Here is a 48,936-nt window from a genome sequence, read left to right on the forward strand (position 1 = left end):
TTTGATTCATTTGATTCATTTGATTCATTTGATTCATTTGATTCATTTGATTCATTTGATTCATCATTATCTATGATAGATTCTATTATTTTATTTGAAAATTCATAACCTTTAAAATAACCAATTGCTAATGCTAAACTTAGTTCACCTGTGGCTATTTTAAATTTATCACCACTATCATTAGCAATTTGAATATAACTGAGTATTGGATCTATCATACCAAACAGATCGTTATCTTTATATTTTAATGTAGCTATTTTATCCCAGAAATAGAGCTTTTCATCACAATCAAAGTCACCATATTTAAAAGCTATATTTAAAATAGCAATTCCTATTTTTGGTCCATTTTTATAACCTAAAATAGGGCGAATACTTTCTGCTATCTGTTTAATATTTTCAGTATATTCCTGTTTATTAATACGATTAAAGTTAGCTATGATAGAGCACTCTAATGGTTCACAATTATTACTAAACGCTACTAATTGTTGTTCATACTCTTCAACATTAACATCAATATCATAATTGTGAGACATTTCGTTAACAAAAAACACAGTCGCATTTGAAATAATCATTATTCCAATAATAGAGAGAATTATTTTTTTCATTTTGATATTTATAAAAAAGAAAGGAGTATACACCTAAATTTTCCGCTCACAATAAATTAGGTGTATTTATTTTACTAAAAAAAAGTGACTTTACTTAACCATGGTTCGATAATCTGATGGTGTATAACTGGTTTTATTTTTAAATACTCGATAAAAGTAATTCACATCTTGAAAACCACAACGGGTCGCAACTTCAGTTAAACGAAAAGTATATTTTTTTAACATGAATTTCGCACGTTCAATTCGTACCCAAGTAATATAGTCAGCCAATGTCATGTGACCTTGCTGTCTAAACATCCGTGATAGATGGTTAGGTGAAATATTAAAACGGCTCGCAATATTACTTCTGTCTATGCTGCGATGAAAATTCTCTTGAATGTAAATACATATCCCTTGGTACAGATCTTCACTGCGTTTTTTAGGTGATATCGTTTCATTCTGCTCGCCCAGCATGGATTTACTGTAACTTAGTAGTGCCAGAAGGAGGTATTCATCAATCTGCTTTTTATTGGGCTCACGAGCTAACGCATTTAAGGCCTCTAAAATATTGTCTATCGCATGACCTGTTCGAGTTTGAATACTGTACTTCTGCACATCATAGAATCCTTCTTCACCTTTGCGCTTACTCACCAAACTAAAGCCTACTTGTCTGCGTCCAAATAGCAAACTAAGTACCGAGCAATCCTCACTCCAGTCGGGTTTATTCCAACAGTTAGGTGGAATATAGAGTGCATCGCCTGCCATGATTTTCACTTCGGTAATACCGACATCAGGATCTTCTATTTGATTTAGATATTCGCCGCTGATCACTAATTCTAAACGTGGAAAGTTCACTTGGTAACAGCATGAGGGAGGCGTCACTTTATCGCCTGCAAACCAGACTTTATTAAAGCTTTCTCTTTCAGACAATAACGCTTCTAAGACAGTATTAAAGACTAAACCCATTTCCACTCTTACCAAAATAAATCACACTTTTATCCACTAAACTTATAAAAAACATAACGTTACTGATAAATACCACATCAAGAAAACCACCAGAGCATTGAGCTAAGTTATTATTTATTAACTAGTTTTTCGATAATTGCATTATAGCCTTTTGGTTTTATAAAAATCAGAGCTGAATCACACTTGGCTTTATAGGATACAAAAATCCAGTAAATGCATTTCTCGCACACTTACCAATATCTCCTATCAGAATCACACTATTCCCTCACAAGACATCCATCTAAATGGGAATAACTTATGATTACCGACTTAATCAACGAACAATTAATTTGCTTAGATCTTGCAGCAAAAACCAAAGGCGACGTTTTTGCTGAAATGGCAGAACACCTTCTACAGCAAGGGCGGATCAACGACAAACTTGTATTTCTTAATGATATCTATGCAAGAGAAGAATTAGGAAATACAGGCTTTGAAGAAGGCGTTGCTTTACCTCACGCAAAAAGCTCAGCGGTTATATCCCCTGCGGTAATGATTGGTGTTAGTAAGCAAGGCATTGAATACGGTGCAGAAGATGGATTACCGTCTAAGTTGTTCTTTATGATTGCCTCTCCTGAAAACGGCGCTGACCACCATATTGAAGTACTCGCAGAGCTGTCTTGTAAATTGATTGAAGATGGATTTATTGAAAAATTCTTAGCGGCAACGTCACCAAAAATGGCGTTAGCGCTGTTACTTGAAAAAACAGACAACACCAATACCGTTGCTGCGACTAACGGCTTTTTGATCGGTGTTACTGGCTGTCCTGCCGGTATTGCTCATACCTACCTAGCCTCTGAAGCACTAGAAAAAGGCGCGGCAGAATTAGGCTACAAAATCAAAGTAGAAACCAATGGTTCTATTGGGGTGAAAAACAGCCCAACAGCAGAAGAAATCGAACAAGCTGATGCCATTATCGTAGCCTGTGATAAGCAAGTCGACCTTACGCGTTTCGCGGGGAAAAAACTGATCCAAACCAACGTAAAAGCCCCAATTAAAGATGCAAAAGGCCTCATTACTCAATCATTAACACAACCCCCTTTTGTCGCTGATACCACTAAATCAAACACCGAAAATAAAGGCAGCGTGTCTCAAACCCGCTCTGATATTTATCGTTATTTAATGAATGGCGTCTCTCACATGATCCCATTTGTGGTCACTGGCGGTCTATTAATCGCACTGGCATTAGCTCTTGGTGGGCAGCCAACCGAAAGCGGCATGGCGATCCCTCCTGGTAGCTTATGGAATAAAGTACTCGATGTCGGTGTCGTTGCTTTTACCTTGATGATCCCAGTTCTTGCTGGTTACATTGCTTACGCTATTGCTGATCGTCCAGCGTTAACACCCGGACTTATCGGTGGTTGGATTGCCAATAACGGCTCATTTTATGGTGCTGATGCAGGCACCGGTTTTATCGGTGCCATTATCGCCGGTCTGCTAGTGGGTTATTTTGTTAAATTCATCGTTAACATTAACTACCACAAGTTCATTCAACCTCTTGTGCCTATCGTCATTGCGCCGATTACGGGCTCATTATTTATCGCTTCATTATTCATTTTTGTTATTGGTGCACCCATTGCCGATTTAATGGATTCGCTAAACGTATTACTAACCAACATGAGCACAGGTAACGTTGTTCTACTTGGGATTGTTCTAGGTGGCATGGCAGGCTTTGATATGGGTGGCCCATTCAATAAAGTCGCCTTCCTATTCTCGGTTGGCATGATTGCAAGCGGTCAAACTCAATTCATGGGTGCAATGGCGTGTGCAATTCCTGTCGCTCCACTAGGTATGTCACTAGCAACGGTTATTGGTCGCAAGTTCAACATCTTTGAAGAATCTGAAATTGAAGCAGGTAAAGCCTCTGGTGCCATGGGTCTAGTCGGTATTTCTGAAGGTGCAATTCCATTCGCAGCGCAAGATCCTATCTCAGTTATCCCTGCCAATATGCTTGGCTCTATGGTTGCTGCTGTCATGGCATTCTCATTCGGTATTACCAACAGCGTTGCTCACGGTGGTCCTGTTGTTGCCCTACTGGGTGCAATGAATAAACCAGTATTAGCTCTGGCTTGTATGGCAGCAGGCGCAACGGTAACAGCGTTAGTTTGTGTCTCTATCAAGAAAGCTCGCCAAGCGAAATCATTCTCTACCGCTGCGGCTTAATCTTCCCTATCTCCACTGTTTTCTTTCTGGTAATACACAAAAACCAAAGAAGAACCTCAGTGGAGACCTTATTTTTGATGACATCGAGTGCATTATGAATCCATCTAATCAACAATACTTCTACCCTATGATCAATGTAATTCAAGATTATGCATGGGGAAGTACGACTTCTATCGAAACCTTATTTGATATTAAAAACACCAGTAATAAACCTCAAGCTGAACTATGGATGGGCGCTCACCCCAATGGATGCTCTACCGTTATCATTAATGATCAGCCTATCTTATTATCTGACTTAATAAATCAAAACCAAGCAGCCTGTTTATCTTCATTAACCGCAGACCATTTTGGTGAACTGCCTTATTTATTCAAAGTGTTAGCCGCTGAAAAAGCACTATCAATTCAAGTTCACCCTAATAAGCAACAAGCCATGGCTGGCTATGATAAAGAAGAGCACGCAGGGATTGCATTAAATGCTTTTAATCGTAATTACAAAGATAACAACCATAAGCCTGAACTGGTTTATGCGTTAACCCCTTATAAAGCAATGAATGGTTTTCGTGAGTATCAAGATATCATCACTCTATTTAAAGAAATGAATTTAACAACCATTGAAGCGCTAGTGGCTAATTTTGAACAGCAACCAAACTCTCAAGGGCTAAAGGATTTCTTTCAAGCCATTCTGTCATTAACTGATGAAACAAAAGACACCGCATTGTCGGAATTAGGTCTTTTTGCAGCAAATAACAAGCAGAATACCTTGTTTGAATTGATTGATGATCTATCCATTCAATACCCGAACGATATTGGTCTATTCACCCCATTAATGCTGAATGTGATCACACTGCAACCGGGTGAAGCCATGTACTTAACGGCTTGCACACCTCATGCGTATATTAATGGCACTGGATTAGAAATAATGGCCAATTCAGACAATGTCTTACGTGCAGGATTAACACCAAAATTCATGGATATTGATGAACTGATGGATTGTACAGAGTTCGTAAGCATCCCGGCTGAATCATTGATTATGCAACCTAACATTATTAACGGGGGGATGAATTACCCTATTCCTGTCAGTGATTTTAAATTCTCTGTTTTTGCACCAGTAGACGAGCTACCACTAGAAACACACAGTGCAGAGATCCTATTTGCGATTGATGGCGACATGACATTAAACCACTCAACAGGTGAAACCGTTAATGTATCTAAAGGACACTCTGTATTTGTTCCCGCTTATGCACACCAATACACATTAAAATGCAGCGGAAAAGTAGCACGTGCGTATAACTAATTCTTTGTAATTTGAACCTCGCTGGCTACTTTATTGTTAGTCAGCGATATTCTGATAGAGCACGAATAATCTACTCAATCAATTGGCACATCGCGTATAAAATAAGAGCTTGGAGACCTTTTGGTTGCCTTGTATTGACTAATCTCTGACTAAATTCAACAGACAACATACTGCGAGTTAAATAGGTTGCCGCCATGATCATGTCTCGATTTGGTTTTTCAGGCAGAACCAAAGCAATAATCAAGTTAACCTCTCCCATCTTTGATGCCCAATCAACCGAGTAATCACTACGAATGATCGCAATTGTCGGTTTCTCAACATAAGGAGAAATAACATGGGGTAAGGCGATTTGTTTTGCCATTGCCGTTGATGAGCGCTCTTCTCGCTTTATTAAAGACAGCAACAATTCATCAGACTCTTGCGGGTAAATAAGCTGAGATAAGCCTTTTAGTATTTCAAATTTAGATAACGAGGTTTGTGCTTTTACGTAGTGAAAATCAACTTCACAATGAGGGGTTAGTTGCGGACGAGTATTAACGATAGTTTCGGAGAAATCACACAATTTATCTGAAGCGACAAAATCAAACGTTGAAGAAAGCAAATCAGTGAGAACAAAGTTGGCCCATTCAGCATCCAACCCTACCGTGACTAGCTGACAAAAATCTCCAGGCCTTAATCCTACTTTCAACAACCCTAACGAACTGGCGGCATCTGTACTGAGATTTTGCGTAATATTATCGATATAAACAAGACTTTGAAACTTTTTAGCTAATCGAGTGAGCTGACTTACCATTTGAGGTGGCAAGCCTTGCTCTTTCACAAAAAAGGTAATGCGATAGTCGATAATGGCAGACTTCATTATGAAAGATGTTTTCTCAAAATAGCATCAACATCCGTTAGTATCGATTCAATGCTATATTGCTTGGTATTGATACCTAAAAAACGACTCTTATTTTCAATTTCAATATCGGAAGCGATGATAACAAGATCGGCATTCACGATATCTACAGGAGTTAGTACTTCTTCTACCCCCATCGCACCTTGAGTTTCCACTTTAATGGATACGCCTAATTTAGCGGCTGCTTTTTTTAATACGTCCGCTGCCATATAAGTATGTGCAATTCCGGTGGGACACGCTGTTACTGCCACAATTTTCATGATTTGCTCTTAATAAATACAATGATGAAATAACGCTAAGTATTCTCAAGGTATTGTTATGGTGAGAATGACTGATTGATATCACGACTATTAATCATAAAGTGCTTTTGTATCAATTAATAAGGAGCAAACTCACACTTTGCCACTGACGGTACAATAATCCAGTAAATGCCTTTATTCTCCAGTTATAAAAATATCAATATCCTCTAACATTACTGGTTATTACCAATAGAAACGGAATCGTTATGGACATCACTTCGCTTATAGACACTCATGTTATCTGTTTAGATCTCAAGTCAACGTCTAAAGAAAGCATACTTGAAGAGATGGTTAAAATACTCGACGATGCCGGCAAGATAGCGGACAAACAGCAGTTTTTAGCCGATGTTTGGGCACGAGAAGAAATTGGAAATACTGGCTTTGAGGATGGCATTGCGATCCCTCATGCTAAAAGTGTTGCGGTAATTACCCCTTCTGTTGCGATTGGTATCAGCCGAACAGGTATCGATTATGGGGCAGAAGATGGTCTACCTTCAGATGTATTTTTTATGCTTGCCTCTACCGATGGTGATGACAACCAACATATTGAAGCCTTATCACAAATATCTATCCGCTTAATTGAAGACGGTTTTACCGACAAATTAAAAGCAGTTAAAAGCAAAGAAGAAGCCTTAGCACTGTTCACCGATTCAATTCAGCAAGAAGACGGCTTTACTTCCACCATCACCATTGAAACACAGGCGGATAAAAGTGACTTATCCCGCGGCCTAAGTCGTGCGAAAGAACATCTATTATTTGGCACCTCACACATGATCCCATTCATTGTCGCTGGTGGTGTTTTACTTTCTTTGTCAGTGATGATTTCAGGTCATGGGGCAGTGCCAACAGAAGGTATATTGGCTGATATTGCTCAAATGGGCATTGCAGGCTTAACTTTATTTACCGTCGTTCTTGGTGGTTACATCGCCTATTCCATTGCCGATAAACCGGGTTTAGCGCCAGGAATGATTGGTTCTTGGATCGCGGTTCAACAATATAACACCGGATTTTTAGGAGCAATAATCATTGGCTTCTTCGCAGGCTTTGTCGTAAGAACCTTAAAGAAAATCAAACTGCCAGATAGCATGGCCTCATTAGGTTCTATTTTCATCTATCCATTGATTGGCACTTTTGTTACCTGCGCTGCGGTTATGTGGGTCATCGGTGCTCCTATTGCCAATACTATGACAATGCTTAATGAATGGCTCGCCAGTATGGCAGGCTCTAGTAAAGTCGTTCTTGGGGTGATCCTTGGAGCGATGACCGCGTTTGATATGGGCGGCCCTATCAATAAAGTCGCAACCCTATTTGCTCAAACTCAAGTAAACACTCAACCTTGGTTAATGGGGGGGATTGGCATTGCCATTTGTACACCACCACTAGGCATGGCACTGGCAACGATTTTATCCCCTAAGAAATTCAAACGTGAAGAACGAGAAGCAGGCAAAGCGGCAGGTATCATGGGAATGATCGGTATTACCGAAGGCGCGATCCCATTTGCTGCTGCCGATCCTGCTCGTGTTATTCCTGCCATTGTGGCTGGTGGTATTGTCGGTAACGTGACTGGATTTTTATTCAACGTATTAAATCATGCCCCATGGGGCGGCTGGATTGTCTTGCCCGTTGTTGATGGTAAATTTGGTTATATTCTAGGGACGATACTTGGCTCATTAACCACTGCACTCATTGTTATTTATCTAAAGAAAAACGCCGTAGAAGATGATAATGAACACGTCCGTGATCTTATATTAACCACCGTTAAAAACGAAGGTGAAGCGGATGTATTGGCGGTTACCGCTTGTCCATCAGGCGTTGCTCATACCTTTCTTGCTGCAAAGAGTTTAGAAAAAGCAGCACAACGACTAGGCATTAAAATAAAAGTTGAAACTCAAGGTGCTGACGGTATTAATAATCGCATTACTCCATTAGATATTAAGCACGCAAAATTGGTTATCTTTGCCCATGATGTGGCAATCAAAGAGCCGCTTCGATTCTCAGGTAAGCAGACGCTTGATATCAGCACCAAAGAGGCTATGTATAATGGCGAAGCCTTACTTAAATCGAACAAAGTTAAATTATCATCAAAACGGTTTTTATCTTCTTAGTCCACTAATCCCAAATACAGCACCACTAACAATCAACGTAATAGATTAAAGATAACAAAAAAAGAGCAGCTATTATGGCTGCTCTCTATCAATACACAAGGGTAAGCCTTGTTCTAGTCACTAATTACTCATCGCTACTTTCTTTGGTTGTACTTTACTGAACACTTTATTTACTAGAATAGTAATAAGCACAGGAAGCAACCAAGAAGTATGAGAAGAGAATAATGGTAACCATTGGTCACAAAAAATAGTCATAGCCTCAGGCAAAGTACCTAAGATATGCAATGCATCAATAGTTCCGAACAATGCTGCAATGCATACAATCGTAGTATGACTCATCGAAATCATCGGTTTCTCTGATTCTGTCTTTTCTGGCAGTAAAATCATTGCAATGATCAACGCAATAGCTATCGGACATAAAATAAGGATCGCAGGTAAACTCACTTCAATAATCGTCTCTAACCCTACGTTTGAAATGATAGCCGTAAGCACCATAATTACCGTTGCGCTTACTTTAAAGGTTACACCATAAGTATTTTTATAGTATTCAGAGTTCGCATTAGTTAAGCCAATCGTTGTAGTTAAGCACGCCATTAATGTGATTGCCGCTAATAGAAGTTGACCTAATACACCAAACTCCCCTGCCGCATAACGCGTTAAGATCTCGCCACCATTACTCGCATTGGGTGCAATTTGAGATGACGTTGAACCTAAGTAGCCCATTGCTAAATAACATAATGACATCAGCACAGAATAAATAACGGCAATGCGTAGTGTGTAGTAAGAAATTGCTTTTTTACTCTCAACGCCTTTGCTACGAATGGTTTGAATTATTACCCAACCAAACGCCACTGCCGCAATCGCATCTAATGTCATGTAACCTTGAATTAAACCATTAACCGCAGGGGCTTGCTCGTAAATTTCAATTGCTTGGCTTGGGGAACCTAATGGATTCAATAATGCCGCGACAACCAATACCGTTAACATCGCAATTAATGCCGGTGTCATGATCTTACCGATATAATCAATTAACTTACCCGGTTTTAATGCCAACCATAAGGTTAATGCACAGAATAAAGCGGAGAACACCATTAAACCATTACCAGAATAGAAAGGTTTAATGCCCATCTCATACGCAACGGTTACTGCTCGTGGCAATACAAATGCAGGGCCTAACGTAGTAAGTACTAAAAACCAAAATGAGCGGTCCATCCATTTAGGAAGTGACGATGTCAGCTTATCAGCAGAAGATAAACGGCCTAATACGACCAAAGTGATAGCAGGAAGTCCGACAGCAGTAAGCAGGAAGCCGCCAATAGCAATAAGCCAATTGTCGCCAGCTTGTTGTGCCATTAATGGTGGATAGATTAAGTTACCTGCACCGAGAAAGAGTGCAAATGTCATAAAGCCGATAGCGGCGAGATCTCTTCTGTTCAAACGACATACCTTTTATAAAGTGAAGCAGGGTGTCAATTTGGCTAGAAGATTATAAAGAAAGGTTCTTATCCGCCAGCCTAACTGACGAATAAAAAAATCGTCAGTATCAGTAAATGACAACGACGACAGAGACGAGTGCATAAGCATTACGCTTAGTAGCAGTGAGTAAACCTGCTTGATGTTGTTTGATGTCTGTAGACATAACTTACACACTCTATAAAATAATTGTCTTTAAACTAAAGGAAACACAATAGATTGTAAAGCCTAAATATTGATTGGTTATTTATTGTTCTAATTTTATATAAGATAACAGACATAATACTATCATACGCTATTGATATATAAGCCTGTTAATCTAACTAAGTACTCAGTAACAAAATACCGAGTACTTTAATTTAATTATCTTTAACTACTTAACTGCTGCTACAAATGCAATTTCAACTAAGTAATCAGGATCGGCTAACTCAACTTTTAAACATGCTCGGCTAGGTGCACACCCTTCTGGTAACCACTTTATCCACGCTTCATTAAATACAGCCAAATTAGCAAAGTCAGTCACATAAATAGTAACCGATACCAAACGGGATTTATCACTGTTTGCGCTTGCTAACATCTCTTCAGCTTGTGCAAAAATTTGCTCAGTCTGGCCTCGCATGTCTGCACTTTCATCACAAGCAACTTCAACAAAATGTGCCATCTTATTAAAGACAGTAACATCTGACCATTTCTCACTTGGATTAATACGTTGAATACCCATTTTTCACTTATACAATCAAAATTAAATAGATGCTTATTTTATCAGAAGAAAAAAATAGAGCACCGATTTAATTACGATAATATCAAATAAGACAATCATAACCTCAATGCGTTTCACTGACTCGCAATCTTAACCTGCACGAAGCGCTAAAATTTTCGCTATATCATGCGTTTCTCTATAAAGAGTTAATGCTTCATCTTTAGACTCAATCGCAACAATCGACATTCTATCTGCAAGTTCATTGCCTTCAATACCAACGTGACCGTTAACATGAAAGACCTCGATCTTATTCGCGATCTCTTGATACAAGGCGTACATAGGTTTAATTATGTCTAAGTTTTTGATTTCACCGCTCGCTTTCGTCCAGCCTTTCTTCGACCAACCTTCCGCCCACTGAGTAATACTCTGTATCGCATACATAGAATCACAATAAATGGCAACGGAATAGCCTTTAGCAATCTTCCCTTTTGCCAATATAAAAGCTTGGTATAACCCATTTAATTCAGCGGTATTATTTGTACCAACCGCTTGGTAAATACCGTACCACAATTCACTTATCTTATTATTTTCATAAACAGCAATACCTGCACCCGCTTCACCTGGGTTAGGCACACTTGCCCCATCGGTGAAAATTTTAATATCAAATGGCATCTCCGTTATTTGGTCTTGAGAGAGAGGTGTCTTTTTTGACCCACCTGATTTTTTAGCCGTAGTAACTGTCGATGATTGAGTGCTCGTTGGATCCCCAAAAGCGGATTCAGCCTCTATTAATGAAGGAAATGATTTATACTTCGCCCCGGCAAATTTATCGACTTGAGCTTTGCATTGAGCCCACGTTGTAAATATTCCAGTTTCACGACCTTTCCACACGACATAATATTTTTGAGCCAATCTAATTCCCTTACTAACAATTTACGAATGAATATAACGCTGCAATTACACAACTAATGAACTTTATAAGCACAAAATGAGCATCATGCGCTTCAATCATCTTCCATTGTAGGTTTGAATACAATGCAGGTATATGAGTAAACACCAATAATTCTGATTCAGCCATTTCAGAGCTCGCCATATTGCCTTAGTTTTAACTGGTTATTTTTGACAAAATTTTAATCATTATGTGATGGGCATCTGTAAATATCATTCCTATACTAGCGATAATATTAGATGACCAATACGGAGATAAATCAATGGATACAACATCACTCATCTATGACACTCTAACTAGCTTAACAAATGCAGAGCCTAACCAGTACGCTGAAATTAGGCAGAAACTGTACGACCAATTAAACTTACCTTTTGATAAGAAGTTTGCTTTATATTCAAGCGTCTTAGGTCCAGTTAGCGCTGGAAGATTAGAGGATCTTGATGATGCAGTGACTAAAGCTTGTAAAATTCTAGAAGAGAACCCTAGCTGATAGTAACCATTTAATATTGCTAGCCTTTAATTATTAACTTTAAAGGCTAGAACCCATCCTAAAATGCACATAACGCCTGCATGACACATTTGCTATCATATAGATTAAGCCAAAATTTACCAATTAATACGGTAAAATCTAGAATACCGAATGTAGTAAATTGTGTTGATGTGATTGTTAACTGCGCTTTTCAGCTTTAGTTACACAAATAGAAAACAGTTCTTTCATTGGCACATAATTACAATGATAACCATGGATATTGGCGGCTACCCACTGCTCAGCAGTAATACCAGAAAAATTAATATTATAACCACAGTTGATTGCAATATGCTCAAACAACAAACGTTGGGCGCGACCATTACCTTCACGAAATGGATGTAGAACGTTAATATCGCAATAATACTCAGCTAATTTAGTAAGAAACTCATCGTATGATAGATCAACTAAATACTTATCTTTTTCTAACATTGAAAACAGATTATTCGCTTCTTTTTCAATCCTAACTACATTACAAAAACGTGTATTCCCCTTTGAAATATCAATCGTTCTTAGTTCGCCTGCCCATTCAAATAGATCGGAGAACAAAATGTGATGAATTGAACGCAGATAGCTGAAATCGTAAGGAGGCAATTGAAACTCCACATACATTGCAGCTAACGTTGTTAAATCACGTTCAGCAGCCTCTAATACCGCTTCATTGCTGATATTGAGCTTATTAACAAGAACCGTACTATTTTCGTAAGTATAAGGATCTTGAGTTGTGCCATATTTATCAGCCATTGAGCGCCTCTAACGAATTTACGTTTGAGTATTTGTTTAACAAAATTTGACGTTGTTGCTCTCTGTCTAGTGATAAATCGAAATCACTAGCAACATTATGCCCCTCTAAACGCATACTTTCTTTAAAGTTATCCATTTTGACTTGCTCGAAATAGGCATGTTTTTCTTCGTAAGAAGAAAGCATTGAATTACTTGGCATAACTAAATCAATGTCATTAAGTTTAGATTGAATCGCTTTCCCTGATTCAAAAACACCCCAGCTATTTATAGAAAAACGGAAGGTTCGACCTTGGCGCTCTCTTTGAATATTTAAGCCTAAATGTTCAACTAATGAGTTAACTACGGATTGTACTTTACGTTCAGAAATCCCAGTTGCAGCCACGATAGCTTGAGTATTTGGAGATTCCAATCGTGTCATTGCAGCTAAAACTAATAATTCGTATTTCATGCTTACCTCGCACATTTATGCGGAAATAATATTAGTCTACTACTCAAAGGGAATGATTACCATATTTGAAAGCTAAATTAACAAAGAAGCAATTAACGCCTGCATAACACGTTTGCTACCATGTAGATTAAGATCAAATTTACCACTTAATGCGGTAAACTCAAAGAAACCTAGAATGCCGAATGTAGCAAATCGTGTTGATGCCTTTGTTATATCAATCAAATTGACGCGGTAAGATGCTGATATTCTTCCAATGCAAAATCATCTGTCATTCCACTGATATAATCGATAAGTAACCTAGAACGGTAATAAATTTCAACTAACTTATCAGAGCCTGATAATTCTTCTTTATCAAATAATGCAGTTACCTCCAGAAAATATGCTGATTTATGCTTACTTGATAGTTTATGAAACAACCGAGTTTCAATTGGATTACTTTTCAATCTATTATTTAGAGCTAAGTATTTAAAATCGTCAAATGACAACTCTATTAAAGGTGAATATATTTTTAATAACCCAGATATTACCGCATAACCTTTAAGCTCTAAATTTTCCACTTCTCTATGATTAAATACATTATCAACAGAAAGGTACCTTAGAGTTTCTGTCGCAAGGTTATATTTATCACACCCACCCAGTAAAGATTCATCAAAGTAACCATTAAAAACTAAATCATGATTTTCAACATACCTGCGTGTAGCATACTTTGCGAGATCGTTAACCAATGTAGTTCTAAGCGTTAATATATAAGTATGATTTCTATTGAATTTTTCTTTATTAGCCTTCTCCATTGCTTTATCAGCAATATCTAATAAGTAACCTTCATCAACAACCTTATTATCAACTCCTTTTTTATCTCTAAATGACTCCCAAATCCTTTTGATTTCAGAATGTAGTTTATCAATAGACAAAATTCCTTTATCAACAGCATCATCAACATCTGCAATACAATAAGATATATCATCAGCAGCTTCCATAATATACGTTAATGGAAATCTACATCCTTTTTCAATAGATAAGCTTTTTTGAATTTTCTGATATAATTTTTCTTCAGAAAAATAATACCCTGGTTTTTTCTTTCTATAACTAAATTTTTCAGTTTCTACCGTGTTAGGTTTATCCTCATAAGCTGCTCGAGTATATTTGATTAAACAAGCTAATTGAGTATATGTAAGGTTAAGTGTCTGTATTTGATGAAGTAACCTTATGCCTTGAGCATTACCTTCAAAATTACATAAATCTTTAACTAATTTATCGCAGTCTTTTTCTGCACTAAATGTACTTCGTATAAATTTCGAGAGAAAAGATTCAGTCCATAAATTTATAGCTTCTTCCCCAAAATGTCCAAATGGTGGATTACCTATATCATGTAATAAGCAAGATACCTCTACTGCACTCACAAATCCTTCTGAGTACTCAGAAATATCTAAGCCTTGTATGCTTAATTCTTTAATAATTAGCTTACTAATATAACGACCGACTTGTTGCACTTCTAAAGAATGTGTTAATCGGCTACGTACTGCCGCATTTGACTCTAAAGGGAATACCTGTGTTTTTTTCTGTAATCGTCTAACTGCAGCAGAGTTTACCGCTCTACCTCGATCACTTTCCATTTCTTCGTTAAAATCTCGACCTTCGATCGATGATACTCTGAATCTATCTAATTTTAATTTATTTTTATAATCCATAAAACCTCCAACTGATTGATATAACATTAAAATATACCCCTCACTTTCCTAATATCCACAAAACCAACTGAATATAACCTATCAACAACCAGAAAGTGATTCATATATCTACGCCAAACAGCATACCAGAACGCTGTCTTATTTCGTTATATTTTCTTTATAAATCCAACAAAAAAACGCTGAGTAGTTTATGTCTACTCAGCGTTTAATTTATTGATACTTTAGTAACTAAAACGCCATCACAATGGATGGCGTTTTCTTATCATTATCAAACTAGCTTAGTTACTTCTCTTTTGATTTGTTTTTGTGTCTTTCAAGCTTTCCTTCCCAATACGTTGCGCCTTTAATACCTAGCTTAACTGGATCAAACGTATAGGTTGTTACCCCGCGTTTTTGCTGATCTTCATAATCTCTCAACGCTTTTAGAGCCGGTTTAGACATAAAGAAGATAATCAAAATACCGATAATGTTTAACCATGCCATTAAGCCTACGCCAATATCACCCATTGCCCACGCCATGTTAGCGGTTTTGATGGTGCCGTAGAATACCGCAGACATGATCACCAACTTAAGGATAAACATCATGCCATCAACTTTAACGGTACGACGAATGTAAGCGATGTTGGTTTCTGCAATGTAGTAGTAAGCAAGAATCGTTGTAAAAGCAAAGAAGAACAACGCAAAAGCAATGAAGATTTTACCAATACCCGGTAACGTACTTTCAATCGCTAGTTGAGTGAACATAGGGCCGTTTGCGCCAATCGTTTCAGAAATATTCTGAACTAAGAATACGCCTTCACCGCCGCCTTGAACATTATATGTACCCGTAATAAGGATCATAAACGCCGTAGCAGAACATACTAACAACGTATCAATGTAGATAGAGAACGATTGAACCAAACCTTGCTGTGCAGGGTGTTCAACACTTGCAGCAGCTGCCGCATGAGGCCCCGTACCTTGACCCGCTTCGTTAGAGTAAACACCACGTTTAACACCCCAACCAATTGCGGCACCAAAGCCTGCCATTGGAGTGAATGCATCACCTATGATCATACCAAAGATAGTTGGTACTTCTGAGATGTTAAGTAGAATAATAACGAATGCAAGAATGATGTAAGCCAATGCCATGAACGGCACAACAATTTGAGTGAAATGCGCAATACGCTTAACGCCACCAAAGATGATGAAACCAAGGATCACTGAGATAACCGCACCAGTAAAAATTTTTGCAAAACTGAACACACCAATGCCCGTATCAATCATGCCACCCGTACCAAACGCGGTTTCAACGGCATTACCGATACTGTTTGATTGCACACCCGGAAGTAACACGCCACACGCAAAAATCGTCGCAATAGCAAATATCCACGCATACCATTTTTGACCCATAGCTTTTTCAATATAGTAAGCTGGACCACCACGGAACTGGCCTTCATCTTCTTCTTTATAAATTTGAGCAAGGGTTGATTCTGCATACGCGGTTGCCGCGCCTAAGAAAGCCACTACCCACATCCAGAATATCGCACCGGGGCCACCAAAGCCGATAGCAGCAGCAACCCCAGCGATATTACCTGTACCAACACGACCAGACAACGAGACTGCCAGAGCTTGGAATGAGCTTATCCCTTTACTTGATTCTTTATTAGAAACAAGTAAGCGACACATTTCTTTAAAATGACGAATTTGAACAAAACGAGTTTGAATGGAATAAAAGAGACCAGAACCCAAGCAGAGATAAATCAGCACTGGGCTCCAGATTATGCTATTGATAAAATCAACGATACCTTGCATATAAAATCCTTTTCAGTTTATGAAGATGGTTTAATTATTTAACCAACCATACAGCAAGGTTTAACATCTAGTTAACAACAACCTTTCTTAAAGATATAAAAGTGTGAATCAAAGCACTAAATAGCGAAATAGATAAACTAAACGGATAGATAAAACTAAGAACATATGAGTTGGTGATTATTTATACTGCTGAAGTATCATTTGGATGATATTTAGTTAATACCAGGCAGGTTACTTACGAAAAACAAAGGTAATGAAGAGAAAAGCCTAGAAATACGTTGTTTCTAGGCCTATTCAATTAAACGATTTTAACGCCTGCTGGCATCAAACGTTCTGGCGTTAACAGCACGCTTTCTGATTCATCTTCTGTTTCTGCACACAGCAACATGCACTCCGACGTTTCACCGCGCATTTTTGCTTTTGCTAAATTACATAACACAACGACTTGTTTATTCATTAATTCTTCTTCTGTGTAGTAAGGTACAAGACTTGTGACAGTTTGTAGGCTTTGCTCACCCACATCAATTTGTACAATGTAGAGTTTGTCTGCGTTCTCATGGCGCTTAACGTCTGTGATTTTTCCAACACGAATATCTAATTTTGCGAAATCACCGTATGCAATTGTTTCCATTTTACTTTATCCTTAACTTGGCTTAGTGGTAACGTTTACATTATCAGCAAACTACGATTGAGCAAGAAAACACCATTAAATTTTTACTAAAACTTTAACTTGATCAAATTACAGGATTGAAATCACGATTATGGCAACAATAAAAGATGTAGCAAAAGAAGCTGGCGTATCTGTTGCCACCGTTTCTCGTGTAGTAAATAAATCGCCAAAAGCGAGTAAAGCGGCGATTGAATCGGTTAATGCTGCAATGACAAAATTAGGTTATCGCCCTAATGCTAATGCGCGAGCGCTCGTCAGTAAAAGTACTAACACGATTGGGGTTCTAGTCGCGGATGTCTCTGATCCCTTTTTTGGAGCGTTAATCAAGGCGGTTGATGGTGTTGCAAGAGCAAACAATAAACATTTACTGATTGGTAATGGTTATCACGATGCGAACATTGAAAAAGAAGCGATTGAATTATTAATGAATAGCCAGTGCCAATCTCTAATCATTCACGCTAAAGGCCTCAGTGATGATGAGTTAATTCAATTTGCCAATGAAGTTCCAGGGTTAGTCGTGATTAATCGCCATATTCCTGAGATTGCCCATCGTTGTATTTCTCTTGATAATGAATTGGGCTCCCTCCTTGCTACTGAGCATCTCATTGAGTCAGGACACAAAGAATTAGCCTACATCAACTCAAACCAGAATATTGATGATTGCCACCATCGACAATTAGGGTATTTGAATGCCTTAAAAAAGCATCATTTAACCAGTAATAGCGCATTAATCGTAGAAGCTGAACCAAGTGATGAAGGTGGTGAAGAAGCAATGGCTGAGTTACTAAGCAGAGGTGTACCGTTCACTGGTGTGGTTTGTTATAACGATTACATGGCAGCTGGGGCACTATCTACCTTAGAAAAACAGAATATCTCGGTACCAAATGATATTTCTCTAATGGGGTTCGATAATGGCTTAATCGCTAAATACTTGCACCCAAAACTCAGTACTGTCGACTACCCTATTCACACCATGGCTGAGCAGGCAGCTGAACTGTCATTAGCCTTGGTAAAAGGAAATAGCAGTGATATTACTGGTGCAATATTTCAAGCGAGTTTAATTGAACGCTCTTCAGTAAAAAATCAATCATAACGGCGAACGCCACATAAATAAAAAGGCCAAGCATTCACTCTTGGCCTCTCTTTACTAAGTTTTAATTTTAATCCCTAGATCCCTAGATCCCTAGATCCCTAGATCCCTAGATCCCTAGAATAACCGACACACTAGGTATACGCTTCTAGTTTTTCAAGAATGAGTTCTTTCTTAAACGGTTTTGCCACATAGTCATCCATGCCTGATTGGTAGCATTTATCTATATCTTCAACAAAGACACTGGCGGTTAAGGCAATAATTGGTAAGCGTTTTCTGTCACCTTCTTGCTCCCATTCTCGTATCGCTTCAGTTGCTGAAAATCCATCCATCACTGGCATCATGCAATCCATTAATACCAATACGTAATCTGTAGTTTGTGCTTTGATCATATTAACCGCTTCTTGACCGTCATTCGCTAAATCAACACGCAGTCCTTCTTTTTTCAATAACAACGAAGCAACCTTTTGATTGACTAAATTGTCCTCAACAACAAGAATCGATCTAGTTACCACACCGCTATTTTTCTCATTTTTTGGATCACAATTAGAAGAGTTCGCTAACATAATTGATTCACTTGATTGCTTCAATTCCAACTTTGCTTTTTGAAAAGCCTTGTCGATAACCTTAGTAAATCGCTTGCCAAGCAGCGGGTAAATAATCAAACCATCAATGGCGTGATGAAAATCGATCTTTTCATCTTGCTGTTTTCTACAAACAATCAATATCGGGCGTTGCTCAAGCTCATTTATTTTATGTACATAATCCAGTGTCGAACTCGCCGTATTCTGACAATAAATCACAAGATCATGTTGTTCTGATCTCACCGCAATATCATCGTTATTTGCCACTATCGTCGTTAATAAACCTAATTTCTTACACTCGGAATTTAATTGAGACGCATAGGCTTTATCATTACTGATAATTAAGCACGTTGCACCACTGCATTCTGGTAACGTCGGTATTGCAGGGTCAACCACTTCAACATCAAGCATGAAGTAAAACTTACTACCGAACCCTTTTTCTGAATCTACCTTGATTTCACCACCCAATAACTCAACCAATTGACGACAAATAGCAAGCCCTAAGCCTGTACCACCAAATTGACGAGTAATAGAGCTGTCTTCTTGAATAAATGGTTCAAACACTTGTTTGAGTTTATCTTTATTAATTCCGATACCGGTATCTTTTACAGAGAACAATAATGCCCCGCGTGAATTGGCGTGTTCTTCATAATGAATAGAAATAATGACAGCGCCGTTCTGTGTAAATTTAACCGCATTCGACAGTAGGTTCATCAATACCTGACGTAATCTATGTTCATCAAGCATCACTATTTCCGGAAGGTTTGGAGCTAATTCAATTTGCAGCGCGAGTCCTTTCTCTGATGCTTTACTTAACACTACCGTAGCCGTGTCATACACCACTTCGGCAACATTAGATTGCTGAGGAACCAAAACTAGATGCCCTGATTCTATTTTCGACAAATCAAGGATATCATTAATGAGTAAGAGTAAAGCTTGTGACGATGTTTCAATAGTCTGAAGGTATTCAGTTTGAACTGGGTTAAGCTCCGTATCCGCTAAAATATCTGACATACCAATAATGCCATTTAATGGGGTTCGTATCTCATGAGACATATTGGCTAAGAATGAACTTTTCGCTCTAGTTGATGATTCTGCTTTTATTTTTTCTATTTCAAGAAATTCTGTTTTCTGATTAAAAGATGAGATCAAACTGCCTATTTCATCTTTGTAAGAATAATTAATGTCTATTTTTTCATTCGAATCTGTCTCATTAATTTGATCTGATATTAAGATAATCGGATTAATTAAACTGCGATTAATGATGTAGTAACCAATGATTACACACAGCAATAAAATAGGAACAATACCTAATTCAATATTAATAATCTGTGCATAAATTTCATCAGAAACCGTTCGATAAGAATTAATAACATTGATTTGCCAATTAAAATCTTCCATCGTATGCTTTACTACATACATGCCTTCTTGAACGTTAAATTTATACTCTGCAATGGTGATATCACCATTCTTAATAATAACACCTAATTTATGCTTTTCCGCTTGGGACTCAATAACGCCAATTAACCCTTTTAGAGATATATCTATGGTTGCAACGCCAATAAATTTCCCTTCATTAAAATAAGGTTGAGAAGCTGTGATCATTTTCTGCTGAGTGAAAGGATCAATATAAACCTCAGACCATGAAATTCGTTGGGTACTATTCTCATGAGCAACAGACACATACCAAGATTCGTTTTGATAAGGTGATGCACTAAGTTGATTATAATCATCAACTAACTCAACCTCACCTTGTTCATTTCGTGACAGAAATACACTGGCTAGGCGCTTAGAAGGTATGAATGTATTAGGCTCGGGCCATATTCCACCACTAATAATGATGTCATCACTTTCTTTAAATACAGAAGAAAGCATATTTTGAATAACATCAGCAGGATAACCACTAACCGCAACACCAACCAACGCATGTAACGTTGAAAGAGAGTGACTAAGTGGATCATCTATTTCTCGTGATAAAAGTTGGGTCTTTACATCAAGGTTGCTTTCTAAATTAGAACGGATAGGTGATTGGACAACGTAATAAGTAATACTTCCGATAATGGCAATTAAAAAGCAGACATAGCAGCCCAACGCTAATATGCTTTTTTTCTTTAAGGACATATCTTTATTCATAAAATACCTAGCGCTTAATTTATTAACTATAATTATAGTCAGCATAGGCAATTTTTCATAAAAAAGCATAGCTAAGTATGATCAAAGGCACATTAATTTGTGAATAAAAAAATCCCTAACCAATTAACTGCTAGGGACTTTTAATAAAACAAGCTAGGTAGTTTATACTATAAACTGATAGCAAGTTTCGTAATGATACGTTTCACTTGGTGATAAAATGGCATTTGGTTGCGGCCATTCAGGATGATTTGCCGCATCTGGCAAGAATTGGGTTTCTAATGCGATGCCTGAATAATCTTGATAATCACCACCAATTCGATTCGGTGTTCCTGCAAGCCAATTTCCCGTATACAGCTGCATCGCAGGTTTTGTCGTCAATACATGCAGAGTAACTAAGCTATCTGGAGATGTTAAGCTTGCCGCGCACTCGCCTTTTGCACAGGTTTTATCAAGCACAAATGAGTGATCGTAACCTTTGGCTTTCTCTTGATCTTTATCGAGCATGAAATCTTGGGAAATCACTTTTGGATCAGTAAAATCAAAATTGGTATCTTTTACTTTTTTCCATAACCCTTTTGGTATGCCAACGTCTGTTGTTGGAACATACTCACTGGCATTGATACTTAAGATATGATCAAGAGCGAGATATTCACTGTCTGCACCAAGCAAATTAAAATATGCATGATTGGTTAAGTTAATCGGCGTTAATTTAGTCGTGCTGCCGTTATAACGGATCACGACTTCATTATCGTCAGTGAGCAGGTATTTTACGTTAACGGTTAATTCACCAGGAAACCCTTGATCGCCATCGGGTGATACTAGGCTAAATTCAACGCTATTTGTCGTTTCTTCTACCACTGACCAGCGACGTTTATCAAACCCTTCAGGCCCACCATGTAAGGTGTTTCCTGCTTGGTTTGTCTCTACCTGATATTTAGTATTATCAATTTTGAATTGGCCATTCGCAATCCGATTAGCATAACGACCAACGGTAACGCCCATGTAGCTTTGTTGTTTCTCAAAGTCCGCCATTGTCGACTGGCCTAGCAATACTTCACGTAGCTTGTTCTTTACTGGTACTTTACAGCTTAGCCATGTTGCGCCAATGTCCATAAACACGGCACGCATTCCGTTTTCATTTTTAAGTTCGAATAACTGAGCAAGGCGACCATCACTGGCCGCCTCCTTTGTCATGGTTTCGAACAATGTTGATTGTTCTGTCATGTGTATTCCTTACAGCACTTCTACTAAACCTGCACCATTTTTTGCTTGGCACACATAAATTGATTCTTTTAGGCCTGTTGCCGTTTCATACAGTTCTTCAACTGCTGCTTTAACTTCATCAACCAATACTGGCGGAACTAAAGCAACGATGCAGCCACCAAAACCACCGCCAGTCATACGAACGCCGCCTTCTGTACCAATCACGTTTTTAACGATATCAACTAAGGTATCGACTTCGTTTACTGTGATTTCAAAGTCATCACGCATTGAGACATGTGATTCAGCCATTAATACAGCCATTCGTTTCATATCACCTGACGCTAACACTTTTGCCGCTTCTTCGGTACGATCATTTTCTGTAATCACGTGACGCGCACGTTTTGCGACCATTTCATCTAATTCATGTGCTTTTGCGTTGAACTCTTCAATGCTCACATCACGCAGTGCTTTTACACCAAAGATCCGTGCAGCTTCTTCACATTGCTCACGGCGAGTGTTGTATTCTGAATCAACCAAGCCACGTTTTTTGTTTGAGTTAATAATAACCACCGACATGTTTTCTGGCATTGATACCGCTGTGGTTTCTAGAGAACGGCAATCGAGTAACATTGCGTGATTTTCATTACCTTCTGCTGAAACCATTTGATCCATGATGCCGCAATTACAACCTACAAATTCATTCTCTGCTTGTTGACCATTTAGTGCGATTTCTGCTTGGCTGATGTTTAGGTTATACAGCTCTTTAAAGGTTTGTCCGATAACCACTTCTAATGCGGCTGATGAACTAAGACCTGCACCTTGAGGAACATTACCCGAAACTGAAATATCTGCCCCTTTGAATTCAAAACCACGACCAATTAAACACTTCACCACGCCACGAATGTAGTTTGCCCACATTTTGTTTTCTTGGAATGTGATCTCTTGAGTGATATCAAACTCGTCCGTTTCATTGCCATAATCTACTGATACGACACGAACGATATTGTCATCACGCTTTGCAGCAGCCACTACTGTTTGGTAGTTAATCGCACAAGGTAATACAAAACCGTCGTTGTAATCGGTGTGTTCACCAATTAAGTTCACACGACCCGGCGCTTGAACAATGTGCGTTGGTGCGTAAGAAAGCGCTGAGTTGAATGCGTCTTTTACGTTTTTAATTAGGTTTGTCATAATCTTGTTCTCAAATTTTGTAGGGAATTCTATCTTTAGGTTTTAGGTCGGTCGCAAGCACCCTGCTCTAGTCCCTAATCCTTATAATGCACATCGCTCACATCACGCAGTTTTTGTGCGGCTTGCTCGGCGGTTAAATCACGTTGGCTTTCGGCTAACATTTCGTAGCCCACCATAAATTTACGAACCGATGCAGAGCGAAGCAGTGGCGGATAAAACAGTGCATGCAGTTGCCAATGATCAACGTCTGTGCCCTCTTCAAAGAAAGGCGCGTAATGCCAGCCCATTGAGTATGGGAATGAGCACTGGAACAAATTGTCATAACGGCTGGTTAGTTTTTTGATTGCTAACGCCAAATCATCACGTTGCTCGTCCGTTAATTCACTCATGCGACGAATGTGTGTTTTTGGTAGTAACATGGTTTCAAACGGCCATGCTGCCCAATAAGGTACTACGGCAATCCAATGCTCTGTTTCTACAACCGTACGCTCGCCATCTTTTAATTCTGATTCAACGTAATCAACCAATAGGTTTGAGCCGTGTTCTTGATAATATTCTTTTAAGTGTTTTTCTTTGCGCTCAATTTCGTTGGGTAAAAAGCTGTTTGCCCATACTTGACCGTGTGGATGCGGTTGAGAGCAACCCATCGTCTCGCCTTTGTTCTCAAACGCTTGTACCCAAACGTATTCTTTACCTAGCTCTTCAATTTGGTCATTCCACGTTTCAATCACATTACGAATTTGACCTACTGGCAGCTCTGGTAATGTTTTACTGTGATCTGGAGAGAAGCAGATAACACGACTTAACCCACGAACGCCTTCGGTTCTAAATAAGGGATTTGTTGATTTTGGCGCTTCAGGTGAATCAGTCATCAATGCCGCAAAGTCATTACTGAATACGTAAGTACCTTTGTAATCAGGATTCGTATCACCAGAGATACGATCGTTAGTTGGGCACAAGAAACAGCCTTTGTCGTATTGTGGTAATTGCTCTGTCGATGGTTTTTCATCTTGACCACTCCACGGACGTTTCGCACGGTGCGGTGAGACTAGAATCCACTGTCCCGTTAATGGGTTATAACGACGGTGTGGGTGATCAACTGGATTAAATTCTTGAGTAGACATAACTATTAATATCCTTTTGGATTATTTGACTGCCAGCGCCATGTATCAGCACTCATTTCCATGACGTTTCTAGTGGCTTTCCAGCCCAGTTCTTTTTCTGCTTTTTCGGTGCTTGCCCAACATTCTGCAATGTCACCCGCACGACGAGGACACAACGTATAAGGAACTGGCTTACCCGACGCTTGTGCAAACGCCTCAACCATTTCTAAAACACTTGAACCTTTACTTGTGCCTAAGTTGTAAATATGAAGACCTGATTTTTCACCCACCGTTTTTAATGCTGCAATGTGTCCATCCGCTAAATCCATCACATGAATATAATCGCGAACGCCTGTGCCATCTGGTGTTGGGTAATCATTACCAAATACAGACAATGATTCACGACGACCCACCGCAACTTGCGCGATAAATGGCATTAGGTTATTTGGAATGCCTTGTGGGTCTTCACCCATAGTGCCTGATGGATGCGCGCCTACTGGGTTGAAATAGCGAAGTAAGGTAATACTCCAATCGTTCTCTGCATCAAACAGATCAGAGAAACACTCTTCAACCATGTATTTACTGCGACCATAAGGATTTGTGGTTGCGCCAGTTGGTGAGTTTTCAGTAATAGGAACAATAGCAGGATCGCCATAGACGGTTGCTGATGAGCTAAATACGATGCTTTTTACATTCGCTTTTCGCATTGAACGAGCCAGCACCAATGAACCATTAACGTTGTTGTCGTAATACTCTAGAGGTTTTGCAACAGACTCACCCACGGCTTTTAAACCAGCAAAGTGGATCACCGATGAAATAGTGTTTTCAGCAAAAATACTATCTAGAAAGGCTTCATCACGAATGTCCCCCTGATAAAAGACAGGACGAACTTGAGTTAACGCTTCGATACGATCAAGCACTGCGACTTTGCTGTTTCCCAAGTTATCCAAAATGATAGGTTCAATGCCTGCTTCAATCATTTGAATACATGTATGGCTACCGATATAGCCCATTCCGCCTGTTACTAATACTTTCATGATTAACTCTTCCTACTGAATTTTCATCAAGTCTATCAGCGAATTTAAACGAATATCGTGATCACTTTCAAAAAATGTAAACGTTTACACTAAATTGTTCATTTCATCAAAACTAATAAATAACACGGCTTCGCTCTATCTAATTGGAAAATAAAAAGACAAAAAAGAAGCCGTAATAACTTACGGCTTCTTTGACTTAGGAGCACGATATTTTTAAGGGGGAATATCGTAAGGTGATAACAACGTTACTCTGCTTGCAATGCCATTTTCTTACGTTGCTTGAAAATGCGTCTAAATATACCAACAAACATCACCAAACCACACACACCGTATACTTGCATGAAGAAAGGGTCATCCGATATAAAGCCTACGTTCGAGAACATAACATACGCGCCAAGTACCATATAAAGTACAATGGCTGACGCTTCAAATCTGAACTCCCAAGGAGTTACATCCATGCTTTCATTCACTGGCATCACATAATCGGTATCACGCGGCATAAACATACCAATCAAGAACATCAGTGCAGTACATACCACAAACAAAATCGCTAACTGATGCAAGAAATGCAGTGGTGTTTTGAAGATTAATTGCATTGCAGCATAAGAACTAACGAATACAACCAGAGCGACTTTCGCTGCAATTGCAGGTACACGCTTTGAAATATAGCCAACAAATACAATCGTAAAAATTGGAACACTAAAGAAACCGGCAACCATTTGTAAATATTGAAATAAACCTTCAGGTGCAAACATAATAAACGGTGAAATACACACTGAAATAATCGCAATGAACACACCAAAGATACGGCCTTTGCCTACTAATTCCTCATCGGTTGCATTTTGACCAAATAGGGGTTTGTATACATTAAGTGCAAACAACGTTGTCGAGCTATTTAACACGCCGTTAAACGTACTTAAAATAGCACCAAACATCACGGCAACAAAAAAACCAACCAGAGGTTTTGGTAACACTTCATTGACTAAACGCGTATACATTGTATCTGGGTTACCAGCGTTAGCACCAAACATATGGTAAGCAATGATGCCTGGAATAATCAGGAATAACGGCGAAATCACTTTAATTGCCCCCGCCATGATCACCCCTTTTTGCCCCTCTTTTAAATTCTTAGCACCTAACGCACGTTGAATGATCGATTGGTCTGTACCCCAGTAATATAAGTTAACCAATAATAGACCCGTAAATAACGTAGAGAATGGCAGAGGATCCGTTGATGTACCGACTGATTGCAGTTTCTCTGGCGCTGCGGTTAATACCGTATCTAACCCAGACATAAAGCTGCCGTCACCAAGAACCATCAATCCAAAGACAGGGATCATCAAACCACCAATGATCAAACCAATGCCATTAATGGTATCCGCAATAACGACTGCTTTTAAGCCGCCATAAATCGCATAGAAGAAGCCTAATAACCCAATTGTCGCTGAAATAATCGCAATCGCAGTAAATTCAGAAACACCCAATAATCCTTGAACATCAAATATTTCACCAAGTACTACTGCGCCAGCGTATAAGGTTGTAGGCAAAATATTAATCACATACTGGCACAAGAATAATAAAGTAACGAATTTCTTTACCGACATGTCATAGCGGCTTTCTAAGAAATCAGGAATGGTGGTGATCCCTTGTTTTAGATAACGTGGGACCAACAACAAAGCAATAATCACAAGCGTGACGCCTGACGCCACTTCCCAACCCATAACACTCATGTTATGCGTATATGCTTGAGCACTCATGCCTACAAAACTGGTGGCACTTAAATTGGTTAGGATTAACGAACTGGCAATTAACCCACCCGTTAGACTTCGACCGCCTAAGAAATACCCGTCTTGTGACTTATTTTGCGTGTTTTTTACTTTGTTATAGGTATAAAACCCAACAAAACCCGTAAAGAGAAGAAATGATAGAAATACTGTGATGGACATTTTTTTGCTTCCTTATAGCAATCACAGTAAGTAAGTGATCAGAAATAGCGTAGGAAAAATGCTTGAGAACAAGGTGAAATTTTTAAATAAATAGTTATTCTACAATCAAAAATTTCAACACCGTTATCGAGCATTTTAACCAGCTAGAATGACCAGTTATTTACTACAATTGGTATTAATTCATAGTATTAATAGGTGGCAGCCAATGCCGCCACTCATTATGTATGGTGCTCGCTTATATTTTATTTAACGAAACAATAAGCGCAGATTCAGGATCAAGGATTGGTAATATCAAACCGATTTCTTGTAAGTTATTACCCGTTAGCGTTAATGTTTGATCTAACCATTTTGGTGCTTGTTTCATTAATTGGAAGCTGGCTTTAGGCATCTCAACTAATGTCACTTCATATTTTGCATCCGCATCAACACAGGTCATTCGTAGTGGCGATGGTAACGCATAACTTGGCATCGCTAATTGGCATACCGTAACAATGGTTTCATCTTCACCTTGAACGCCATAAACGTATTGATTTTTGTCAGCAACATCCATGCGGAAACTACGACCAGAATGCAATAAATGACGGTATTTTTTATGTAGTGCAATATAATGAGAGAACGCGGCTTTCTCTTCCATTGACTCTTTTACTGGATCAAGTTCTACGCCCATGTGCCCACCCAATGCCGTCACACCGCGCATATTAATATGATGCTGACGATTGGTGGAATGACATTCAGCAGGGCCAATGTGCGCCCCCATTACCTCTGGTGGGAAGAAATAACTCATACCACGTTGGATCGTTTGTCGCTCTAGTGCATCATTACAATCCGATGCCCAGAAACGGTGTGTACGTTTTAAAATTTCAAAATCGATACGACCACCACCAGAAGAACACGATTCGATTTCAACGTTTGGGTGCTGTGCCAATAATTGATCGACTAACGCATAAAGCGCCTTGGTTTGACCATGAACGGCAGGACGACCATTATGACCTGGTTGAACCAACTCACGGTTCATGTCCCATTTTAAATACGTAATGTTATAGCGTGTTAACAACTCATTTAAACGGTCAAACAGGTATTGGAAACACTCAGCATTCTGTAAATCCAATACGTGCTGCCAACGACCAGAAGGTTGATGATATCCCTCTAAACCAAGCATCCACTCTGGGTGACTACGGTATAAATTGGAATCTTTGCTGACCATTTCAGGTTCAACCCATAAGCCAAACTCCATACCGATTTCATTAACGTGCTCAATCACAGGCTCTAGACCATTGGGGTATTTTTCTTCATCTAAATACCAATCGCCTAACGCAGCTTTATCATCATGACGACCGACAAACCAACCATCATCAATAATGAAACGCTCAACGCCCATCTCTGCCGCTTCGGTTGCCATTTGCATAATGTATTCAGGTTTATGATCAAAATAGATCCCTTCCCATGTATTTAAATGCACAGGACGAGGTTTATCCGCTGGGAACGAAATAATGTTTTGACGAACATACTGATGGAAACGTTCAGAGATCCCGTTCAAGCCATTGCTGCTATAACAACCATATAACCAAGGCGATTGATACGTTTCATTTGCGCCTAAAATGCACTCGCCTGAAAACAGTAATTCACCTGCTTGAACAAAACGACGACCATCGCTACGCACATCCGCACGCAGTTCATGGTTTCCACTCCAACCTAAATGGAAGCCCCACACTTGCCCCTGTTGCTCACTAAATCCATGTTCACCCACAAACAAGCCTGGGAAGTTTTCATGCGACGTACGGCCGCGGCGGTTCTGTTGCATAAATCCGCCATGTTCAAGAGGTTGACGTTGTGTCTGGAACTCTTGACACCAGCGACCGTGAAACGTCATTAATTCATTAGCATGATTTGGTAATGGTAACGTCGAAGACAATTTACCTAAGTAGTAATCTGATTCACCTCTGTTGGTAACAGTAATGCGTTTTTTTACGACATCTGAATCGTGGTCTATATGCAATTCAACCAACAATTCAAGCAGAGCAACCTCATCACGCAAGGTAATTTGAACCGATTGACCATCCACTTGTTGATCAACAATATGGAAAACTGGAGCCCAATCCATGCCATGTCGGTGCCCTTCAATACCTGGCGCATTAAAATGACCACGACCAAGTTCAGGACAAAGAGACAAAGGCACATCGATATCAAGACGAGCTTGTGAAATTGGTCGCTCTATCGCAAACAATAAATCGCTATCAATCTCATTAATTTTACCGCCCCAGTGAATGATCTCAGGGATCAAATCTACTTTGATAATAATGCTGTGATTTTTACTGCTTAAATGAATCAACTTATCCATACTACTTCCAAATTGTTTTCGTAAACAAACTATGGTTGCATTGTGTTCTTTTGATGGCTTTTTTCTAGCTACAGCTGCGATTAATGTGATCTTAAAGGCACTAAAAACCAACCAAATGTGCGCTTGATCTTATTGTTTTCGAAAACAATATTTTTTGTTAACTCGACAATTATTTGAACCATACTACAGTTTTAATAAGAGTCTCGTGTTACCTTCCTATTATGATAACGAAAACAAGAAGAGATAAATGACAGTCACCTTTAAAGATGTTGCTAAATTGGCGGGAGTTTCCACTCAAACCGTATCACGAGTCACTAACGGGTCAATAAATGTTTCCGAAAACACTCGTGTAAAAGTCAATAAAGCCATTAAACAACTTGGGTATATTCCCAACAAAAGCGCTCAAATGTTAAGCCGCTCAAAATCAAATGTGATCGGCCTAATCACTCTGGAAATGTCACTCCATGGGGCAGCCTTAATCGCTAACGGCATTCGATTACAAGCGCACGATATGGGGTATGGCACTGTCTTTTCTGTCGTAGATACTCCCTGCTTAGAAAATATTCAAGCTTCTATACATGAGCTTATTTCACAGCAAGCCACCTGCATTATTTTGAATATCCCATTAACGGCAACCGCTGCGGAACAGTTAGTTGAGCAATACCCTCATTTACATTTTGTGTTTATTGACGTACCAGAAGAGAGCCGAGTGCATTATGTATGTTGTGACCATCAATCAGGAGCGCAATTAGCGACTCAGCATTTATTAGACACCCAACATCAACAGTTTTTATTGATAACAGGACCACAGGCCTCAAGCGCATCAATGTCTCGTTATCAAACCTGGCTATCTGTTCTAGAGCAAAATAAATTACAGCCAGTAAACACGGTAGAAGGTAACTGGCAAGCAAACAGCGGCTATCTTGCCGTTCGAGAGACGGTCGCAAATCAAATTACGTTTGATGCTGTATTAGTGGCGAATGACCAAATGGCTTTAGGCGTATTAAGAGCCCTAAATGAACTCGGACTCACTGTGCCTTCTCAAGTATCGGTTATCGGATTTGATGATATTAATGACAGCGCCTATTTCACCCCCCCACTCACCACGGTGAAGCAGCACTTTCTTGAAATAGGTAAAGAGGCGGTAATTATTGGTTTACGTTCCGACGAACAAGACAGTTCCGAACTTATTCAACGTAATCTTGATGTCGCCTTTGTTCAACGTCAAAGTACCGCACCAAGAACAAAAAAAACGTATCAAAAAGAAAATCTTGTTCGTTTATTAAATGACATAAAACAATTATTACCTGACGCATAATGTGAGCATCTAATGCAAGATCCTTTAATTCAAAACATCATTGATTTTATTTCACACATTGATCCCTTTACACGTCTGCCTAAAACGATAGTCGAGCGTATCTCATCAAAAATTCGCATTATCTATTTGGCAAAAAATGATGACCTTGACTCATCAACTCAAGAGCATCAACAATATTTGTATCTTATCCGCACAGGTGCTATCGAACAAATTAATCAAGATGGTTCATTACGCTCACGTTTAGGTGAAGAAGATGTGTTTGGTTTTAGCTTATTAAAAAATACGCATGGCTATCAGATCAAAGCGATTGAAAGTTCGTTACTTTATTTAATTCCCATTAGCGTCATTCATGATATACAACACTCACACCCTGAATACTCACATCTGTTTGACTCAGAAACAGAAGTTCGCATTAACTCTGCGATAAATGCCGTATGGTCAAATAACGATAACAATCATTTTTTAAATAGTATTCAAGATGTCTCCACTTCACACACTCTTGAAGTAGATAGGAATGAATCGATTTATGAGGTAGCGCAACGTATTCGTCTCGGTAAAGTCTCTTGCGTCGTTGTTACGGATAAAGACCGTTTAGTGGGAATTGTCACGAATGCCGACATGACTGAAAGAGTGATAGCAGATGCGCTCGATATTCATCAGCCAATACATCATATTATGACAGCAAATCCCATCACCATTTGCGCTTCTTCTTTGATTTATCAAGCCATTATTACCATGATGCAATCCAACATTAAGCATCTTCCAGTGATGGATGGTCACAAAGTCGTCGCGTTAGTCACCTTGCCTTTGTTACTACAAAACAACCGATTACAAGCGATATTTTTTATAGATAAAGTCAAATCAGCACACAATGAAAACGAACTTTCTCAATACGCCTCTCAACGCCAAGTCATTTTTAATCAGTTAGTTAAAGATAAAGTTCCTGCCGCTGTGATCAGCCAGATCATGACCATTATTATGGACACTTATAACCAACGCCTGATTGATATTGCGATTGATCGCCTAGGTCAACCACCCTGCGAATATGCATGGATTGTGGCTGGTTCTCATGCACGTAATGAAGTACACATTTCCTCAGATCAAGACAGCGCTCTGATATTATCGGATGATGCAACATCACAAGATAGATTGTATTTTCAACACCTTGCAATGATAGTAACAAAAGGCATGGACAGCAGTGGCTACAGTTTATGCCCAGGAAAATTCATGGCTGTAACACCAAAATGGTGCCAACCGTTATCGATATGGAAAGCCTATTATAAAAAATGGATCGTCAATCCTGAATACGCTTTTTTACTGAATCTTAGTGTATTTCTCGATACCAGAGTCATCGCAGGTAATGCATCGTTTCTTCGTTCAATCCAAGACGAAATACAAGATCGAACTTCCAATCCCTATTTGCTTACCACGCTATTTACTGATTCATTACAACACCGAGCGCCATTAGGCATTTTTAATAATTTAATTTTGGTAAAAAACGACAACAATGAAAAAACGCTGAATATTAAACGGCACGGAATTAACATTATTGTCGACTTGGCCCGCTTATATAGTTTAGCCGCAAAAACATCGGAGCCAAATACCCGTGAACGCTTACTGATTGCCAATCAACAAGGCTTAATCAGTGATGGGTCACTAAAAAACATATTAAGTGCGTACGACTTTTTATGTAATTTCCGCTTTTCATATCAAGCTGATGCTATTACCCATGGTCAGCAACCGGATCATCATATCAACCCCAATTATTTTGGGAGCTTTGAGCGACAACACATTAAAGACGCCTTTCGCTTAATTGACGATTGGCAAAAAGTCACCAAAGTAAATTTAGGATTATTGGTATGATCTCTTTATTCCAACGCCAAACTTCATGGCAAAAGCTCATTAAACACAAACGAGAATACCTAGCTAAAGAGGCCCTAACAGAAGAGATAAGATCTGCACTCAATTTTTCATTACCACTAGGGACAACATTAATTAAAGACTTGTCTTTTCTTGTTTTTGATTTAGAGACAACCGGAGTGAATGCCCAAAATGACCAAATATTAAGTATCGGCTGGGTAGAGATAAACCAAGGCAAGATAGATCTGTCGTCCGCTCAACATTATTACATTAATCATGGCCACGACGTAAAAAAAGAAACCGCGGTGATTAATCATATTACGCCAACCATGCTTGCTGAGGGATCCCCATTAAATGAGGTCTTATCGCTGTTTCTAGCAGCCGCAAAAAATCGAAGTCTCATAGTGCATGGCAAATCAATTGAACACGCTTTTTTAGCGCATTACACCAAAACGTATTTTTCATTGCCTCCCCTGCCTTTTGTTTGGATTGATACGCTTTCAATTGAAGTCAACATTGCCAGAAAACTGGGAATAATGACGCAACAAAGCCAGCAATTGCATCGGGTAAGAGAGCGCTATAAATTACCACGCTATGCCGCACATAATGCCCTTATTGATTCGTTAGCAACGGCTGAATTATTTTTAGCTCAAACACAGAAAATATTAAAAAAAGAAAACCAAACCATTGATCACATTTATCAGTATTCACAATAAAAAAAGGTCGCTCCTTTAACAGCAGTGGCCTTCTTTTTTTTAGATTAAATATAATTAAGCTTCAACTGCTTTTTGAGTACTCGCTTTCACTGTTTCTTCACCCTCAACTGCTTCAGGGTTAAAACCATCATGTAAACGGTAATAACGGTGGTACACCAAGCCACTCACCGTCATTAGAACTGCAGGAACACCTGCCATCATAAAGTGAAGTCCCATGATAGTTTCTGCTGATTGCGCTACATTTGGAATGTAACCAACAATCGATAACCCCATACCTACGATAAAGCCACCTGCCGCACCCGCAAATTTCACAAGCATCGTTTGAACTGAGAAGATAACACTCTCACTACGACGACCCGTTTTGTATTCACCGTAATCCACTACATCCGCTAGCATTACTGTTTGCAATGCATTCGCAATACCTACACCAAACTTGATTGCAGCACCAGCACAACCGATTAACAGAACATTACCAGGAGAAACAACACCCATAAGAATAAGAAGCACACAAGAAACCACAGGGAAACCACACGCCATTAACCACAAGTATTTACGAGGAAAGAGTGTCGCTAAGCGCGGGAACAAAAAGACGCCAGCCACTTCAGAAATACCTGCAACCATCATATAAACTGGAAATAACTCAGGGTTACCTAACGCATAAGTGAAGTAGTAAATAGCAAAGCCACCCACTAATAGGTTAGCAATTTGAAATGATAATATCGTACCAATCAACGCTTTTAATTGATCATTTTTACCAATGATAACCAATACATCTTTAAAGCTGAATTTCTCTGCTTTTACGCTTGCTTCTGTTACTGGCTCTTTTACATTACGAGCAATTAAGAAGGCGCTTAGTACAAACAAAACCGCAATTAGCATCGCAACATTAAAGAAACCATCACCTTGATTGCCGTTACCTAGTTCACCCACAATATGTAGACCATAAGTACCGGTAATGAACCATGCAAGACTGGCAAATAAACGAGGCCATACAACCAGTTTTTCACGTTCTTGACGAGAACTTGATAGCGCAGGGATCATTGACCAATAAGGAATATCCATAATGGTGTAAGTTAAGCCCCAAAGGATATAAGCCGCTGCCGCATAAATGTATAACGCAGTGCCTTCAAACATGTGCGTACTAAAAAGACCGACAAGTACGATTGCATTTAAGAGCGTGCCAATCACAATCCAAGGACGAAATTTACCAAATTTAGAACGAGTATTATCAACAATAACGCCCATCATCGGATCAGTAATAGCATCGATAATACGAGCTGCTAAAAAAATCGTTCCCACAAACGCCGCAGACAAACCTGCCACGTCGGTAAAATAAAACATTAAAAATATATAAATTGGCGCACAAGCAAAATCTTTACCTAATGCACCAAGACCGTAAGAAAGTTTAGTTTGTAGAGTAATTTTTTCAGACATCTTATATTCCTTTCCGATGGTGGAAGTTCTCTTTTTAACTAGAGATTCATTCCTACTTAATTGATGATGCCATGCTACCCACTCCGTAACCATTATTCCGTGACCAAAAACCACTTTATGGAAACGTTTCCAGTTATATTCCAAAAATGAGATCTTAACGCAGTTTAACTTTAAGGCACTGTTTTAAAACAAAAATAAGTCCTTACTTATATATAGTGACATTATATATAAGTAAGGACTTATCTGAATTACGCTATTTTATTGTTATCGTTTACAATTTTTCTAATTTTATCAACATCGCACTTTCTGCATCTAAAATCGGCATCGTTAATCCTACGTCTTCGCACCATTCCCCGGACAGATCACAACTGTCTTCAGTCCAAAATGGTTGGTAATTTACAATCTCATTATAATTAGACGGTTTATCTAGAATACTCACCCGGTATACAGCGGTACGATCTAAACCAGGAATACGTAAATGCCCACTTAACGAATTGGTTGGCATTGCTAATTGCGCCAACATGACGACCGCTTCAGATTGATCATTTGCCACTACCGCATGAATTTGGTGTGCTTCGTCATCCGATGGAACCCGCCACGTTCGACCTGTATGCAGTAACGGGCGTAAGGTTTTATGCAACTTGATATAGCGCTCAAACCCTTGCTTTTCCTCTTGTAACTCTTTTACCGGATCAAGCTCAATACCCATGTGTCCAAATATCGCCGTTAGCCCTCTAAACTCAATGCTATGGCGGCGGCGTGTACTATGACAATGGCTTGAACCAATGTGACTGCCCATCACTTCTGGAGGAAAGAAGTAACTCATACCTCGTTGAATACTTTGTCGCTCTAGCGCATCATTATTATCCGATGGCCAAAAACGATGAGTACGTTTCAACACTTCAAAATCAATACGTCCACCACCTGCTGCGCACGATTCAATCTCAACCTTTGGGTGTGCAGCACGGATCTTATCAACCAATTGATAGTAACGTGCTACTTGTTGATGCCCTGCCGCCAGACCATTATGAGCTGGCTGTACGACTTCACGGTTCATGTCCCACTTAATATAATCAATCGCATACTGGGTTAAGAAATGATCTAATCGTTCATAGAGGTAGTTAAACGCCTCGTCATTTTGCAGATCAATAACGTATTGGTTACGTCCTGTTGGCTGGTCATAACCTTCAACTGCCAGCAACCAATCAGGGTGTTGACGATATAAATCAGAATCCTTGTTGATCATTTCAGGTTCAAACCAAAGACCAAACTCCATACCTAATCCACGAACATGATCAATAATTGGCGTTAACCCTTTCGGATATTTGTTGTTATCTAAGAACCAATCACCCAATGCGGCTTTATCACCGCTTCGACCTTTGAACCAACCGTCATCAATAATAAAACGCTCTACTCCCATTTGAGCCGATTGCGTTGCCATTTCCATAATGTAGTCAGGATCATGCTCAAAATAGATCCCTTCCCACGTATTAAGGTGAATTGGGCGTGCGGTATTTATTATTTGCTTATCAAGAATTGATTCTCTGACGTGTGAGTGAAATTGATGACTCATGCCATTTAATCCTTGATCACTGTAACTTGCATACAGCCATGGTGTTGTTAATTCCTCACCTTGTTGCAAGGTAATTTCACCCGGAAGATAAATCACTTCAGCCTGCATATAACGACGGCCATCGGCTTTTACATCAACACGCAAACGGTGATTACCACTCCATGCAAAATGGAACCCATACACATCGCCTTGCATTTCATCAAAGTGACGGGTGCCTGCAACTAATGCCGGGTAATGCTCATGAGACGTACGCCCACGACGGTTTTCTTGTTGATATCCACCTTGTTGTAATGGCTGACGAACCGTTTGAAATTCATGGACCCAACGACCGTAATACGTCATTAACTCAGCAGCTCGAGCAGGTAACGGTAAGGTATTTGCTAATCGATTAATTTGGTAAGGTGTTGATTTTATATTGGTAAGAGAATGACGAGTTTTCATCACATCTTGTTTATCTAAACTCAACTCCGTTATCATTCGCAATCCAGCAAGCGCATCTTCACTCGTCAGAGTCACGCTATGTGAATTCGATTTAATCTCTGTCATTGTAAATACAGGCGCCCAATCAGCACCATTACGGTGCCCTTCAAGACACGGACTGCTAAATACGCCTCGGCCTAACTCTGGCGCGAGCGTCATTGCAACATCATTATCCAAACGGCCATAAGGAACTGGACGCAAAAGAGAAGAACAGAAAGAGGCAATATCCCCACTTACTGGCTTACCCCAGTGCAAGATCTCTGCACATTCGCCAGCGTCAATAATTACCTGGCTATTTGTACCCGTTAATACAATGATTTCTTTTTGCGTCATGAGATGAACCGTAAGCAGTTTTAATTGCCCTCTATAATAAAGAAAAAAAGGAATATTTCTGTGAATTACCGCAAACTATGGAAACGTTTACAAAAACTAAAAGAACACAGCAAAGATCAATAAATACTGATTTTAAATAGATAAAAAAGAGAATTTAACGTGAGAAAGATCACGATTAATAGGTTAAAAAGGACGATAAAGTAAAAATGCCACTCACGTCATGTAAACGTTTCCAAAAAGTATTTACACTAGGCCCATATTAATGCGAAGGGTAACGATTCCTCCTTTTTACTTACCTATTTCGCACTCTCATTAAATCAGTACGTAGGAATATCACGATGGAATTTTCAGCCATTTTGCAACGACGCGATTGGGAAAACCCACAGTCGGTTAATATTCATTGCTTAAAAGCACACAGTCCATTAGCCAGCTTTCGCTCTCTTGCTGACGCACAAGAAAATCAGCGTTCTCAACGCACTTCATTAAACGGACAATGGAAATTTCACTTATTTTCGGCACCAGAAGCCGTCAATGGTGAATTTATTAAACCTGAATTTAATGACTCCGCATGGAATGACATTACCGTGCCTTCGAATTGGCAACTTCAAGGTTATGACAAACCTATTTATGCCAACGTAAAATACCCATTTGACGTCAATCCTCCTTATGTTCCAAAAGAGAACCCAACAGGTTGCTACCGCACAACGCTGTCATTAACAGAAGAAAACCTTAAAGAAACACAGCGTATTATTTTTGATGGCGTTAATTCCGCTTTTCATTTGTGGTGTAACGGTGTGTGGATTGGTTACAGCCAAGACAGCCGTTTACCTACTGAGTTTGATCTAACAGAGCACCTTCATATTGGTAGCAATACCTTATCGGTAATGGTGATCCGTTGGAGTGATGGCAGCTATTTAGAAGATCAAGACATGTGGTGGCTAAGTGGAATATTCCGCGATGTCACTTTATTATCAAAACCAAAACAGTGCATTGAAGATGTGTTTGTTACTCCTGATTTAGATGCCTGTTATCGTGATGGCAGCTTATCGATTGTCACGACCATTAATGCACCAGTAACTTCTCAAGTTCAAGCTCAGCTTTTTGATGAAAACGGTGCCGTTACTGACGCTATCATTGCTTCACCACATAACAAACGCATTGATGAGCGTGGCTCGTACGATAATGTTATTTTCCAAACACTGTCAGTTCGTGATCCAAAAAAATGGACCGCTGAAACACCAAATCTATACCGCCTTGTTGTTTCATTATTAGACGAAGACGGACAACATATTGAAAGTGAAGCCTATCACGTTGGTTTTCGTAAAATTGAAATCAGCGATAGTCAGCTGAAACTTAATGGTCAGCCTTTATTGATCCGTGGTGTTAACCGTCATGAACATCACCCGGAACTTGGGCATGTGATGACAGAAGAAGATATGATCCGCGATATCTGTCTGATGAAACAATATAACTTCAATGCCGTACGTACTGCGCACTACCCTAACCACCCTCGATGGTATGAACTGTGTGACCAATACGGTTTGTATGTGTGTGATGAAGCCAATATTGAAACGCATGGCATGATCCCAATGAACCGCTTATCAACCGATCCTCAGTGGACCCACGCCTACATGAGTCGTTACACACAAATGGTGTTACGTGATAAAAACCACGCCTCTATTATTTTGTGGTCGCTAGGTAATGAATCAGGCCATGGCAGCACTCATAATGCAATGTACGCTTGGTCAAAACAATTTGATCCCTCACGTCCTGTTCAATATGAAGGTGGTGGTGCAAATAGCACGGCAACTGACATTATTTGTCCAATGTACGCTCGTGTAGATACCACCATTGAAGATGACGCCGTTCCGAAATGGCCAATTAAAAAATGGATTTCATTACCAAACGAACAACGCCCATTAATCTTATGTGAATACGCACATGCCATGGGCAATAGCCTAGGTAGTTTTGATGATTATTGGCAAGCCTTCCGTGAATATCCTCGCCTTCAAGGTGGTTTCATTTGGGATTGGGTTGATCAAGGGATCAGTCAACACGATGAAAATGGACAACACTTCTGGGCTTACGGCGGTGATTTTGGTGATGTCATTAATGATCGTCAATTCTGTATTAATGGATTGATGTTCCCTGATCGAACGCCACACCCTACGCTAGAAGAAGCAAAATATAGCCAACGAATGATCAGTATTGAATTGATAAAACAAACATCAAATCAATGTACTTTACGCATTCATAATGAACATCTTTTCCGCACGACTGATAATGAAGTATTGCAATGGAGTTTATTAGAAAATGGCGTTGCAGTGTTAACCGGTGAACACGTATTAAATACAGAGGCGAACGATAAAGAAACCGTGAATCTAGACCTCACATTCACCACAAAACCACAAGCGCAGTACCACTTATCCATTGATGTGGCTTTACTTAATGATACTCTTTGGGCATCAGCGGGCCATGTAGTGACAACAGAGCAATTTGCACTCACCAATTCAAATGGATTAATGCTCCCTGCAACCAATACCCTAGTTGCTCCTTTATTAACAGAAGATGAGAACCACGTATTTATTACCAGTCATAATGAAGTGCATCAATGGCAATTGAATCGTACGACGGGTCTTCTGAGTGATTGGCAAGTCAACGGTGAGCCTCAGTTTTTAGCATCACCAAAAGATAACTTCTTCCGTGCGCCATTAGATAATGACATTGGTGTGAGTGAAGTCGATTTCGTCGACCCAAATGCGTGGGTATGTCGTTGGGAAGAAGCCGGTATAGGTCACTGGAAGCAAGAGTGCATAAAGTGTCATGCTAATACCACGTCTGATTCTATCGTGGTCAGCTCGACGTTTGCGTACCAACACAATAATGAAGTTCAAGCACTCTCTGTTTGGAATTATACGTTCTGTGATGATGGTGAAATGTCGCTTGATATCTCAGTGACATTAGCAGATCACTTACCACCAATGCCACGTATTGGCTTAGAGCTTGAACTGCCATTAAAACAAGAAAATATGAATATATCTTGGAAAGGATTAGGGCCATTTGAGAACTATCCTGACCGTTTAGCCGCCGCACGTTTTGGCCACTACACTCAATCGCTAGAAAATATGCATACACCGTATATTTTCCCGACAGACAGTGGGTTACGTTGCCATACTAAGTGGCTGCAAGCTGGTGATATTGAAATCATGGGCGACTATCAATTTAATGTCAGCCGATACAGCTTAGAACAATTAACAAATGCCAAACACACCAATGATTTGCATGAAGAAGATACGCTCTATTTACGAATCGATCATAAACACATGGGCGTTGGTGGTGATGACTCATGGAGTCCAAGCGTTCATAAGGAATATCAGTTAACCGATAAATCTTACCGTTATCAATTAAGTTTTAAACCTAAAACGCATTAAGCTCACTAACTCAAATCAAATCCTCAGAATCACGGTTCTGAGGATTTTTTTGTTTTTCTTATCGCTATGTTAATTACATTGCTTTATTTAAAGATAAAATCCTTTATATTAAACAAGTTACTTCATAACAAACCAATACTCCCTACTGCACAAATAAGAATAAGAGATTTCTATGGCCACCATTAAAGACGTAGCAAAAGAAGCAGGCGTATCAATTGCGACGACATCCCGAGTCATTAACAATGCCCCACACACCAGTGAAAAAGCGATTGTTGCTGTCAAAAAAGCCATGGAAACCTTAGGTTATCGCCCCAATTCAAACGCTCGTGCTTTAGTGAGTAAAACCTCAAATACCATTGGTGTATTGGTTAATGATGTTTCTGCTCCTTTCTTTGGCTCTATGGTAAAAGCCATTGATACGGTTGCTAACGAACAAGGAAAACAGGTTCTTATTGGTAATGGGTATCATGATGCAACCAAAGAAAAAAACGCCATTGATTTGCTAATTAATAGCCGTTGTGAGTCATTAGTGGTGCACAGTAAAGGGTTAACTAATGACGTTCTAATTAAATTAGCGGATGAAGTTCCAGGAATGGTTCTTATTAACCGTTTTATTCCTGAAATTGCGTCTCGTTGCATTGCACTTGATAATTACAAAGGATCTTACCTTGCGACGGAGCACTTGATCCGCCAAGGGCATCAGCACATCGGTTATATCTGCTCAAGTCATGACATTGATGATGCTTATGACCGTAAAACCGGTTACTTACAAGCATTAGAAGATAATGGGATTACTGTAAAAGAAGAATACATTGAATATGGCGAACCCGATGAAGAAGGCGGAGAGCAAGCAGTTATAAACTTAATTGCCAAAAATACGCCGATAACAGCTATCGCCACTTATAACGATTATATGGCCGCTGGATGCATGGCATTATTGCAAGAGAACGGGATTCGGATCCCTGAAGACATGTCGGTCATTGGGTTTGATGATGGTCATATTGCTCGCTATATTTATCCTCGATTAACGACTATTCGTTACCCTATCCAAATCATGGCGAATCAAGCGGTAAACTTATCTCTCAAATTAGCGAGTCGCGATGCTGAAGAACAAACCGATCATAAGTTATTTATTCCAATTTTAGTTCGTCGCTCTTCTGTTGGTTGTATTTCATCGAAATAAATACACATTAAAACCAACAACCTTAATAGTAACTTATAAACCTGAATCATTTTCCATGGCATGCTGAGCCCTCGGCATGTCATTATTTTTAATCGCTTTCTTATTTAGAGCGTATTTCCATGCCAAGAACCGAAGCTACAATGAATAAAAGAATGAATATTATTGCCTTAACTTGGCCAATATTCATTGAAACGCTACTTCGCACTGCCATTAATACCAGTGATGTTTTCATGCTATCTAGCTATTCTGATCACGCTGTTTCTGCTGTTGGGGTTATTTCTCAAATATCCTTTTTCCTAATCGTAGTCTCTAGCATGGTCAGCAGCGGTACTGGCATATTAATCTCTCAATACAATGGCGCTGGTCGTTACGACGACGTCGTCCATGTAGGCATTGCCAGTGTGTTCCTAGCTATTATTGTCGGGATATTTCTCAGTTTGTTTGCCGTAGTCGGTGCTGAGTATTTGATCCCTCTGTATAATTTAGAAGCCCAAGTAGAACAATACGCAACCGAATATTTACTGATTAGTGGGGCGTTCACCTTTTCTATCACCATTGGTATTGTATTCTCGACAATCCTACGTAGCCACGGATACGCAAAATCCCCAATGGTCATTAACCTCATTGCCGGCGCGATTAATATCATCGGTAATTACTGTGCTTTGTACCAACCTTTTGGACTGCCTGTTTATGGCGTTGCTGGTGTTGCTATCTCAACCGTATTTAGTCAATGCCTCGGTACCTTATTATTTTTAGTTGTGCTGCGAAAAAAAGAAATTACCTTACCATTAACCCAGTATCGTGACGTACCAAAAGCGATATACAAAAAAATATTAACCATTGGTGCCATGAATTCAGGTGAAGTACTTTCTTATAATATGGCGCAAATGGCGATTGTATTCTTTATCGTTCAAATGGGTACCGCGTCATTAACTGCCTTCACTTACGCACAGAATATTGCGCGTATTTCTTTTGCCTTTGCCCTTTCTATCGGCCAAGCCAGTCAAATTCAGACGGGCTATTTTGTCGGCAAAGGATGGATAGATGACATCACCTTGAAAGTACAAAAATACTTTGTCGTCAGCTTTATTGCCTCTTTAACTATAACCGTCATGATTTATCTTTTCCGATTCGAGATCATTGATGTATTTACCCAAGATCCTGAGGTAATTCTTTTGGTTGCAAGCTTAATTACAGGCTCAATACTGCTTGAAGCAGGCCGTGTGTTTAACCTCATCTTTATTTCTGCATTAAAAGCGACGGGTGGCATTAAATTCCCCGTTCAAATGGGTATATTGAGTATGTGGGGCAACGGCGTAGTAATGAGCTACTTCTTAGGTATACATTGGGGTTATGGTGTATTAGGAGCCTGGCTTGCTGTGGCGATGGATGAGTGGTTTAGAGGATTGATTATGGCTTATCGCTGGCGAGCAAAGAAATGGATTAAATACACGCTATAGCAACAATACATTAATCAGTTAACTAGAAAAGAGACGAACTCAGCGGATCTTCGCTAAAATACGATGACTTTGTCTCTCATATAATAAAAGTTTTACTAAATTCATGATAATTTTAGTATCGTAGTAAGTACTAATTCAGTACTATGAGAAATAGTAGATTAAAAACGTTATGGCTGGAGGATGAATGGCAACGTTAAAGGAAATAGCCAACGAAGCTGGAGTTTCATTGGCGACGGTATCTCGTGTATTAAATGAAGATCCGACGTTGAGCGTAAAAGATGAAACCAGACGACGCATTTTTGAAATTGCAGAAAAGCTAGAGTACAAGACCAGCAGCACCCGAAAACTAGCCGCCGCATTGCCAAAACAAGTACAAGAGAATCTTCACTTTTTAGCGCTTTATAATTATAAGCAAGAAACAGAAGTGAATGACCCCTACTACCTCGCTATACGTCATGGTATTGAAACCCAATGTGATAAGTTTGATATCACGTTGACCAATAGCTATGAAAGCAGCCTTGAGATTAAGAACCCGAAGGTTGATGGTATTTTACTCGTTGGTCGTCAAAGTAAAGCTCAATTAAAAGCCATTCAAAAGATCAGTAAAAACATTGTTTATATTGACTATACCGATCACGAACAAAACTTTGATTCGGTTGATATCGATCTGGCTCGCATCAGTAAAGAAGTCATTAATTACTTTATGAATCAAGGCTATAAACGCATTGGCTTCATTGGTGGTCAAGATGATATTGATTGCTCTGATATTCGTGAAGAAGTCTTTACTGAATACGGCCAATTAAAAGGCGTAGTGTCTGAATCTGATTTATATCGTGGTGCGTTTTCAAGCTCATCGGGCTATAAGCTCGCTAAAGAAATGCTAGAAACCGATTATCCTAATGCATGGTTTATCGCTTCTGACTCTATCGCTATCGGTGTATTACGTGCGATTCATGAGAAAGGATTACGTATTCCTGAAGACATTGCATTAATTAGTGTAAACGATATTCCGACAGCGAAGTTTACCTTCCCTTCCCTCTCTACTGTTCGAATTCATTCTGAATTAATGGGAAGCCAAGGGGTAAATTTATTGCTAGAACGTCGTCGTGATGAACGTGTTATTCCTCTACGAGTCTATATCCCAAGTAAGTTACGTTTACGTGATACCACTAAAAAATAAATTATCGACTCACGTTATGATTGATATCAAGCAGCGTTTATCTCGCTGCTTTTTTTACACCTAAATTTTAACGACTCACCCTATTCTTTTCTGTTTCTGCACAATACAGCATCACTTCACGCTTATTTTATCTATTTATTAATCAATTAAGGTTAATGGATTGTTTCTGCAACTCTGATTAACGTTACCGTGCTCACAAACCTCAGTTCATTATGTGACCAAGTTAAAAGTAAAACAATTTACCGATTTGTTTTACTAAAACTTTAGTTAATATCTTTTACCAGAGATTGAATTATTACCTATTAATAAGAACTATCGGCATCGACCGGGAGGCTACACGTGAACAATTGGGAAAACTTCTTCCGTCTAAATGAGAACCGCATGGCACCACGCGCTTACTTCTTCTCATACGACTCTGTTCAAACTGCGAAAACATTCCAACGTGAATTAAGCAGCCACTACCAGCTATTAAGTGGCCAATGGACTTTCAACTTCTTCACTAACCCATTACTTGTGCCTGACGAGTTCTACTCTCAACACATGAGCGATTGGGGCAATATTACTGTTCCTAACATGTGGCAAATGGAAGGTCATGGCGATCTTCAATACACCGATGAAGGCTTTCCTTTCCCTATCGATGTTCCTTTTGTACCAAGTGACAATCCTACTGGTGCTTATCAACGTACCTTCACGTTAGGTGAAACGTGGAACAACAAACAAACTATTATCAAATTTGATGGCGTAGAAACTTACTTTGAAGTGTACGTAAACGGTAGCTACGTTGGTTTTAGTAAAGGCAGCCGTTTAACTGCTGAATTTGATATCTCTGAATTTGCACAACAAGGTGAAAACCTGCTTTCTGTTCGTGTAATGCAATGGGCAGATTCTACCTACATTGAAGACCAAGATATGTGGTGGACCGGCGGTATCTTCCGTGATGTTTACTTAATCGGTAAAGAACAAGTTCATGTTCAAGACATTACGATCCGCACTGATTTCGATGAAAACTACCAAAGTGCAACATTATCTTGTAAAGCAGAGCTAGAAAACCTAACAAGTAACTCAGTATCTAATTATTCACTTGATTACACACTGTTTGATGGTAAGTCTGTCGTTTCTGAAGGTACCGTAAATTCACTCTCTTTTGATGCGAACCATAGTGTCGATATCAAGATTAATATGGAAAACCCAACGCATTGGACGGCAGAAAATCCTTACCTATACCAACTGATCCTGACTCTAAAAGATGAAAATGATAAGACACTAGAAATCATCCCAAACCGCGTTGGTTTCCGCGATATTAAAGTGCGCGATGGTCTGTTCTACATCAACAACAAATACGTAATGCTGCATGGTGTGAACCGTCATGATAACGACCACTTAAAAGGTCGCGCTGTGGGTATGGATCGTGTTGAGAAAGACATCGTATTGATGAAGCAACACAACATCAACTCTGTTCGTACTGCACACTACCCTAACGATCCTCGTTTCTATGAACTGTGTGATGTATACGGTCTATTTGTGATGGGTGAAACTGATGTTGAAACTCACGGCTTTGCTAACGTCGGGGATTTAAGCCGCATCACCAATGATCCAGAATGGAAGAATGTATTTGTAGAACGTATTCAACGTCATATTCACGCTCAGAAAAACCATGCATCAATCATCATGTGGTCGCTCGGTAACGAATCAGGCTACGGCTGTAATATCAAATCTATGTATGATGCAGCAAAAGCAATTGATGACACTCGTTTAGTTCATTATGAAGAAGACCGCGATGCTGAAGTGGTTGATATCATCAGTACTATGTACTCTCGCGCTCAATTAATGAATGCGTTTGGTGAGCATCCACATAATAAACCACGCATCATTTGTGAATACGCACACGCTATGGGTAATGGCCCGGGAGGGTTAACTGAATACCAAAACGTGTTCTACAAGCATGACTCTATTCAAGGTCATTACGTTTGGGAATGGTGTGACCACGGCATTCTTGCAAAAGATGAAAACGGCACTGAATTCTTAAAATACGGTGGCGATTACGGCGATTATCCAAACAACTATAACTTCTGTATGGATGGCTTGGTTTATTCAGATCAAACCCCAGGTCCAGGCTTAAAAGAATACAAGCAAGTTATTGCGCCAGTAAAAATCCAAGCAAAAGACGCAGCAAACGGCATTTTCACTGTTGATAACAAGCTGTGGTTCTCAAACCTTGATGACTACACCATTACCGCAGAGATCCGTGCCGAAGGCGAAACACTGCAAAGCATCACACTTAAAGTAGAAGGCTTGGCTGAAAACTCAAGCCGTGATATTGAAATTACATTGCCTGAATTAGATGGTCGTGAAGCCTTCATTAACTTCACCGTTCGTAAAGACTCTCGCACTCTATACAGCGAAGCGAATCACGATATTGCGGTGTACCAAGTTCAATTAAAAGAAAATACAGAGCAACTTCCGGTGTTCTCAAACAGCAATGCGATAGCTCTTGATATCACAGCTTCTCGTTTAGATTATGTTGTGAAAGGCTTAAACTTTACGCTTACTTTCTCGAAAGTGAACGGTAAATTAACCTCATGGCTAGTGAATGGCGAAGAGTTAATTGCAAGCTCGCCAAAACTAAACTTCTTCAAACCGATGGTGGATAACCATAAGCAAGAGCATGATGGTCTGTGGGAGCCTGCACATCTTCAAATCATGCAAGAGCACTTCCGCTCTATCGACCTTGATGCATCAAATGGTAAGGCAACCTTTACAGTAACCAGCATCATTGCTCCGCCAGTATTTGATTTTGGTATGCGTTGTACTTACGTTTATGAAATCAATAAAGAAGGCCAGTTAAATATTCAGTTATCTGGAGAACGTTACGGTGATTACCCTCATGTTATCCCTGTGATTGGTTTAGATCTTGGCATCAATAATGAGTTTGACCAAGTTCAATACTACGGCCGAGGTCCTGAAGAGAACTACCAAGACAGCCAACAAGCAAACATGATTGATGTATACCAAACAACCGTTGCGAATATGTTTGAGAACTACCCGTTCCCACAAAATAACGGCAACCGTCAACACGTTCGTTGGGCATCGCTAGCCAATCGTCATGGTAGTGGTTTGTTTGTTAAACCTGAGCAAGATATTAACTTCAGCGCTTGGTTCTACACGAGCCAAAACATTCACGAAGCACAGCACACGATTGAGCTTGAGAAGAGTGGCTACATCACACTTAACCTTGACCATAAATTAATGGGCTTAGGTTCAAACTCTTGGGGCTCTGAGGTGTTGGATTCATACCGTGTTTACATGGATAAATTCCAATACGCACTGACTTTGGTTCCATTCCAACAGGGTGGCTGTTCACCAAAAACATTAGCTAATCACACATTTACCTCAAACACGACATTCACTTCAAAAACAACAGTTGAAGGCGGAGAAAAGTAATGATCATTTTAGACAACCTAGAACAATTTAAAGTGGTATATCGTGACGGCCGTAAATGGAACCGTTGTGTAGAAGCAATTGAAAACATTGCGAATCTTAGAGATGGCATTATGTATTCGATTGGTGATTCTCTGGTGTACATGATTGAAGATGGCGTGGCTAAAAACACTGAAAACTTTGTTGGAAACCGTCGTTACTTCGATATTCATTACTACTTAGAAGGTCGTGAAACCGTTGAGGTCGCGAATAAGTCTGAACTAGAAAGCGTGCAAGCGTATTCAGATGAAACGGACCGTGAACACCTAAATGGCAGCGGTCAAATACATCAACTTTGTGAAGGCCAAGTCGCAGTATTTGATAACAGTAAAGCCTACAAATTCCATGGCGATAGTCGTGTTCGTAAAGTGGTTCTAAAAGTCACTATCGAAGATGGCTATTTCCTGAATAAATAAGTAATACCTGAAATAAAAAACTATGAGAGGGGTTGGATCATAACCGACCAAGCCCCTCCTATCCTACAATATGTGATTCATCGGAGTACCTTATGTCTACATCAACACGAGGCACC

At 39.5% G+C, this 48,936-nt stretch carries 35 protein-coding genes and 1 pseudogene; 14 read left to right on the forward strand and 22 right to left on the reverse strand.

What is annotated here, in order from left to right:
- Window positions 1–605: pseudogene (locus tag Q1K78_RS11730) on the reverse strand (GGDEF domain-containing protein); the annotation flags it as partial.
- A gap of 90 nt (window positions 606–695) precedes the next feature.
- Window positions 696–1,550 carry an AraC family transcriptional regulator gene (locus tag Q1K78_RS11735; RefSeq protein ID WP_300178696.1) on the reverse strand — a complete coding sequence of 285 codons (855 nt, stop codon included), beginning with the start codon at window positions 1,548–1,550 and terminating at the stop codon, window positions 696–698.
- A 297-nt stretch (window positions 1,551–1,847) separates the two neighbouring features.
- On the opposite strand from Q1K78_RS11735, the gene Q1K78_RS11740 reads away from it, so the two are divergent.
- A complete protein-coding gene (locus Q1K78_RS11740) occupies window positions 1,848–3,749 on the forward strand; it encodes a fructose-specific PTS transporter subunit EIIC (protein WP_300178698.1) in 1,902 nt (633 codons plus the stop codon).
- Window positions 3,750–3,843: 94 nt separating this feature from the next.
- On the forward strand, window positions 3,844–5,043 hold the full coding sequence (gene manA / locus Q1K78_RS11745; RefSeq protein WP_300178701.1) for a mannose-6-phosphate isomerase, class I: 1,200 nt from the start codon (window positions 3,844–3,846) through the stop codon (window positions 5,041–5,043).
- Window positions 5,044–5,113: 70 nt separating this feature from the next.
- Here the strand turns inward: manA and Q1K78_RS11750 are convergent, their stop codons facing one another.
- Window positions 5,114–5,902, reverse strand: coding sequence for a PTS sugar transporter subunit IIA (locus Q1K78_RS11750; RefSeq protein WP_300178704.1), 789 nt, complete (start codon window positions 5,900–5,902; stop codon window positions 5,114–5,116).
- The gene (locus tag Q1K78_RS11755) at window positions 5,902–6,201 is read right to left on the reverse strand and encodes a PTS fructose transporter subunit IIB (RefSeq protein ID WP_300178707.1); all 300 of its coding nucleotides are present in this window, start codon (window positions 6,199–6,201) and stop codon (window positions 5,902–5,904) included. The genes Q1K78_RS11750 and Q1K78_RS11755 overlap by 1 nt, the downstream gene beginning before the upstream one ends.
- 245 nt (window positions 6,202–6,446) lie before the next feature.
- Between Q1K78_RS11755 and Q1K78_RS11760 the strand changes: the two genes are divergently transcribed.
- Entirely contained in the window at window positions 6,447–8,345 is a 1,899-nt protein-coding gene (locus Q1K78_RS11760) for a fructose-specific PTS transporter subunit EIIC (protein ID WP_300178710.1), read from the forward strand.
- Between the two features lie 120 nt (window positions 8,346–8,465).
- Here the strand turns inward: Q1K78_RS11760 and brnQ are convergent, their stop codons facing one another.
- The 3 genes from brnQ to Q1K78_RS11775 all read right to left on the reverse strand — a co-directional run bounded on the left by brnQ (window position 8,466) and on the right by Q1K78_RS11775 (window position 11,430).
- Window positions 8,466–9,782, reverse strand: coding sequence for a branched-chain amino acid transport system II carrier protein (gene brnQ / locus Q1K78_RS11765; RefSeq protein WP_300178713.1), 1,317 nt, complete (start codon window positions 9,780–9,782; stop codon window positions 8,466–8,468).
- A 409-nt stretch (window positions 9,783–10,191) separates the two neighbouring features.
- The gene (locus Q1K78_RS11770) at window positions 10,192–10,539 is read right to left on the reverse strand and encodes a RidA family protein (RefSeq protein WP_300178716.1); all 348 of its coding nucleotides are present in this window, start codon (window positions 10,537–10,539) and stop codon (window positions 10,192–10,194) included.
- Window positions 10,540–10,668: 129 nt separating this feature from the next.
- Complete coding sequence (locus Q1K78_RS11775; protein ID WP_300178719.1) at window positions 10,669–11,430, reverse strand: ribonuclease H family protein; 762 nt, start codon at window positions 11,428–11,430, stop codon at window positions 10,669–10,671.
- A gap of 299 nt (window positions 11,431–11,729) precedes the next feature.
- Here Q1K78_RS11775 and Q1K78_RS11780 point away from each other — a divergent pair, with 299 nt between their 5' ends.
- Entirely contained in the window at window positions 11,730–11,957 is a 228-nt protein-coding gene (locus Q1K78_RS11780) for a PAS factor family protein (protein WP_300178722.1), read from the forward strand.
- A gap of 177 nt (window positions 11,958–12,134) precedes the next feature.
- On the opposite strand, the gene Q1K78_RS11785 is transcribed toward Q1K78_RS11780, so the two are convergent.
- From Q1K78_RS11785 to Q1K78_RS11810, 6 genes are all read right to left on the reverse strand, one after another.
- On the reverse strand, window positions 12,135–12,737 hold the full coding sequence (locus Q1K78_RS11785) for a putative adenosine monophosphate-protein transferase Fic (RefSeq protein WP_300178725.1): 603 nt from the start codon (window positions 12,735–12,737) through the stop codon (window positions 12,135–12,137).
- Entirely contained in the window at window positions 12,730–13,185 is a 456-nt protein-coding gene (locus tag Q1K78_RS11790; protein ID WP_300178728.1) for a YhfG family protein, read from the reverse strand. Before Q1K78_RS11790 ends, Q1K78_RS11785 begins: the two co-directional genes overlap by 8 nt.
- Window positions 13,186–13,257: 72 nt before the next feature.
- Window positions 13,258–13,407 (reverse strand): hypothetical protein, encoded by a 150-nt coding sequence (locus Q1K78_RS11795; protein WP_300178731.1) that lies wholly within the window; start codon window positions 13,405–13,407, stop codon window positions 13,258–13,260.
- Entirely contained in the window at window positions 13,404–14,873 is a 1,470-nt protein-coding gene (gene dgt / locus Q1K78_RS11800) for a dGTPase (RefSeq protein ID WP_300178733.1), read from the reverse strand. The genes Q1K78_RS11795 and dgt overlap by 4 nt, the downstream gene beginning before the upstream one ends.
- A 282-nt stretch (window positions 14,874–15,155) precedes the next feature.
- Entirely contained in the window at window positions 15,156–16,664 is a 1,509-nt protein-coding gene (locus Q1K78_RS11805) for an alanine/glycine:cation symporter family protein (protein ID WP_300178736.1), read from the reverse strand.
- Between the two features lie 298 nt (window positions 16,665–16,962).
- On the reverse strand, window positions 16,963–17,295 hold the full coding sequence (locus tag Q1K78_RS11810) for a tRNA-binding protein (protein ID WP_300178739.1): 333 nt from the start codon (window positions 17,293–17,295) through the stop codon (window positions 16,963–16,965).
- Between the two features lie 130 nt (window positions 17,296–17,425).
- On the opposite strand from Q1K78_RS11810, the gene Q1K78_RS11815 reads away from it, so the two are divergent.
- Entirely contained in the window at window positions 17,426–18,427 is a 1,002-nt protein-coding gene (locus tag Q1K78_RS11815; protein WP_300178742.1) for a substrate-binding domain-containing protein, read from the forward strand.
- Window positions 18,428–18,558: 131 nt separating this feature from the next.
- Here Q1K78_RS11815 and Q1K78_RS11820 read toward each other — a convergent pair whose 3' ends face one another.
- The 7 genes from Q1K78_RS11820 to Q1K78_RS11850 form a co-directional block, all read right to left on the reverse strand.
- Entirely contained in the window at window positions 18,559–21,141 is a 2,583-nt protein-coding gene (locus Q1K78_RS11820; RefSeq protein WP_300178745.1) for an ATP-binding protein, read from the reverse strand.
- 162 nt (window positions 21,142–21,303) lie between these two features.
- The gene (gene galM, locus Q1K78_RS11825; protein WP_300178748.1) at window positions 21,304–22,365 is read right to left on the reverse strand and encodes a galactose-1-epimerase; all 1,062 of its coding nucleotides are present in this window, start codon (window positions 22,363–22,365) and stop codon (window positions 21,304–21,306) included.
- A 9-nt stretch (window positions 22,366–22,374) separates the two neighbouring features.
- Complete coding sequence (galK, locus tag Q1K78_RS11830; protein WP_300178751.1) at window positions 22,375–23,535, reverse strand: galactokinase; 1,161 nt, start codon at window positions 23,533–23,535, stop codon at window positions 22,375–22,377.
- Between the two features lie 74 nt (window positions 23,536–23,609).
- Complete coding sequence (locus Q1K78_RS11835; RefSeq protein WP_300178754.1) at window positions 23,610–24,659, reverse strand: UDP-glucose--hexose-1-phosphate uridylyltransferase; 1,050 nt, start codon at window positions 24,657–24,659, stop codon at window positions 23,610–23,612.
- Window positions 24,660–24,664: 5 nt separating this feature from the next.
- On the reverse strand, window positions 24,665–25,675 hold the full coding sequence (gene galE, locus Q1K78_RS11840) for a UDP-glucose 4-epimerase GalE (RefSeq protein WP_300178757.1): 1,011 nt from the start codon (window positions 25,673–25,675) through the stop codon (window positions 24,665–24,667).
- A gap of 245 nt (window positions 25,676–25,920) precedes the next feature.
- Window positions 25,921–27,621 carry a solute:sodium symporter family transporter gene (locus Q1K78_RS11845; protein WP_065593441.1) on the reverse strand — a complete coding sequence of 567 codons (1,701 nt, stop codon included), beginning with the start codon at window positions 27,619–27,621 and terminating at the stop codon, window positions 25,921–25,923.
- 235 nt (window positions 27,622–27,856) lie between these two features.
- Window positions 27,857–29,959 carry an alpha-galactosidase gene (locus Q1K78_RS11850; protein ID WP_300178764.1) on the reverse strand — a complete coding sequence of 701 codons (2,103 nt, stop codon included), beginning with the start codon at window positions 29,957–29,959 and terminating at the stop codon, window positions 27,857–27,859.
- 247 nt (window positions 29,960–30,206) lie between these two features.
- Here Q1K78_RS11850 and Q1K78_RS11855 point away from each other — a divergent pair, with 247 nt between their 5' ends.
- The 3 genes from Q1K78_RS11855 to Q1K78_RS11865 are packed head-to-tail and all read left to right on the forward strand — an operon-like array spanning window position 30,207 to window position 33,853.
- Window positions 30,207–31,277 (forward strand): LacI family DNA-binding transcriptional regulator, encoded by a 1,071-nt coding sequence (locus Q1K78_RS11855; protein ID WP_300178767.1) that lies wholly within the window; start codon window positions 30,207–30,209, stop codon window positions 31,275–31,277.
- A gap of 12 nt (window positions 31,278–31,289) precedes the next feature.
- Window positions 31,290–33,140, forward strand: coding sequence for a DUF294 nucleotidyltransferase-like domain-containing protein (locus Q1K78_RS11860; RefSeq protein WP_300178770.1), 1,851 nt, complete (start codon window positions 31,290–31,292; stop codon window positions 33,138–33,140).
- Entirely contained in the window at window positions 33,137–33,853 is a 717-nt protein-coding gene (locus tag Q1K78_RS11865; protein WP_300178773.1) for a 3'-5' exonuclease, read from the forward strand. Before Q1K78_RS11860 ends, Q1K78_RS11865 begins: the two co-directional genes overlap by 4 nt.
- 54 nt (window positions 33,854–33,907) lie before the next feature.
- Here the strand turns inward: Q1K78_RS11865 and melB are convergent, their stop codons facing one another.
- Both melB and Q1K78_RS11875 read right to left on the reverse strand, forming a co-directional pair.
- Entirely contained in the window at window positions 33,908–35,287 is a 1,380-nt protein-coding gene (gene melB / locus Q1K78_RS11870) for a melibiose:sodium transporter MelB (protein ID WP_300178776.1), read from the reverse strand.
- A gap of 271 nt (window positions 35,288–35,558) precedes the next feature.
- Window positions 35,559–37,673 carry an alpha-galactosidase gene (locus Q1K78_RS11875; RefSeq protein WP_300178779.1) on the reverse strand — a complete coding sequence of 705 codons (2,115 nt, stop codon included), beginning with the start codon at window positions 37,671–37,673 and terminating at the stop codon, window positions 35,559–35,561.
- 338 nt (window positions 37,674–38,011) lie between these two features.
- On the opposite strand from Q1K78_RS11875, the gene Q1K78_RS11880 reads away from it, so the two are divergent.
- The 6 genes from Q1K78_RS11880 (at window position 38,012) to Q1K78_RS11905 (ending at window position 48,820) form a co-directional block, all read left to right on the forward strand.
- Window positions 38,012–41,104 (forward strand): beta-galactosidase, encoded by a 3,093-nt coding sequence (locus tag Q1K78_RS11880; protein WP_300178782.1) that lies wholly within the window; start codon window positions 38,012–38,014, stop codon window positions 41,102–41,104.
- Window positions 41,105–41,276: 172 nt separating this feature from the next.
- Window positions 41,277–42,287, forward strand: a complete 1,011-nt coding sequence (locus Q1K78_RS11885) for a substrate-binding domain-containing protein (protein WP_300178785.1) — start codon at window positions 41,277–41,279, stop codon at window positions 42,285–42,287.
- Between the two features lie 119 nt (window positions 42,288–42,406).
- Window positions 42,407–43,747, forward strand: a complete 1,341-nt coding sequence (locus Q1K78_RS11890) for an MATE family efflux transporter (RefSeq protein WP_300178788.1) — start codon at window positions 42,407–42,409, stop codon at window positions 43,745–43,747.
- Window positions 43,748–43,931: 184 nt separating this feature from the next.
- Window positions 43,932–44,927 (forward strand): transcriptional regulator EbgR, encoded by a 996-nt coding sequence (gene ebgR, locus Q1K78_RS11895; protein WP_300178791.1) that lies wholly within the window; start codon window positions 43,932–43,934, stop codon window positions 44,925–44,927.
- A gap of 339 nt (window positions 44,928–45,266) precedes the next feature.
- Complete coding sequence (ebgA, locus tag Q1K78_RS11900) at window positions 45,267–48,368, forward strand: beta-galactosidase subunit alpha (protein ID WP_300178794.1); 3,102 nt, start codon at window positions 45,267–45,269, stop codon at window positions 48,366–48,368.
- On the forward strand, window positions 48,368–48,820 hold the full coding sequence (locus tag Q1K78_RS11905; protein WP_300178797.1) for a beta-galactosidase subunit beta: 453 nt from the start codon (window positions 48,368–48,370) through the stop codon (window positions 48,818–48,820). Before ebgA ends, Q1K78_RS11905 begins: the two co-directional genes overlap by 1 nt.
- Window positions 48,821–48,936 lie beyond the last annotated feature (116 nt).

It is taken from the genome of uncultured Aliivibrio sp., assembly GCF_946479765.1.
Lineage (GTDB): Bacteria > Pseudomonadota > Gammaproteobacteria > Enterobacterales > Vibrionaceae > Aliivibrio.

Coding starts and splice junctions, on each gene's coding strand:
- Q1K78_RS11735 (WP_300178696.1), bottom strand. CDS start 1,550: ATGGGTTTAGTCTTTAATACTGTCTTAGAAGCGTTATTGTCTGAAAGA.
- Q1K78_RS11740 (WP_300178698.1), top strand. CDS start 1,848: ATGATTACCGACTTAATCAACGAACAATTAATTTGCTTAGATCTTGCA.
- manA (WP_300178701.1), top strand. CDS start 3,844: ATGAATCCATCTAATCAACAATACTTCTACCCTATGATCAATGTAATT.
- Q1K78_RS11750 (WP_300178704.1), bottom strand. CDS start 5,902: ATGAAGTCTGCCATTATCGACTATCGCATTACCTTTTTTGTGAAAGAG.
- Q1K78_RS11755 (WP_300178707.1), bottom strand. CDS start 6,201: ATGAAAATTGTGGCAGTAACAGCGTGTCCCACCGGAATTGCACATACT.
- Q1K78_RS11760 (WP_300178710.1), top strand. CDS start 6,447: ATGGACATCACTTCGCTTATAGACACTCATGTTATCTGTTTAGATCTC.
- Q1K78_RS11770 (WP_300178716.1), bottom strand. CDS start 10,539: ATGGGTATTCAACGTATTAATCCAAGTGAGAAATGGTCAGATGTTACT.
- Q1K78_RS11780 (WP_300178722.1), top strand. CDS start 11,730: ATGGATACAACATCACTCATCTATGACACTCTAACTAGCTTAACAAAT.
- Q1K78_RS11785 (WP_300178725.1), bottom strand. CDS start 12,737: ATGGCTGATAAATATGGCACAACTCAAGATCCTTATACTTACGAAAAT.
- Q1K78_RS11790 (WP_300178728.1), bottom strand. CDS start 13,185: ATGAAATACGAATTATTAGTTTTAGCTGCAATGACACGATTGGAATCT.
- dgt (WP_300178733.1), bottom strand. CDS start 14,873: ATGGATTATAAAAATAAATTAAAATTAGATAGATTCAGAGTATCATCG.
- Q1K78_RS11805 (WP_300178736.1), bottom strand. CDS start 16,664: ATGCAAGGTATCGTTGATTTTATCAATAGCATAATCTGGAGCCCAGTG.
- Q1K78_RS11810 (WP_300178739.1), bottom strand. CDS start 17,295: ATGGAAACAATTGCATACGGTGATTTCGCAAAATTAGATATTCGTGTT.
- Q1K78_RS11815 (WP_300178742.1), top strand. CDS start 17,426: ATGGCAACAATAAAAGATGTAGCAAAAGAAGCTGGCGTATCTGTTGCC.
- Q1K78_RS11820 (WP_300178745.1), bottom strand. CDS start 21,141: ATGAATAAAGATATGTCCTTAAAGAAAAAAAGCATATTAGCGTTGGGC.
- galM (WP_300178748.1), bottom strand. CDS start 22,365: ATGACAGAACAATCAACATTGTTCGAAACCATGACAAAGGAGGCGGCC.
- galK (WP_300178751.1), bottom strand. CDS start 23,535: ATGACAAACCTAATTAAAAACGTAAAAGACGCATTCAACTCAGCGCTT.
- Q1K78_RS11835 (WP_300178754.1), bottom strand. CDS start 24,659: ATGTCTACTCAAGAATTTAATCCAGTTGATCACCCACACCGTCGTTAT.
- galE (WP_300178757.1), bottom strand. CDS start 25,675: ATGAAAGTATTAGTAACAGGCGGAATGGGCTATATCGGTAGCCATACA.
- Q1K78_RS11845 (WP_065593441.1), bottom strand. CDS start 27,621: ATGTCCATCACAGTATTTCTATCATTTCTTCTCTTTACGGGTTTTGTT.
- Q1K78_RS11850 (WP_300178764.1), bottom strand. CDS start 29,959: ATGGATAAGTTGATTCATTTAAGCAGTAAAAATCACAGCATTATTATC.
- Q1K78_RS11855 (WP_300178767.1), top strand. CDS start 30,207: ATGACAGTCACCTTTAAAGATGTTGCTAAATTGGCGGGAGTTTCCACT.
- Q1K78_RS11860 (WP_300178770.1), top strand. CDS start 31,290: ATGCAAGATCCTTTAATTCAAAACATCATTGATTTTATTTCACACATT.
- Q1K78_RS11865 (WP_300178773.1), top strand. CDS start 33,137: ATGATCTCTTTATTCCAACGCCAAACTTCATGGCAAAAGCTCATTAAA.
- melB (WP_300178776.1), bottom strand. CDS start 35,287: ATGTCTGAAAAAATTACTCTACAAACTAAACTTTCTTACGGTCTTGGT.
- Q1K78_RS11875 (WP_300178779.1), bottom strand. CDS start 37,673: ATGACGCAAAAAGAAATCATTGTATTAACGGGTACAAATAGCCAGGTA.
- Q1K78_RS11880 (WP_300178782.1), top strand. CDS start 38,012: ATGGAATTTTCAGCCATTTTGCAACGACGCGATTGGGAAAACCCACAG.
- Q1K78_RS11885 (WP_300178785.1), top strand. CDS start 41,277: ATGGCCACCATTAAAGACGTAGCAAAAGAAGCAGGCGTATCAATTGCG.
- Q1K78_RS11890 (WP_300178788.1), top strand. CDS start 42,407: ATGCCAAGAACCGAAGCTACAATGAATAAAAGAATGAATATTATTGCC.
- ebgR (WP_300178791.1), top strand. CDS start 43,932: ATGGCAACGTTAAAGGAAATAGCCAACGAAGCTGGAGTTTCATTGGCG.
- Q1K78_RS11905 (WP_300178797.1), top strand. CDS start 48,368: ATGATCATTTTAGACAACCTAGAACAATTTAAAGTGGTATATCGTGAC.